This window comes from Streptomyces sp. NPDC060031 (genome assembly GCF_042736805.1).
Taxonomy (GTDB): Bacteria; Actinomycetota; Actinomycetes; order Streptomycetales; family Streptomycetaceae; genus Streptomyces.
In genome coordinates this window covers 1-44,373 of record NZ_JBHWVM010000066.1, presented here as the reverse complement: position 1 = coordinate 44,373, position 44,373 = coordinate 1, and the positions used below count along the sequence as shown (strand labels likewise).

34 protein-coding genes and 2 pseudogenes are annotated in these 44,373 nt (G+C 72.5%); 10 read left to right on the top strand and 26 right to left on the bottom strand.

The annotated features are described in order from the left end of the window. Nucleotides 1-116: 116 nt before the first annotated feature. Entirely contained in the window at nucleotides 117-473 is a 357-nt protein-coding gene (locus ACFWB8_RS25900) for an SsgA family sporulation/cell division regulator (RefSeq protein WP_385231686.1), read from the bottom strand. 498 nt (nucleotides 474-971) lie between these two features. Here ACFWB8_RS25900 and ACFWB8_RS25895 point away from each other — a divergent pair, with 498 nt between their 5' ends. After that, a complete protein-coding gene (locus ACFWB8_RS25895; protein WP_385231683.1) occupies nucleotides 972-1,664 on the top strand; it encodes a phosphatase PAP2 family protein in 693 nt (230 codons plus the stop codon). Nucleotides 1,665-1,681: 17 nt separating this feature from the next. Here the strand turns inward: ACFWB8_RS25895 and ACFWB8_RS25890 are convergent, their stop codons facing one another. The 22 genes and pseudogenes from ACFWB8_RS25890 to ACFWB8_RS25785 all read right to left on the bottom strand — a co-directional run bounded on the left by ACFWB8_RS25890 (nucleotide 1,682) and on the right by ACFWB8_RS25785 (nucleotide 30,448). After that, nucleotides 1,682-3,046 (bottom strand): glutamate-1-semialdehyde 2,1-aminomutase, encoded by a 1,365-nt coding sequence (locus tag ACFWB8_RS25890; protein ID WP_385231680.1) that lies wholly within the window; start codon nucleotides 3,044-3,046, stop codon nucleotides 1,682-1,684. A 7-nt stretch (nucleotides 3,047-3,053) separates the two neighbouring features. Beyond that, the gene (locus ACFWB8_RS25885) at nucleotides 3,054-3,605 is read right to left on the bottom strand and encodes a dTDP-4-dehydrorhamnose 3,5-epimerase family protein (protein WP_385231677.1); all 552 of its coding nucleotides are present in this window, start codon (nucleotides 3,603-3,605) and stop codon (nucleotides 3,054-3,056) included. Beyond that, the gene (locus ACFWB8_RS25880) at nucleotides 3,602-4,843 is read right to left on the bottom strand and encodes a polysaccharide pyruvyl transferase family protein (protein ID WP_385231674.1); all 1,242 of its coding nucleotides are present in this window, start codon (nucleotides 4,841-4,843) and stop codon (nucleotides 3,602-3,604) included. Before ACFWB8_RS25880 ends, ACFWB8_RS25885 begins: the two co-directional genes overlap by 4 nt. Beyond that, on the bottom strand, nucleotides 4,840-5,787 hold the full coding sequence (locus tag ACFWB8_RS25875; RefSeq protein ID WP_385231671.1) for a glycosyltransferase family 2 protein: 948 nt from the start codon (nucleotides 5,785-5,787) through the stop codon (nucleotides 4,840-4,842). Before ACFWB8_RS25875 ends, ACFWB8_RS25880 begins: the two co-directional genes overlap by 4 nt. Continuing rightward, the gene (locus ACFWB8_RS25870; RefSeq protein ID WP_385231668.1) at nucleotides 5,784-7,082 is read right to left on the bottom strand and encodes a hypothetical protein; all 1,299 of its coding nucleotides are present in this window, start codon (nucleotides 7,080-7,082) and stop codon (nucleotides 5,784-5,786) included. Before ACFWB8_RS25870 ends, ACFWB8_RS25875 begins: the two co-directional genes overlap by 4 nt. After that, a complete protein-coding gene (locus ACFWB8_RS25865) occupies nucleotides 7,079-8,392 on the bottom strand; it encodes a DUF4910 domain-containing protein (RefSeq protein ID WP_385231665.1) in 1,314 nt (437 codons plus the stop codon). The genes ACFWB8_RS25870 and ACFWB8_RS25865 overlap by 4 nt, the downstream gene beginning before the upstream one ends. Continuing rightward, a complete protein-coding gene (locus tag ACFWB8_RS25860) occupies nucleotides 8,389-9,414 on the bottom strand; it encodes an NAD-dependent epimerase/dehydratase family protein (protein WP_385231662.1) in 1,026 nt (341 codons plus the stop codon). The genes ACFWB8_RS25865 and ACFWB8_RS25860 overlap by 4 nt, the downstream gene beginning before the upstream one ends. A gap of 3 nt (nucleotides 9,415-9,417) precedes the next feature. Then, complete coding sequence (locus ACFWB8_RS25855) at nucleotides 9,418-10,065, bottom strand: PIG-L deacetylase family protein (protein WP_385231659.1); 648 nt, start codon at nucleotides 10,063-10,065, stop codon at nucleotides 9,418-9,420. Then, nucleotides 10,062-10,862, bottom strand: a complete 801-nt coding sequence (locus tag ACFWB8_RS25850) for a glucose-1-phosphate cytidylyltransferase (RefSeq protein WP_385231656.1) — start codon at nucleotides 10,860-10,862, stop codon at nucleotides 10,062-10,064. Before ACFWB8_RS25850 ends, ACFWB8_RS25855 begins: the two co-directional genes overlap by 4 nt. Continuing rightward, nucleotides 10,859-12,094, bottom strand: a complete 1,236-nt coding sequence (locus ACFWB8_RS25845; protein WP_385231653.1) for a class I SAM-dependent methyltransferase — start codon at nucleotides 12,092-12,094, stop codon at nucleotides 10,859-10,861. Before ACFWB8_RS25845 ends, ACFWB8_RS25850 begins: the two co-directional genes overlap by 4 nt. Continuing rightward, entirely contained in the window at nucleotides 12,095-13,366 is a 1,272-nt protein-coding gene (locus tag ACFWB8_RS25840) for a glycosyltransferase (RefSeq protein WP_385231650.1), read from the bottom strand. A gap of 2 nt (nucleotides 13,367-13,368) precedes the next feature. Further along, on the bottom strand, nucleotides 13,369-14,673 hold the full coding sequence (locus ACFWB8_RS25835; RefSeq protein WP_385231647.1) for an O-antigen ligase domain-containing protein: 1,305 nt from the start codon (nucleotides 14,671-14,673) through the stop codon (nucleotides 13,369-13,371). A 1-nt stretch (nucleotide 14,674) separates the two neighbouring features. After that, on the bottom strand, nucleotides 14,675-16,201 hold the full coding sequence (locus ACFWB8_RS25830) for a right-handed parallel beta-helix repeat-containing protein (RefSeq protein ID WP_385231644.1): 1,527 nt from the start codon (nucleotides 16,199-16,201) through the stop codon (nucleotides 14,675-14,677). An 8-nt stretch (nucleotides 16,202-16,209) separates the two neighbouring features. Beyond that, a complete protein-coding gene (locus ACFWB8_RS25825; RefSeq protein WP_385231640.1) occupies nucleotides 16,210-18,162 on the bottom strand; it encodes an alginate lyase family protein in 1,953 nt (650 codons plus the stop codon). Beyond that, nucleotides 18,159-20,354, bottom strand: coding sequence for a bi-domain-containing oxidoreductase (locus ACFWB8_RS25820; RefSeq protein ID WP_385231637.1), 2,196 nt, complete (start codon nucleotides 20,352-20,354; stop codon nucleotides 18,159-18,161). Before ACFWB8_RS25820 ends, ACFWB8_RS25825 begins: the two co-directional genes overlap by 4 nt. A 16-nt stretch (nucleotides 20,355-20,370) precedes the next feature. Beyond that, complete coding sequence (gene asnB, locus ACFWB8_RS25815; RefSeq protein ID WP_385231634.1) at nucleotides 20,371-22,305, bottom strand: asparagine synthase (glutamine-hydrolyzing); 1,935 nt, start codon at nucleotides 22,303-22,305, stop codon at nucleotides 20,371-20,373. 3 nt (nucleotides 22,306-22,308) lie between these two features. Further along, nucleotides 22,309-23,832: a Wzz/FepE/Etk N-terminal domain-containing protein gene (locus ACFWB8_RS25810; RefSeq protein ID WP_385231631.1), complete on the bottom strand. Its 1,524-nt coding sequence runs from the start codon at nucleotides 23,830-23,832 to the stop codon at nucleotides 22,309-22,311. Next, on the bottom strand, nucleotides 23,829-25,196 hold the full coding sequence (locus ACFWB8_RS25805) for a Wzz/FepE/Etk N-terminal domain-containing protein (protein ID WP_385231628.1): 1,368 nt from the start codon (nucleotides 25,194-25,196) through the stop codon (nucleotides 23,829-23,831). Before ACFWB8_RS25805 ends, ACFWB8_RS25810 begins: the two co-directional genes overlap by 4 nt. Beyond that, nucleotides 25,193-26,472 (bottom strand): annotated as a pseudogene (locus ACFWB8_RS25800) (glycosyltransferase family 4 protein). The gene ACFWB8_RS25805 and the pseudogene ACFWB8_RS25800 overlap by 4 nt, the downstream one beginning before the upstream one ends. Next, nucleotides 26,462-27,778, bottom strand: coding sequence for a nucleotide sugar dehydrogenase (locus tag ACFWB8_RS25795; RefSeq protein WP_385231625.1), 1,317 nt, complete (start codon nucleotides 27,776-27,778; stop codon nucleotides 26,462-26,464). Before ACFWB8_RS25795 ends, ACFWB8_RS25800 begins: the two are co-directional and overlap by 11 nt. Before the next feature lie 73 nt (nucleotides 27,779-27,851). Then, nucleotides 27,852-29,336 (bottom strand): sugar transferase, encoded by a 1,485-nt coding sequence (locus tag ACFWB8_RS25790; protein ID WP_385231689.1) that lies wholly within the window; start codon nucleotides 29,334-29,336, stop codon nucleotides 27,852-27,854. Between the two features lie 749 nt (nucleotides 29,337-30,085). Beyond that, nucleotides 30,086-30,448, bottom strand: a complete 363-nt coding sequence (locus ACFWB8_RS25785) for a hypothetical protein (RefSeq protein WP_385231622.1) — start codon at nucleotides 30,446-30,448, stop codon at nucleotides 30,086-30,088. Here ACFWB8_RS25785 and ACFWB8_RS25780 point away from each other — a divergent pair. The 4 genes and pseudogenes from ACFWB8_RS25780 (at nucleotide 30,447) to ACFWB8_RS25765 (ending at nucleotide 33,447) form a co-directional block, all read left to right on the top strand. Further along, the gene (locus ACFWB8_RS25780) at nucleotides 30,447-31,625 is read left to right on the top strand and encodes a cytochrome P450 (RefSeq protein WP_385231619.1); all 1,179 of its coding nucleotides are present in this window, start codon (nucleotides 30,447-30,449) and stop codon (nucleotides 31,623-31,625) included. The genes ACFWB8_RS25785 and ACFWB8_RS25780 overlap by 2 nt on opposite strands. 168 nt (nucleotides 31,626-31,793) lie before the next feature. Beyond that, nucleotides 31,794-32,366 (top strand): annotated as a pseudogene (locus tag ACFWB8_RS25775) (dihydroxyacetone kinase subunit DhaK); the annotation flags it as partial. A gap of 59 nt (nucleotides 32,367-32,425) precedes the next feature. Next, nucleotides 32,426-33,049, top strand: coding sequence for a dihydroxyacetone kinase subunit DhaL (gene dhaL, locus ACFWB8_RS25770; protein ID WP_385231616.1), 624 nt, complete (start codon nucleotides 32,426-32,428; stop codon nucleotides 33,047-33,049). Continuing rightward, nucleotides 33,046-33,447 (top strand): PTS-dependent dihydroxyacetone kinase phosphotransferase subunit DhaM, encoded by a 402-nt coding sequence (locus tag ACFWB8_RS25765; protein ID WP_385231613.1) that lies wholly within the window; start codon nucleotides 33,046-33,048, stop codon nucleotides 33,445-33,447. The genes dhaL and ACFWB8_RS25765 overlap by 4 nt, the downstream gene beginning before the upstream one ends. Before the next feature lie 69 nt (nucleotides 33,448-33,516). Here the strand turns inward: ACFWB8_RS25765 and ACFWB8_RS25760 are convergent, their stop codons facing one another. Then, a complete protein-coding gene (locus tag ACFWB8_RS25760; protein WP_385231610.1) occupies nucleotides 33,517-33,924 on the bottom strand; it encodes an RNA-binding S4 domain-containing protein in 408 nt (135 codons plus the stop codon). Between the two features lie 371 nt (nucleotides 33,925-34,295). Here ACFWB8_RS25760 and modA point away from each other — a divergent pair, with 371 nt between their 5' ends. From modA to ACFWB8_RS25745, 3 genes are all read left to right on the top strand, one after another. Then, nucleotides 34,296-35,120 (top strand): molybdate ABC transporter substrate-binding protein, encoded by an 825-nt coding sequence (gene modA / locus ACFWB8_RS25755; protein ID WP_385231609.1) that lies wholly within the window; start codon nucleotides 34,296-34,298, stop codon nucleotides 35,118-35,120. A gap of 179 nt (nucleotides 35,121-35,299) precedes the next feature. After that, nucleotides 35,300-37,279 carry an ABC transporter permease gene (locus tag ACFWB8_RS25750; protein WP_385231607.1) on the top strand — a complete coding sequence of 660 codons (1,980 nt, stop codon included), beginning with the start codon at nucleotides 35,300-35,302 and terminating at the stop codon, nucleotides 37,277-37,279. 158 nt (nucleotides 37,280-37,437) lie between these two features. Next, nucleotides 37,438-38,235: a DUF4328 domain-containing protein gene (locus ACFWB8_RS25745; protein ID WP_385231604.1), complete on the top strand. Its 798-nt coding sequence runs from the start codon at nucleotides 37,438-37,440 to the stop codon at nucleotides 38,233-38,235. A gap of 5 nt (nucleotides 38,236-38,240) precedes the next feature. Here the strand turns inward: ACFWB8_RS25745 and ACFWB8_RS25740 are convergent, their stop codons facing one another. Then, nucleotides 38,241-40,349 carry a SpoIIE family protein phosphatase gene (locus tag ACFWB8_RS25740; protein ID WP_385231601.1) on the bottom strand — a complete coding sequence of 703 codons (2,109 nt, stop codon included), beginning with the start codon at nucleotides 40,347-40,349 and terminating at the stop codon, nucleotides 38,241-38,243. Between the two features lie 445 nt (nucleotides 40,350-40,794). On the opposite strand from ACFWB8_RS25740, the gene ACFWB8_RS25735 reads away from it, so the two are divergent. Continuing rightward, nucleotides 40,795-41,967, top strand: coding sequence for an SPFH domain-containing protein (locus tag ACFWB8_RS25735; RefSeq protein WP_385231598.1), 1,173 nt, complete (start codon nucleotides 40,795-40,797; stop codon nucleotides 41,965-41,967). Nucleotides 41,968-41,994: 27 nt separating this feature from the next. Next, nucleotides 41,995-42,957 carry a C40 family peptidase gene (locus ACFWB8_RS25730; RefSeq protein ID WP_385231595.1) on the top strand — a complete coding sequence of 321 codons (963 nt, stop codon included), beginning with the start codon at nucleotides 41,995-41,997 and terminating at the stop codon, nucleotides 42,955-42,957. Between the two features lie 229 nt (nucleotides 42,958-43,186). Here the strand turns inward: ACFWB8_RS25730 and ACFWB8_RS25725 are convergent. Continuing rightward, nucleotides 43,187-44,373, bottom strand: a 1,187-nt coding sequence (locus ACFWB8_RS25725; RefSeq protein ID WP_385231592.1) for a DUF6777 domain-containing protein, incomplete at its 5' end; no start/stop codon positions are given.

The following is a 44,373-nucleotide window of genomic DNA, read 5'->3' as shown; positions in this document are numbered from 1 at the left end:
CCCCTGAGGGGTCCGGGACCGAGGCACGTCCACGTCCGTACGCAGCGACCGGCGCCGACGCGAAGACCCGGCCCGCGGCGCCCGCCCGCACGGGCAGGCGCCCCCTCGCCCGGACGTCAGCGGGCCAGGAACTCGTCGAGGAGCTTGTCGACGTCGAGGAACTCCTCCCCCGCGCCGGTGATGGCGTACGTCTGCTCCAGGAAGCCCGTGAGCGCCCGGGCCTCCACGAAGAGGACGGTGTCCCCTTGCGTCTCGGCGGCGGGGCCTCGCAGAGCTATGCGGAGCTCGTCGGCGCCGGCTGCCCGATGAGGGCTGAAGGTGACGTCTCCCTCGCCCACCGGGCTGTGGAGCCCCTCGGCGAGCATCTGCCGGTCGAAGTGCCAATGGGCCAGGACGGTGGGGCCGTCGAGGAACGCCGCTTGGACCACGTACGGGTCCTCGCCGTCGTACGAGAACCGGGCAAGGAGCGGCAAACGACCCCTCGCCGCGTCGAGGCGGACAACGGTCAGAGCAGACACACAGGACATCGACAGGCCTCCGGGATGGGCTGCACGGCTGCACTCATCTGCCCCGCTTCACCCTTGTCACACAGGCCCGCACGAGGGAACCGCCCGGAAGGCCGCGGGACGCCCACCCGTCCCCGCGGAGCGGTAATCGCGTGGTGTGCCGCGACCGGATTGTTGGTTAGGGTGACAAGTAGAGGCTTGGAGCGGGTGTACGCGGAGCAGTTGCGCTCGCTGGACGGTGGGTCGGACACGACGGGGGGGGCTCGCGTTGGATCGCCTGGCCGGAGCGGACCTGGAAGCCGGCCGAGCCCAGTTCGTGCTCGACGGGTTCGTCCTCTTGCTCGGTCCAGCCGCGCAGCCCGTACGGGCCCTCGGCGACCAGCGCCCGAAACGCGATGCCCTTGGCGCAGGCCCGGGCGGTGGTGGCCGCGACGATGCCGTTTCCGACCTGCCCGCGGGAGCCGTGTGACCGGCCGGCCGGCGCCGGCGGTGCTGCCCCCCTCGCTGCGCGCGGGGCTCGGGCTGATCGCGGCCCTCGCCGCGCTGATGGTCGGCGTGCTCGGGATCCTGTACGCCGGCCACAGCCGGCCCGGCATGGTGGACGTGTGGATCCAGTCGGCGGTGGACGGCGTGCGGCCGCCGTGGCGGCACGTCGCTCTGGCCATGGACTTCATGGGGGAGCCCGCCGGAGCGGCGACGCTGGTCGTGGCCACCGTGTCGGGCTGCCTGCTGCTTCGGCGTCCTCGCGCAGCGGTGCTCGTCGTTGTCGGCGTCGGCATGGCCGTGGGGGCGGCGACGCTGCTCAAGCACCTGGTGGGACGCACCATCCACGGCGGGTACCTGTCCTACCCGAGCGGGCACACCGCATTCCTCACCGCGTTCGCCCTCGTGGTGGCGCTGCTCGCGACCGGCCGGCTCGGCCTCGTCCGGACGGCCGGCACGCTGCTCGTGCTCGCCGCGGCCCTGGTTGCCGGCGCCGCCATGGGCTGGGCGCAGGTCGCCCTGGGCGCGCACTACCCGACCGACGTCCTCGGTGGCTGGTGCACCGCGCTGGCGGTGATACCGGCGACCGCGTGGCTGGTCGACCGGACGGCCGACCGGCTGACCGACCGGACGGCCAACCGGACGGCCGACGCCGGTCGGCGGGTGCGTCGCTGACGTCACGCCACGTCACGTCACGCCAAGCGGCGGAAGACGGGCTTCACCGGCCGCCCGGCCAGCCATGGGGTGGGGTCAGCGGCGTCCAGTGCCTTCCGGTACACCGCACATGCCTGGGCCACCACGTCTACGGTGCGGTCGATGTCGGCGTCGTCCAGCGCGCTGCTCACCACGAACGACGGGGCCAGCACTCCGCCCGTGAGGAGCCGGCGCAGGAACAGGGTGCGGTACTGCTGTGACGGCTGCAGGTTCTCGTCGAGGGTGGCGAAGACCAGGTTGCTGGCCCGGCCCCGGACGACGATGTGGTCGCCGACGCCCATGGCGGCCGCGGCCTCGCGGACACCGGCGGCCAACCGCTCGCCGAGGGCGTGCAGCCGCGCGGTGATGCCCTCCTCGACATAGGTGGTCTGCACCGCCATCGCGGCGGCCAGCGAGTGCGTTTCCGCACCGTGCGTGGTGGACAGCAGGAACACCCGGTCTCCGGAGTGGCGCAGCCCGCCCCGCTCCATCAGGTCGCGGCGCCCGGCCAGCGCGGAGACCGCGAACCCGTTGCCCAGCGCCTTGCCGAACGTGGAGAGGTCGGGGACGACGCCGTACAGACCCTGGGCGCCCGCCTCGGACCAGCGGAAGCCGGTGATCATCTCATCGAAGATCAGTACGCAGCCGTGCCGGTCGGCCAGCTCGCGCAGGCCGGCGAGGTACCCGGGAGTGGGGTCTCCCCCGCTCGAACGAAGTTGAGAGCTTGGGGAAGGCTCGGCGTGGCCGGCAGGTTCGAGGATCAGGCAGGCGACCTCGCCCTGGTACCGGGTGAGCAGTTCTTCAGTGGCGGCCAGGTCCCCGTACGGGAACGCCACGGTGAGTTCGGTGGTCGCCGCCGGAACACCGGCGGACATCGGCGTGGTGCCGATGAACCAGTCGTCGACGGAGAAGAACGGATGGTCGCCGCAGATGGCCACCCGCGGGCGCCCGGTGACGGCGCGGGCGAGGCGCACCGCGGCGGTGGTGACGTCGGAGCCGTTCTTCGCGAACTTCACCATCTCGGCGGTCGGCACCGTGGCCAGGAAGCGTTCCGCGGCCTCGACCTCCACGATGGACGGCCGGACGAAGTTGCTGCCGCGGTCGAGTTCCCGCCGCACCGCCTCGAGCACGCGCGGGTGGGCGTGGCCGAGGCTGACCGACCGCAGGCCGGAGCCGTACTCGACGTAGCGGTTGCCGTCGACGTCCCACACGTGGGCACCGCGGCCGTGGCTGATGACCGGGGCCAGGTTCTCGGGGTACTGGTCGTCGCCCTTGGCGTAGGTGTGGGCGCCCCCGGGGATCATGGCGTGCAGCCGCTCGTTCGCCATCCGCGACCGGGGCAAGCGGAACTCTCCGGCGTCCACGCTGACTTCACCCTTCCTTTCGCTGCAGGACCTCGGCGAGGCTCGGCGCCTCCCGGTCCCGCTTGGACATCGATATGACCGGAAGCGGCCAGGGGATGGCGAGCTCCGGGTCGTCGAAGGCGATCGTCACGTCCTCGGCCGGATCGTGCGGGCGGTCGATCCGGTACGAGACGTCGGCGGTCTCGGTCAGCGCCTGGAAGCCGTGCGCGCACCCCGCCGGGACGTACAGGGTCAGCTGGGTCTCGCCGGACAGGTCGAAGAAGGCCCGGTTGCGGTAGGTCCGAGAGTCGGGCCGCAGGTCCACGACGACGTCGAAGACCCTCCCGTACGAGCACCGCACGAGCTTGGCCTCGCCGGCACCCGAGCGCAGGTGCAGGCCGCGCAGCACGCCCCGGACCGAGCGGGACACGCTGTCCTGGACGAAAGCGTCCGGGTCGAGGCCCACCGAGCGGACCACGTCGGCGTCGAAGGTGCGGCAGAAGAAGCCGCGCTCGTCGGCGTAGGGCGTCGACTCGAACAGGTACGCGCCGGCGATCGCCGGGACTTCGGTCGCTTTCATGGAGCCTCCCGCAGGGCGTGGGCGTGGTCGGCCGCCGGGAAGAGGGCCGCGGTCAAGGCGGTGAACTGGTGCTCGAGGCGCCGGGTGGCGGTCAGGTTCCGCTCCGTGAGGGTCCGCCGCAGCTCCGCCGAGCGCTGCTCCAGCGCCCGGAACTGCTCGAGCAGCCGGTCGGCGTCGACCTCGCGGGCCGGGTGGCAGTAGGCGGCGAGACCCATCTGGGCCATGAGCGCGTCGCTCTTCGCCGCATAGCTGAGTGCGAGCGTCGGAGTGCCGACCTTCAGCGCGCAGATCAGGTTGTGGTACCGGACGGCCACCACCGTGTCGACCGCCGCCATCTCCTTCATCAGGTCGGCCAGTGAGGACGTCTCGGCAGCGGTGACCAGCGGCGAGTCCACCGCGTCGAGGATCGCGGCGACCACCGGCACGTCGACCCCGTCGCCGGTGAGCAGCCGGACCGGCCTGCCGTCCTCGACCAGCGCGCGGACGAAGCGGATCGTCCCGTCGAGGTAGCGCCGGTGGATCTCCTCGGCCCGGGCCCGGTCGTCGTCACCGCCGTGGAAGGCCATGACGCCGACGCCGACCGGGCCCGGCGGGACTGAGATTTTGTCGGGTCCGCTCGCCGACAGCGTCGGCAGGGAGAAGGCGAGGTCCGGGTAGACCTCGTCGTGCGCGGTGTCCACGCCCATCGCCCGCATCGCGTCGCGGGACGGGGTGTCCCGGTACGACCGGTACGTGGCCAGCCGCGCCGACCAGCGCACCAGGGCCCGGGTCGGCCGGTTGCCGATCGCGGCGGCGCCGACGCTGACCAGCGCGACCCGGGTGCCGAACAGCCGGCCTGATGCGCAGAGCAGGAACAGCGAGTACGGGAAGCCCCACGGCCGCAGCGGCAGCGTCGCCTCCAGAACGCCCATGCCCGGCACGATCACCACGTCGTGCCGGCGCACCCAGGCAGCGGTGCGGACGGCGTCGACGAGTTTGCCCAGACCCTTCGCCGCGATCGCGGCCGCCCGCGACGCGGTCCGGTACTCCCCGCGGTACCAGTGCAGCCGCGTCGCGGGGATCCGGTACCGGGTCGTGACGACCTCGGGTCCGCCGCACAGGGCGTCCACGACCGCCTCCGGGTGCTCGGCGCGGAGGTAGCCGAGCACGGCCTCGAGCGACCCGTCGTTGCCGAGGTTGCCGGAGCCGAGCAGGCCGAACACCCCGACGCGCACCGGAGTTTCGTGTCCCGACGTCATGCCCGCCTCCCCTCACGGCCGGCGACGAGGGCATCGACCGAGACGGTGAGCTCGGCCGGGTCGACGGGGGCGCGGTCCTCGACCCGCTCGCCGGCGCCCGGCCGGACCCGGCTGGCCATCCATGCGACCAGGTGGCGGTGGCACGCGCGCCGGTCGGCGGGGGACAACGGCGCCCGCCGGACCGCCGCGACGAACCCCCAGACGTACTCGGCGAGCAGCCGGGGCGTCGGGTGCAGCGGGCCTGCCCGGAGCGGATCCAGGTTGACGCACCGGGAGCGCTTGCCGGGGTTCGCGCGCTCGGCGCGGGTGGGGTGGTCGCGGCGGAAGTACAGCAGCTCCGGCACCTGGTGGAAGGGCCCGTGCAGGGCGATCTCGGCGACGAACGTGCGGTCCGCGTGGTGGTAGCTGTCGAGCGGTTTCACCCGGCGCAGCACGTCGGCCCGCATCACCCCGTAGAAGTCGTCCCCACCGGGCTCGAACAGCAGACTGCGGAAACGCTCCGGCGGGTGCGGAGAGCCGGTGGCGAGCCCGTACTCGTACGGCACCTTCACCTGGCCGTCGCCGTCGATGACCGCCTGGTCGGCGTGCGCGACGATCACGTCCGGCCGCTCGTCCAGCGCCTCCACGCAGCGCCGCAGCAGGTCCCGGGCGTACAGGTCGTCGTGCGAGGCCCACTTGAACAGCTCGCCTCGGCACTCGGTGAACACGTAATTGTGGTTCGGCGAGGCGCCGATGTTCCGGGGCAGCCGGAGGTACCGGATGCGCGAGTCCCGCGCGGCGTACCGGCGGCAGATGTCCTCGGTCCCGTCGGTCGAGGCGTTGTCGGAGATGACCAGCTGGAAGTCCTCGTAGGTCTGGCCGAGCAGGGCGTCGAGCGACTCGGCCAGGTACTCCTCGCCGTTGTACACGGGCAGGCCGATGCTCAGCCTGGGTTGGGCGGTCATGAGATCCTCACTTCGGGAATGGGGTTCTTGCTGTGCTCGCGCAGGGCGGACCGCAGTTGCAGCCACCACACGGCCGAGCCGCTGACGGTCGCGGCGGCGACGCCCCAGGCCGAGCCGACCGTGCCGGCCGCGGCCGCCCCGCCGAGCCCGCCGCTGACATAGCAGACGGAGGCGAACAGCTGGCAGCGCAGGCTGCGCCGGGCCGCGCCGAGCGCGCGCAGCCCGGCCGCCGCGCCGGTGCCGAGGCCGGCGCCCGCGACGGCGAGGGTGACCGGCAGGATGAGTTGTGCGGCGGAGGGCCAGACGCCGCCGAGCACCAGCTCACCGAGCCGGTCCGGCACCGTCAGCAGCGCGCCGCCCCAGAGCAGCGCGGCGGCGGCCTGCCCGCCGCCCAGCAGGAGGCAGAACGAGCCGAGCCGGTGCGGGGCCTGCCGTAGCACCCGCGCCGCCTCCGGGACGGTGACCAGCGACAGTCCCATCAGCACGGCGAGGAACGGGCCGAGCAGGAGCTCGGCGCCCCGCACCGCACCCACCGCGCCGACCCCGACGATCGCGCCGAGCCCGTACGCCCGCAGCTGGCTCGCGCCGCTGAGGCTGACGTTCTCGACCAGGTAGCGGTAGCCGAGATCGCGCTGCTCGCGCAGCCACCCGCGCGCCCCGGTCATCCTCGGCCGGATGCCGGACTGGAGGCAGCCGTACGCAGCGGCCACCGTGGCGGACGCGCCCCAGGCGAGCACGAAGGCGGCCACGCTGCCCACGTGGGCCGCCACCACCAAGGCCGGGACGAGCGCGACGCCCCAGACGAGGTCGTTGACGAACGCTTTCCGCCCGGCGCCGGCGGCGAAGAACGAGAACCGCCAGGCATCCTGCAGCAGCAGCCCCGGCAGCATGACGCCGAGGCACGCGAACGCGGGCCCCACGCGGCCGCCGAGACCGAGCCCGACCAGCAGACACGCCGCGCCGAGGGCCGTACCGGCGGCGAGGGCGGTACCCGCCGACCGGGCCACCGCCCCGCGCCAGGACGCGTCCGGCACGCCGCTGAAGCGCACCACGAGCGGGTCGGTGGCCAGCCCGCGGGAGACGTTGAGCACCACGCCGTACGTCACCCAGGCGAGGCTGAACACGCCGAACGCGGTCACCCCCAGCGAGCGGGCCACGTAGATGCCCACCGCGAAGTTGGACATGCTGGAGGCCGCCTGGTCGGCCAGTCCCCAGGACAGCCGGCCGACGAGGGCCCGCTTGGCGGACCCCGCCGATGCCGTCTCCTTCGCCTCCTCGGTGGTCATCGGCGTCATGCCTTGATCAACCCGGCGCCGCGCAGGGCGTCGGCCGCGGCGGCGACGGTGTCGAACGGCAGCCCGGACCGCTCGGCGACCTCCAGCAGAGCGTGCTCGCCGTCGGAGAGGCTGAGCACCCAGAGCATGGCCATCTGGGCCTGCTTCGCGTCGCTGCGGCCGCCGAGCGAGTCGTACAACCCGCGTCGGCCCAGCTGTGGTTCGCCGTAGGGGCTGAGGTTGACGTACCGCCGGTTGCGGTCGAGCACGGCGAATGCCTCGCGGCAGACGGCGAGGGTGTCCGCCATCGCCTCCGGGGAGACGAAGTCCAGATTGTCCGCCGAGGTGTGGTATTCGGGGTAGCCGGCGTACGGGGTCCGGCTGAGCGAACCCACGCCGAGATCGAACCCGGGCGAGCAGAACTGCCGCTCGTCGTAGCCGTACGGAGTGAACTCGGTGACGCGGTGCGGGCGGTCGGAGGCACGAAGCACGTGCTGCACCACCCGGTCGATCTCCGCGTCGCCGCGCCTGCTCTGTTTGTACGTCAGCTGCCCCGAGTCCCCGGCGCAGGCCAGCACCAGCCCGTGCTTGACCCTTCCCCCAGCTCTCGGCTCCGCTCGAGCAGGGGATGCCCCATTCACCCGCTCCGCGTTGCGGGCCAGCCAGGTGATCGCCCCGATGGTGCCGGGCGCGAACAGGAACCGGTAGGTGTAGTACGGCGTCCGCTCCGCCAGCGCCCGGGCCAGGAACGTCGCCACCGCGATGCCGGCCAGGTTGTCGTTGGCCAGCGACGGGTGGCAGACGTGGCAGGAGACGATCACCTCGTCGGCGACCTGGCCGGGGACCACGTGCTCGGCGTAGGTGAGGTGGCCGTCCGAGAGCGTGGAATCGATGCGCACCTCGTACTCGCCGTCCGGCAGCGCGTCCAAGGTCTCCTGGGCCAGGCAGAACCCCCATTGCGGCGTGTAGTAGCTGGTGCGGTACGGCACCCAGGCCGGGTGGTCCGGCAGGGTGTGCAGGTGTGCGCGCAGCTCGGCCAGCGGCATGGTCGCCGCCACCGGCACGCTGTAGCCGAGCACGTGCAGGCTGGACGCGGCGAAGTCGACGACCCGGTTGCCGGCGGAGTCGGCGATGTACGCGTCCCGGATGTTCCACTCCTGCGGCACCGTCCAGTCGAGCACTTGCGTCCCGGTCGGCACCTCGTGCACCTGCAGCGGAACGTACTCGCCGACGATCTCCAGGGTGGCGCGCACACCGTCGCCGGTGATGCTCCGGCACAGCGGGTACAGCCGCTCCACCAGCGCGTACATCTCGTCGCCGGCCGCGGTCATCGGCGCCACCGCAGGGTGTCGTCGACGGCGCCGGCGTCGGACGCCGCGCGCAGCACGGCCAGCCGGGTGAAGCGTCGCTCGAAGTCCTCCCGGGTCAGCCCGTGTTTGCGGTAGGCGTCGGCGAGTTCGAGCGCGCCCTGCTTCACCGTCCACTCGCAGTCGAAGCCGGGCACCGCGGCGCGGAACCGGGAGAAGTCCACCCGGTACGAGCGCGGATCGGCACCGCTCGCCCCGGTGATCTTCACCCGCGAGCCGGGGACCGCCTCGGCGACCTGCTCGGCGATCTCGGCGACCGTGACGTTGTTGATCTCGCTGCCGATGTTGAACGCCCGGTCGTGCACCGATTCCCGCGGCGCGACCAGCGCGGCCGCGAAGGCCCGTGCGATGTCGGCCGCGTGCACCAGCGGGCGCCAGGGGGTGCCGTCGGAGAGCACCAGCACCTCGCCGGACAGGAGCGCGTGGCCCACCAGGTTGTTCAGCACGATGTCGGCGCGCAGCCGGGGCGAGTAACCGAAGGCGGTGGCGTTGCGCATGAACACCGGGCTGAAGTCGCCGTCGGACAGCGCGTGCAGCTCGTCCTCCACCCGCACTTTGGACTCCGCGTACGGCGTCACCGGGCGCAGCGGGGCGTCCTCGGTCACCAGGTCGTCCCCGCCGGCGGCGCCGTAGACCGAGCAGGTCGACGCGTACAGGAAGCGGCGCACTCCGGCGTCGCGGGCCAGCCGGGCCAGCCGTACGGAGGCGTGGTGGTTGATGTCGTAGGTGAGGTCCGGCGCCAGCGATCCCAGCGGGTCGTTGGACAGCGCGGCCAGGTGGATCACGGCGTCCACCCCGGCCACGTGGTCGGCCGTGACGTCGCGCAGGTCCACCCGCCGCCCCGGCGGGTCCGCGGGCGGCGGGCCGAGGACGCAGTCGGCGAACAGGCCGGCGTCAAGGCCGACGACCTCGTGCCCGGCGGAGCTGAGGACCGGGGCCATCACGGTGCCCAGGTAGCCCTGGTGTCCGGTCAGCAGTACGCGCATGGTTCATCCCCCCAGATTGAGCGTGAGTTTGGTGACGGCGAATGCCTCGGCGTAGCGCGCATGGCATTCGATGCCGCGGATCCGTGCGAGACCGAGGAAGGCCTCCCGGTCGTACCAGGGGCGGTGCCGTTGCGAGGGGTAGTGCTCCTGCAACAGCCGCACCTTCTGTTCGGCGATCTCCGGCGACAGCGGCTGGTACGCCGCCGGACGGCCGAGATCGCCGTCCCACTTGACGATCTCGTAGCCGAGCACGAGGTGGTCGCGGAACGCGGTGGTGACCAGCTTCGCCAGGCCGCGGTGATCCTGGTGCGCGTCATCGGTGCGCGGCGCCAGCACCAGGTCCGGCTCGGTCTGCCCGCGCAGCTCCTCGACCGCGGCCTTGGCCTCGTCCCAGTGCGTGGGCATCCGGCCGTCCGGCAGCTTGAGCACGGTCAGCCGCAGTTCGGCGCCCGGGCAGAAGGCGGCGAGCGCGGCCCGCTCCTCCTCCTCCCGCTCGCTGCCACCGCCGGAGAGCACCAGCACGTCGATGCGGATACCCGGCCGCGCGCTGCACAGCGTCAGCAGCGTGCCGCCGGCGCCGATGGCGATGTCGTCGCAGTGCGCGCCCACCGCGACGACCCGGTCCAGGCGCCCGGCTCCGAGCCGGATCACGCCCTCGCTCCAGCGCTCGCGCCGTCCCGTTCCCACACGGCCCACGGACGGTCGCCCACGGCGTAGGCGGCGTCGAGCGCGGCCCGCTCCTTCACGGTGTCGGTCGGCTTCCAGAAGCCGCGGTGCTGGTGCGCCACCAGCCGTCCGCGCTTGGCCAGTTGGGCACATCCGTCGGCGACCAGGTCACCGTTCTCCGGTATGTGGTCGAAGACCTCCTGGCGGAGCACGAAGTAGCCGCCGTTCTCCCACAGCGGCATGTCGCTCACCGCGGTGATGCCCCCCACCAGGCCGTTCTCGCCGAGCTCCACACAGTGGAACGAGGACTGCGGCGGCACCACCATCATCGACGCACCGGCGTCGCGCCGGGAGAAGGAGTCGATCATCTCCGGAAGCGGGGCGTCGGTGAGCACGTCGGCGTAGTTGGCGAGGAACATGTCGTCGCCGTCCAGGTGGTGCCGCACCCGGCGCAGCCGCTCTCCGATCGGCGACTCGATGCCGGTCTGCACGAACGTGATCGTCCAGGAGGCGATGTCGGTGGACAGCAACTCGGTCTGCCCGCCCCGCAGCACGAAGTCGTTGGACGTCGTCTCCTCGTAGTTGAGGAAGAAGTTCTTGATGTGGTGGGCCCCGTACCCGAGGCACAGGATGAACTCCGTGTGCCCGAAGTACGCGTAGTAGCGCATGACGTGCCAGATCAGCGGCCGCGGGCCGACCATCGCCATCGGCTTGGGCAAGTCGTCGGAGGCACCGCTGCGCATGCGCAGCCCATAACCGCCGCAGAACAGTACGACCTTCACGGCTTGACCTCGACAATGCTCAGTTCCGGAATGGGAAAGACCAGCCGGCCGCCCCAGGCGTGCACGAAGGACAGTTGCTCAACGAGCTCGTCCCGCAGGTTCCACGGGAGGACGAGCACGTAGTCCGGTTCGTCGGCGGCTATCTGCTCGGGCGGCAGGATCGGGATGCGGGTGCCCGGGGTGAACCTGCCGTGCTTGTAGGGGTTGCGGTCGACCGTGTACGGGAGCAGGTCGGGCCGGATGCCGCAGTGGTTGAGCAGGGTGTTGCCCTTGCCCGGAGCGCCGTAGCCGACGACCGTCTCGCCGCGCTCGGCCGCCTCGACGAGGAACCGAAGGAGGTCCCGGCGCACCTTGGCCACACGGGCGGAGAACTCGGTGTACCCGGACAGCTCCTGCAGCCCGGCGGCCTTCTCCCGGTCCAGCACGTCGGCCACCCGTCGGGTCGGCTCGCCGGCCGCCTCGGTCGGCCGGGCCCACAGCCGGATGGAGCCGCCGTGCGTGGGCAGCAGCTCGACGTCCACGAGCGCGAGTCCGCCGCTCGCCAGCGCCCGGGTCGCGGACGCGACCGTGTAGTACTGGAAGTGCTCGTGGTAGATCGTGTCGTACTGGTTCTCCTCGATCAGGGTCAGCAGGTGCTGCACCTCGATGGAGACCCAGCCGTCGTCGGCGACCAGGGCGCGCAGCCCCCGGGTGAACCCGACCACGTCGGGGATGTGCGCGTACACGTTGTTGGCGACGACCAGGTCCGCCGGGCCGTGCTCGGCGCGGACGGCCGAGCCGGTGGCCGGGTCCAGGAACTCCGTGAGCGTGGGCACGCCCGCGTCCCGCGCCGCGGCGCCGACGTTCACCGACGGCTCGATGCCGAGGCAGCGGATCCCCCGGTCCACCATGTGCTTGAGCAGGTACCCGTCGTTGCTGGCGACCTCGACCACGAAGGCGTCGGGGCCGAGAGCGAGGCGCTGTACGGCGTCGGCGACGAACGTGCGTGCGTGTTCCACCCAGGAGGTCGAGTAGGAGGAGAAGTACGCGTACTGCGTGAACGTCTCCTCCGGCGTGATCAGCGGAGGGATCTGCGCGAGCCAGCAGTCGGTGCACACCCGCAGGTGCAGCGGGTACGTCGGTTCCGGCTGGTCCAGTTGGTCCGCGGCGAGAAAGCTCTCACACGGCGGGGTCGCCCCCAGATCGACGACGCTCGCCAGCGTCGCCGAGCCGCAGAGTCGGCATCGTGTCATCTACTGCCCCCATCCCTGCTCGCGCGGGCGCTCCGCCGCGAGCCAGCGTTTTACGTTCCCTACCGGCGGCGCGCTGTTCGCGCCGCCGGACCGCCCCGCGATCGCGGTGCGGTACCCCTCCAGCAGGCGCTCCAGCCCGACGGCCGGGCTGAACCCCTGCTCGTAACGGCGCCGGGCCGCCTGGCCCATCTCCCGGTTGCGGGCCGGCTCGGCCGTGATCCGGCGCATGCAGGCCGCGAGCGAGGCGGGCTCGCCCGGCCTGTGCAGCAGTCCGGTCACCCCGTCCTCGACGAGTTCGACGAAGGCGCCGTGACCGGCGGCGACGGCCGGGACCCCCGCCGCCATCGCCTCCACGACCACCAGGCCGAACGCCTCCAGCCACGTAGAGGGAGCCACCACGGCGACCGATTGCGCGACGGCCTGCCGGCACTGGTCCGGGTCGTACAGGCCGACGTACCGCACGTCGTCCCGGCCCGCCGCCCAGGCGGTCACCTCTCCCTCCAGTGGCCCCGCGCCGGCGACGACGAGCGGCACGCCCACACCGCCGTCAGCGGCGATCTCGTCCCACGCGGCCATGAGCAGCCGCACGCCCTTGGCTTCCGCGAGCCGGCCGAGATAGAGCAGGTGCTCGCCGGCGCCCGCTCGGCGGGTGCCCGGGTCGGGCACGAAGTTGTGCTTCACCGCCAGCCGCTCGGGTGGCATGCCGGACCGCACCAGGACGTCTCGCTGCGCCGCGGAGATGCAGAAGAACCGCTCCACGCCGGACCACCACCGCCGCCGGTTGACCGACAGGCTGACCGCGAGCGGCACCGTCGCCAGCCGGGAGTTGCGGTAGCAGCCGTGCCGGACGGCGGGCAGCGGCGCCGACCCGACGCACTCGGTGCACGGCCGGCCGTCCCGCTGCAGCGTGCCGGGCGGGCAGACCTGGGTGTAGTTGTGCAGTGTGGCGACGGCGGGCACGCCGGCGTCGGCGCAGGCGGCCAGTACCGCGGGCGACAGGAGCGGGAAGACGTTGTGGACGTGCACCACGTCCGGCCGCTCGGTGCGGAGCCGGGCGGCGAGCTCCGCGCGGACCGCCGGGTTCCACGGCACGAGGAGCGGCACCGCGGCCTTGGAGAGCAGGGAGCGGGCAGCGATGTCGTCGCTGCGCCGCTCGAACACCTCGACCCGGTGGCCTGCCTCGCGCAGCAGCCCCACCTCCTGGTCGACGACCTTGTTCTCCCCGCTCGGCTGCGCCGAGGCGTAGCGGTTGTGCACCACGAGAACGTGCATGCTCAGGTCACCTCCGATTTCCGGGCCCGTTGCGGTATGCGTCGTCGAGGGACTTCGGGTGTCGAGAGGGGAGCGGCCGCGGCCGGTACCGCCAGCAGCGAGGCGGCCACGGTCAGGTGCAGCAGGTACGGCGAGGCGTCGCCCAGCCCGGCCTCGGTGTACGACGCGATCGCGCAGTAGCTGATCAGGAAGATCGCGCAGGCCCTCTGCAGCGACGGTGGGCGCAGCAACGCGACACCGCCCAGCACGATGATGATCGCCGCCACGATGACGGTGCCGGTCAGACCCTGCTCGTTGTAAACGGCCAGCCAGCTGTTGTCGATCGGCAGCCCGCCGTACGACTTGTCGCCCAGGCCCGCGCCGAACAGCTGCTCCGAGGTCGTCCGGGGGGCCGCCAGCAGGGCGTCCCAGACCTTGGCCCGACCGGTGAGGTTGGAGAAGTTCTCCTGGCTCTGTCCGCGCAGGAACCACGCCTGTAGCGCGGAGTTGAACGCCACACCGGCCACCGTGGCGCACAGCACCGCCCAGCCGAAGAACCGGCGGGCGGCGGCGCTGGTCAGGACGAGCGAGCCGATCGCCAGCACCAGCCCGATGAGCAGGCCGAGCGTCGCCGTCCGGGTATGGGTCAGCGCGAGCAGGACGAGTGCGGGCACGATGACCATCGCCGCGCTGCGCCCGTCGGTCCGGCGGTCCAGAGCGAGCAGCACGGTGAGCCCGATGATCACCGCGGCGTACTGTCCGATCTGCGGCGGGGTGAGCGGCCACAGCGCGCCGACCAGCCGCCCGCCGTAGAGCTCGGGCATGGCCGCGCCCGGTGAGACGAGCAAGCCGGCGGCCACCGACGCGAGCACCGCGAAGTACAGCCGGATGTGGTGCCGGACGAACGTCGGGCTGCCGTCCCACCAGCGGCTGAGCAGCCACAGCGTGCCGACGAAGAGAGCCAGCCGGGCGCAGCGGAACAGCGCGCCGAACCCGGACTCCAGGTGCGCGCTGGAGATCACGCTCGGCACCAGCAGCAGGGTGAGCAGGAACAGGAAGGCGCTGGCTCGGATGCGCAGCCGGAGATTGAGGGCGAGCGCCAGCGCGAACGCGGCGACCAGCGCGCCCATGGTGGCCATCTGGATGAGGGAGCGCGGCAGCGGGATGATGGTCTTCGCCCCGGCGGAGCCGAGCGTGTTGAGGATCAGCAGCCCCCAGACGATCCCGACGCTCTTCGGTGTGCCGGGAGGGCGCGGTTCGGCGCCGGGCCGCGTGCCCGCGGCATCCGGTCCGCCCGGCAGCCCGTCGCGCGTCAGGTCGCGGCTCATCTCAACCACCGGCCTGGGGCTGGAAGGTGCTGCCCGCGTCCTGCTGGTACGGCGTGCCCTGCCACTGTCCGAAGTCGAGTTCTCGGCTCGGGTCGTGGGCGACGAAGCTCCATGGTCCGAGGTAGACGTTGTCGTGCCAGCGGTTCTCCTGCTTGTGGGTGATCGCCTCAGCCACCGGTTCGCCCTTGTACGGCGACCAGTCCGGATACGTGCCGTAGTTGGCCAGCACCGCCATGCGGCCGCACTTCACCGTGCACCCGACGACGGACGTGTCCAGCACGAAGCGGTTGCTGTGGACGTCCACCCTCTGGGTCTTCCACCGGCAGTCGGCGTAGAGCGGTGTGGTGGCGATGGCCGGCTGGGCGCAGTGGTCGGTGTTCTTCACCAGCAACGTGCAGTCACCGGAGGAGGTGTTGGCCGGGCTGTTGCAGAACCGGTCGGCGTTTTCCCACAGGGTGATCCCGGACCAGTTGTTCTCCAGCACGTTCTGGTAGATCTCGATCTTGTCCGTGCGGGCTCGGATCCGTGGTTCGCCGCCGGACTCGGACAGGTAGACGGTCGCGAACGGGAAGTTGTCGCCGTCGGCGGCTTTCCTGCGGCCCTCGACCCAGTTGTTCCGCCGGATCGTGTTTTTCCGGATGACCGCGTTGTAGCTGGTCTCGTAGATGAGCGCGGCACCGTCGTTGGCGTCGAGCACGTTGTCCTCGATGCGGAAGTCGTTGTTGTTGGTGTCCGCCCACAACCCGGGTCCGCGGTTGTCGTGCACCCAGTTGCCGCGTACGTCGGCGCCGTTGACGGCCCAGAACTTGACGCCGCCCGTGCAGCCGCAGCCCGGCTGGCGACGCTCCCAGTCGTCGGTGTTGTTGGCCACGATCTCGTTGCCCTCGACCACCAGGTCGCTGAGGGGGCCGCCGGCCTTGTACGCGTTCAAGCCGTACTGTCCGTTGCCGCGCAGGCAGCTGGCGCGGACCCGCTGGCGGGCACCGGCCATCAGCCCGGCGCCGGAGTTGTTCTGGATCGTCGCGTGCTCGATCACCCACCCGTCGGCCGAGTCGTGGTTGACCACGCCCTCGCTCTGCGGCGCGGCGAAACCCTGCACGGTCAGGTAGCGGATGGTGACGTTGGGGGCGGCACCGCCGAACGCGTACTGATTGGTCTTCTGGCCGTCGAGCACCGCGCCCGGCGCGCCGAGGTAGCTGTTTCCCTCCTTGGGGATGACCTGGGCGAAACGATCCGATTCGAGCCTGTGGGTCCCCGGTCGAAGCCAGAAGGTGGTGTTCGGAGGGCTGCTCTTGGTCTTCGCAGCCAGGTCACCGACCACCGCGGGGTCGACCGTCACCGCGCCCGCCGGCGCCGTCGCCGGTCCGGCCGCGGGCGTGGCGCACACTCCGGCCACGGACGTGGAGGGCGCGACGGTCGGCTCCGCCGGGGCGCCCGGTGCGCTCGTGCAGCCGGTCGCCGCCAGCAGGACCAGGACCAGCACCAGCGGTGCCGTCGCCGTCGCCCAGTGCCGCCTCTTGATCCCCACGCGCCCCCCTAGCCGCGGAACCTGAGTACGGTGGTGAACCCCTGCGCGCCGTCGGCGAAGCCGGTGCCGACCAGCGTGGTGGAGGGTTCCTTGCGCCCGAAGCCTGCGGAGTACCAGCCCAGCGGCGGGTCGGTCTCGCCGCGATGCGCCCTCCAGGACAGCTGCCCGGGCAGGTCGAGCACGGCGGAGCGGTCCTCGCCGTCCCGGGTCCAGGTGAGCACTGCCCGGTTCTCCACCAGGTCCGCGGCGATCGCCGGGCCGAGGTGGAACGCCAGCTGCGCGGCCCGGCGCGGGCCGCGCACCTCGTCGACCACCCGCAGCTCCTGGCTCGCGGCGGTCAGCTCCACCCGGCGGCGGTGCACGGAGCGCTGGTAACCGTCGTGCTCGGCGCACCAGCGGGCCGTCCCACCGTCGGAGGTGCCGGATGTGTCCGCGACCAGGACGCGGCTGCGGGCATGCCGGGTCCACAGGAACGGGCCGCCGGAGACGGACTGGTCACCGTCGTCCAATCGCAGGGTGTTGTGGCCGAGGGTCGACCGGAAGTACTGCCGCCACTCGGGCTGCCCGTGATAGCAGAACGTCCCCGGGTCGGCGAGCACGTCGACCCCGTCGTGCCGGACCTCCACGGACAGCGCGTCCGCGTGGGCATGCGCGGCGATGGACAGGAATCCGTGCGGACCGCCGTCGCAGCGGCACCAGATCTCCCCCGGACCGCGCAGGATGGTAAGCCCTGCGTCGGCGAAGTGGGCCGGTCGGCTTGCCGGGCGGGTCACGGCCGGTGCGGCGGGCCGGATGAGCGCGGCCAGCAGCGGGGTGCGCACATCGGTGCCGGTCACCGCCGGCCACCAGGCGAGTCGGCCGAACACGGCGTCCCCGGTGGCCAGCAGCGAGGCCCAGCGGTCGGTGCCCGCGCCGTCCACGACCAAGCCGTGCCCGTCGTCCGCGTCTCCCTGGCGCGGTGGCCGTAGGCGGCCGTCCACGACGGCCGCGAGCGCGTCGGTCATCCGCAGCAGCACCAGCCGGACCGGCGCGGGGACCGGCACGCCGGCGGCATCCGCCTCGGCCACCGCGGCCAGGCCGAGCTCCAGCACGAGTCCGTGGTACTCGGTGGCCGACTCGCGGTTGAGGCCGGAGCCGAAGGTGTTGCTCCGCAGGTGCCGCTCCAGCGACCGCAGCGCGCCGGCTCGCCAGCGCGCCGAGGAGGGGAACCACCCGAACGCGCAGGCCGCGGCGAACTGCCCGGCGGCCTCGGCGATGATGTGGTTGTTCGCCGAGGACCCCCGGCTGGGGAAGGCGGCCAGCCAGCGCTGGTGGTGCCAGATCTGGTTCAGCGCCACCGGGTTGCCCTCGAACAGCCCGGCCGCGCCCGGCCAGCCGTCGAGCAGCCGGCGGATCCACACCCAGGACAGCAGCCGGATCCCCAGCTCGATGCCGCTGATCCAGTGCACCCCGCGCAGCGGCGCGTTGGCCGCCCACCACGACCGCAGGTGCTCGGCCACTCGCTCGGCGTACCGCTCGTCCCCGGTGATCGCGTAGGCGGCGGCCAGCACGGTGAGGTACTGGTGCCGGGACAGCTCCCAGATCTGCTTGATGTCCCCGACCGCGTCCTCGCTGCGGTACGGCACGTCGAAGGCGTGGCCCTGCGGAGCCCGGCGCCCGGTCTTCGGGTCGTACCACCAGTCCGGGTCGGCCAGGTCGTCGCGGTCCACCCCGAAATACTCGGCGTGCCCGGCCATCAGCCGGTCCGCCTCGGCGATGAGACGTTTCGCGGCGTCCGGCGGCACCGCGTCGATCGACCCGGCGGGCAGTACCGCGGTGAACCGGGCGCCGATCACGCTCGGGCAGTCCGGCAGCGCCGACCGCCACCGCCGCCTGCGCACCGCGTCGCCCACCCGGCCGCCGACCTCCCGCGGGCCCATCCGGGACAGCCGCCGCAGGTACCAGCCCGCGCTCGTGGTCATCGCGTCCTCGCCAACGTCACCGGCGCGCCGCTGACCAGGCCGGTCTGCACGGCGAGGGTGGCCGCCGTGGTGGCGACCAGCGATTCCAGCGGCACCGGCATCGGGCCGCCGGTCCGCACGGCCTTGATGAACGCGGCCAGCTCGGCGGACTGGCCCTTGTCCCGGGCCTTGGGCAGCCGCGAACTGACCCACCGCTTGCGGCGGCCGTCGTAAACAGCGGCACGGACGAAGTCGTCGAGCCGCAGCACCTTGCCGGCCGCGACGAGGTCCAGCGTCTCCTTGGGGAAGCCGGGCGAGCCGGTGGTGACGTAGCTGATGGTGGCGGTGGACCCGTCCGGGTAGCGCAGCACGACCTGCAGGTCCTCGTTGCCGGACGTGGCGACCGCATACACCGAAACCGGATCGGCCTCGAGCAGCCAGCTCGCCGTGTCGACGAAGTGCCCGCCCTCTCCGGCGAACCGCGAGCCCTCGGTGCCCTGTTGGAGGTACCAGCTGCCGTGCTGCAGCCGGCCCGCGTTGACCAGGTAGCGGAGGCTCGCCGGGCCCGTCCGGACCCCGAACCGTTTCCTGGCCTCCTGCAGCAGCGGCGCGAACCGGCGGTTGAAGCCCACCTGCAGCCGGTCGTTGCCGGACTCCTCCACCGCCGCGAGCACGCCGGCCAGCTCGTCCTCGGTGAGGGCCAGGGGCTTCTCCACGAACACCGCCTTGCCGGCCAGCAGCGCCCTGCGGGTCAGTTCGGCGTGCGAGCTGTGCCGGGTGACGACGAACACCGCGTCGATGGACTTGTCGCCGAGCACGGCGTCGAGATCGGTGGTCGCCTCGGCGAAGCCGAACTTCCGCTTCGCGTTGGCCGCGGACAGCGCCGTCGTGGTGACGACCGTGGACAACTCGACGCCGTCGCGCTGTGCCAGGTGCGGCAGCAGCATCGACGTCGCGTAGTTCCCCGCGCCGGCGAACGCCAGCCGCACCGAAGCCTTGGCGGACCGGGCCGGGGTGGGCACGTGGCCGCTGCGTCGCACCGCGGGCACGGCCATGGCCGGGGCCTCCGCTTCCGCCGTGTTTGCAACGGGGCCGGGGTACCGGAACAGCACGGCCACGGCCTTCAGGTCGCCGTCCTTGAGACGCTGGTACGTCTCGACGGCGTCATCGAAGTCGGCGATGTGGGAGACCAGGGGCTCCACGTCGATGCGGCCGCGGGCGAGGAGATCGAGGAAGCACGCCAGGTTGCGGCGCTCGGTCCAGCGCACGTAGCCGATCGGGTAGTCCCGCCCCTCGAGCTCGTACTCCGGGTCGTAGCGCCCGGGGCCGTACGAGCGGGAGAACCGGACCTCGAGTTCCTTCTCGTAGTACGCGTTCCACGGCAGGTCCAGGCGGCACTTGCCGATGTCGATGACCCGGCCGCGGTCCCGGCAGAGCCGGGCGGCCAGCTCGACGGGCTGGTTGCTGCTGCCGCCGGCGGCCAGGTACACCTGGTCCACGCCGTGACCGCCGGTGAGCTCGGCGACCGCGGCTTCCACGGCCGCGGACGCGGGATCGCCGCAGGCCGCAGCGCCCAGGCGCTCGGCGAGTTCGCAGCGCACCGGGTCGGGGTCGACCCCGACGACGCGGACTCCCGAGGCGGCCAGCAGTTGCACCACCAGCTGCCCGATCAGCCCCAGGCCGATGACCAGCGCCACCTCGCCGAGCTGCGGCTCGCCCTGGCGGACGCCCTGCATCGCGATCGACCCCACGGTGCCGAAGGCCGCGTGCCTGGGCGCGAGGCCGTCCGGCAGCCGGGCGTAGAGGTTCTTCGGCACCCAGTTCAGCTCGGCGTGCAACGCGTGCTCATTGCCGGCGCAGGCCACGAGGTCGCCGACCGCCACGTCGTCGATCCCGGTGCCGACCTGCTCGACCACCCCGCACAGCGAGTAGCCCAGCGGCGTGTAGGAGTCCAGCTTGCCCATCACCTTGCGGTAGGTGGCGGGCACCCCGTTGGTGGCCACGCTCTGCATGACCTTGGCCACCTGGTCCGGACGGGAGCGGGCCTTGCCCACCATCGACATGCCGGCCTCGGACACCTTCATGAGCTCGGTCCCGGTGGAGATCAGCGAGTAGGCGGTCCTGACCAGCACACCGTCCGGCTTGCACCCCGGTACCGGTACGTCGAGCAGGGCCAGCTCGCCACTCTTGTAGTTCTGCACAACCTGCTTCACTCGAACTCCTGTTGTTCTACGCCGTCAAGTCAGTGCTCTGGCCGGAGCCAGAGGTCGCGCCGCGGTACCAGTACTCGAGGGTCAGCACGTGCCAGAGATGCTTGGAGAAGTCCCGCTGCCCGGCGGCGTCCTCGGCGACCATGCGCGCCAGCGCGTCGCGGCGCAGGAACCCGGAGTTGACGAGCACCCCGTCGTGCACCACCTCGCGCACCAGCGGTGCCAGATCCCGGCTCATCCAGGCGCGCAGCGGGGCGCTGAACAGGCCCTTGGGCCTGTACACGATCTCCCGGGGCAGGATCGAGGTGGCCGCCTGCTTGAGGACGGCCTTGCCCTGGCGCCCGACGATCTTGCGATCGCCGGGCACGGCGAACGCCGCCTTGACCACCTCGACGTCCACGTACGGCACCCGCACCTCGGTCGACGCGGCCATGCTCGACCGGTCCGTGTAAGCGAGGTTCAGGCCCGGCAGGAACATCCGTGCGTCGCCCAGGCACATGCGGTTGACGAAGTCGTCGAGGTCGTTGTCGTGGTAGACGTCTGCGTGCTCGGTCAGCACGTCCTCGACCGTCCCGGCCAAGTCCGGATTGACCAGGGCGAGCAGTTCGTCCTGGTCGTACATGGTGTAGCTGCGCCGGAACGCGGTCTCCTCCGGCAGATCGGCGAAGGAGAGGAAGCGCTTCGCGAACCGCACCGACCGGTACCCGCGGCGGGCCGTGGCGACCGGCAGCCGGTCCACGGCCCTGGACAGGCCGCGCCGCAGGGGCCGCGGGACGCGCTGGTAGCGCAGCGCGAGCAGGTTGGCCAGGTGCTTGCGGTAACCGGCGAACAGTTCGTCCGCGCCCATCCCCGAGAGCATCACCTTGACCCCGGCCTCCCGGGCGGCCGAGCAGATCAGGAAGGTGTTGATCGCGGCGGGGTCGCCGATCGGCTCGTCCAGGTGGTACGTCATCCGCGGCAGCAGGTCGAGCACGTTCGGAGCGATCTCGATCTCGTGCAGGTCGACGCCGAACCGCTCGGCCACCTGCCGGGCGTAGCGAAGGTCGTCAGGCATCGCCTCGAACTTGGCGTCCTCGGCGCGGAACCCGATCGTGTAAGCGGAGATCCCTGGGTGGTCGCGGGCCGCCAGCGCGGTCAGGTAGCTGGAGTCGAGACCGCCGGAGAGGAAGGTCGCCACGGGTACGTCGGAGAGCAGGTGGCGTCGGGTCGACTCCTCGACGATGGCGGCGACATCCGGCCGCTCGCCGCTCCGGGCCCGCTCCTGGCCCTCGGCGGCGACGTCCCGGAGGTTCCAGAACCGGCCGCGCTCCACCCGGCCGTCGGGCCGGCACCGGAGCCAGCTCCCCGGCGGCAGCTTCTCCGCCTCGCGCAGCGCGCAGCGCGAGTCCGGTACCCAGTAGTACAGCAGTGAGGCCACCAGCGCCGCATGGTCCACCTCCAGCGATCCGCCGGTGGCGGCGGCGAGCGCCTTGAGCTCGGAGGCGAACACCAGGCCCCCGTCCCGCCGGAGCAGGAACAGCGGCTTGATGCCGAGTTGGTCGCGGGCGAGCACCAGGTCACCGGTTCGCTCGTCGAAGATCCCGAACGCGAACATGCCGCGCAGCCGGGGCAGGCAGTCCGCGCCCCAGCGCCGCCAGGCCTCCAGCAGCACCTCGGTGTCGGAAGTACCGCGGAAGCGCACCCCGGCGGCTGCCAGTTCGCCGCGCAGCTCGGGTGCGTTGTACAGCTCGCCGTTGTACGTCAGGACGAGGCCGCCCGAGACCATCGGCTGGGCGCCGGTCCCGGACAGGTCGATGATGGCCAGCCGGCGATGCCCGAGGTGCACTTCGCCGTCACCGGCGGGGTGGCTGTACCGGCCCGCCCCGTCCGGACCGCGGTGGGCGAGGGTATCGGTGAGCCGGTCGGTCACGGCCTTCCCGTCCGGCCATCGGTACGTGCCTGCGATGCCACACATGTCCTACCGCGCTTCCTGGTCGATGTCCGGGACTCGTGCCCATGACGGCCGCTCCGTCCGCGGCTGGCCCGTCCCGTTCTGCCGGGCCGGCCGCTCGTTCTGGCCGCGCGGCGCGGTGTGCAGCCCGTCCCACAGGGTGCCGTCGGTCCGGTCACGCGGATCGGGGTCGATCAGAACCACACCGATCACTGCAATGCGCTGGTCCGCGAGCTGCCGCGCCACGGTGTGCAGCCATGCGGCGCTGCCGTGCCCGGCACGCACGACGAGCACGGTCCGCGTACCGAGGTACTGGAGGTCGGTCCACGCCGCGCCGGGCGCCACCGAGCCGACGCCGAGCCGGCGTTCCTGATCCGACACGGCCGCGGCACGCTCGCCGCTGACCACGGTGGGGTCTCCCGGCTTCGGGCGGCGGTTGGCGAGCCGCAGGCCGGGCAGACCATCGATGATCACCACCGGCCCCTCCTCCTCCAGTGCACCGGCGAGGTCCAGGGCGATCACACTCGTGCTGCGCGCACAGCCCAGTTCCAGCAGCGACACCGGTTCCGCGGAGCCGCGCACGGTGCGGGCCAGGGTCGTGGTGAGCCTTGTCCGTGCCGCCCGGGTCCGTCGGCGCTGCCACGGCCCGGCCGGCCGGCGGGGCGTGCGGCGCAGCTCCGCGATGACCGAGGCGCCGAGGTTCGCCGCGATCTCCCGGCGCAGCACGGGGCGGTCCGCCACCACCGCGCCGACCGCGGCCACCGCGAGCCCGAGGACGAGCCCGAGGACGAGCCCGATCCCGGCGTTGGTGACAGCGGTCCTGGGCAGGGAGTGCCGCACCGCGCGCGGGGCGTCCACGATCTGTGTGCCGGCGATGAGCTGGGGCGTGCCGATGCGCGCCTCCGCGGCGCGCTGGCCGAAATCGGTGATCCGCGAGGTGAGCTCGGCCCGGCGGGCGAAGAGCGACTCCATGTTCGCCGACGCCTTCGGCCCGCTCCCCGGCGATGCGTCTCCGATCGCCTTGTTGACCTGGGCGAGTTCGTCCCGCATGCGGTCACGCTGGTCGAGCAGGGTCTTGGCCTCGGCGTCCGCGGCTTCCTGTATCCGCTTCACGTGGTCCGCGACGAACGCATCGGCCAGCGCCTTGGCTCGGGCCACCGCTTCCGCGTCGCTGTCACCCGTCACATTGATCTGCAGCAGGTTGTTGGTCAGGCCGATGCCCCCGTAGTCCTGCATGAAGTCCTCCGGTTCTTCCGGGGACCCGAGGGACTGCAGGGCTCGACTCGCGATCCGCGTGGTGTGCAGCAGCGCGGCGTCGGTGCGGATCAGCGTTCCGGGGTCGTTCGGCTGGTCCGCCTGATGCGCGACCAGCACTTTGGTCACCGCGGTCGGCGGCGGCGGCATGAGGACCGCCAGCGCCGCGCCGACGAGCAGCCCCAACAGCGCCATGGAGCACCAGAGGCGGCGGCGCCTGCGCACCGCGACCACCAGCGCCTGCAGGTCCAGCAGCGGAGCGGCGGCCGACGGCTCCGAAGCCGTGCTCGTCGTCACACTGCACCTCCCGCCGCGTCGTCGCCTACCGCGATCGCCGGCGTGGTGCCGTCCGCCGGACGGCCGGCGGACCGCGTCGGACGCGCCCGGACCATGTCGGCGAGGACGATGCCGACGACCTCCTGCTTGGCGTCCGCACACGCCTCGGCGATGCCGGCGAGCTCCCCTGCGGTCCAGCTGCCCGCGCTGAGCACGACCAGGACACCGGACTCGTTGTCGCGGTCCGGCACCAGCGGCCGGGACACCGAAACCCCCACCACCTGCAGCAGCGGATCGCCATCGGCCTCGGCGACGAGCTGCCCGGCGGCCCTGCGGGCGATCTCGTCGCCGTCCGGGACGACAACCAGCAGCCGCCGGGGGGCCGACAGCCGGTCCCGGAGGCGGGCGCACACCCGCCGGTAGCGGATCTGCCGGCCGGCCTCGTCGCCGGAGGTCTGCGGGGTCGGTACGTCCCACCGGATGTCGACGCCGAGCAGCCGGCGGATCCGGGCCCAGGGGCCACGGCCTTCCGGCCGGTGCGCGGGCCGTTCACCAGGTACGTCGACGGTACCCAGCAGCGCCGAGCCCAGCGCCGCGGCGATCTCCGGTTCGGTGCGCAGTCGGCGGCTCATCCGTGCGGCGGCGAGATGGCCGATGACGGCGAGCAGGAAGAACAGCAGCGCCCCGGCGACGATGAGCTGCATCCTCGTCGGCGGTGCCTCGCCGACCGGCCGGGCCGCCGGCCCCATGACGACCATGTTGGCCTTGTTGGCAGTCGGGTCGGCCTGGTCCAGCTTCTTGACGGCCTCCTGCAGCGCGGTGCGCAGCTTCGCGAGCTCGGTGCGGGTCTGTACGCTCTCCACGGTCTGCCCCGGATCGGCCGCCTCGGCCAGGTCGGTGATGCGGCGGCTGGTCTGCACCACCATCTGCCGCAGTGCCTCGGGCTGCGCCGCCGCTTCGGGGTCGGTGTTGGCGCCTGCGATCCGCGCGGCGAACGTGACGAACTGCTGGGCCACCTGGTCGGAGAGTCGCTGTGCGCGCTCCGGGGTGTCGGCCGTACCCGAGATCTTGATGATGTTCCCGTCGGCGGCCTTGGCGCTCACCCGATCCCGCAGCTCGCTGCGGCTGACCCCGGTCCAGCCGAGCGTGGCGGCCGCGCGGTCGAGCACCACCGAACTGGTCGCGATCTCCGCCTGGGTCAGCAGTTCGCGCTCCTGCCACGCCCCCGGCAGCAGTACCGATGCCGACGTCGTGTAACTCGGCGGAATCAGCAAAGAGGTGCCGTAGCCGACGAGCGCACCCACCACGGCGAGGATGGTGAGGAGTCGCCAGCGCCGACGGATGATCCGGCCGATCGTGACCAGGCGTATCGTGTCATCGCTCAACGGCGCGGTCTCCCCCCTGCCCGTCCCGTTCGGCCGCCGACACCGGAGCGTGGTCACGGCAGGCCGCGGCGTAGGCGGCGAGCAGCGACGCTTGCGAGTTCTTCCAGGAGAGCGGTCCGCTGATCCGCTCCTGGCCGATCTTGCCCATCCGGGCCCGCTTCTCCGGATCGTCCAGCAGCAGCGCGATGAGCTTGGCGAACTCGGCCTCGTCGTTGGCGGGCGCGTAGACGGCGGCGTCTGCGGCGGAGACTCGCGCCTCCCGGAGGTCGAACGAGACGATCGGCCGGCCCATCACCATGTACTCCAGGACCTTGTTCATGGTCGACACGTCGTTGAGCGGATTGTGCGGGTCGGGTGAAAGGCACACGTCCGCGGTGGACAGGTAGCGCACCAGGTCGGCGTCCGGGATGCGCCCGGTGAACTGCACCTGCTCCGAGAGCCCGAGCCGCCGGGACAGTTCCACCATCGCGTCGAAGGTGTCGCCGGCGCCGACGAACACCGCGTGCCAGTCGGTCCGCCCGAGCTCGTCGCGCAGCTTCGCGAGGGCCCGCAAGGCGTAGTCGACGCCGTCCTGCGGGCCCATGACGCCGAGGTAACACAGCAGATGGGGCTTGCCGCGCTTCAGCTCCGGCTCGGGCGGTACCGGCTGGAACCGGTCGGTGTCGGGCGCGCTGCGCACCACGAAGACGTCCGCCGGTCGCCGACCGCCTCGGCGCAGCGCGACGTCCCGGTAGCTCTCGTTCGTGGCGAGCACGACGTCGGCGGCCCGGTAGGTCCGCCGTTCCAGCGCGCACACGGCGCGGTAGAGCAGATCCTCGCCGCGGTCGAACCGGGAGAGGTACAGCTCGGGTACCAGGTCGTGCTGGTCGAAGACGAACCGCGCCCCGCGCCGCTTCAGCCACAGTGCCGGCAGGAACAGCAGGTCCGGCGGATTGCAGGCGTGGACCACGTCGACCGGGCCGACCTTGCGGGCCAGCCGGACCGTATGCCACAACGCCGATCCGTACTCCTGCAGGTAGCCGGCCGGCCCTCCGGTGGCCGCGCGCAACGGGTAGCGGTGGATCCGCACCCCGTCGATCTCCGCCTCCGGTTCCGTGTCCCGCTTTTCCCCTCGGGGACAGATGACGTGCACCGTCCAGCCCGCGTCGCGCAGCGTCGTGCACTCCTGCCACACCCGCCGGTCGAACGGCACCGACAGGTTCTCCACCAGGATCAGCGCGCGACGGGTCGCCCCGTCGCCGCTGGCCGTGTCATCAAACGACGTGTCACCAAGCAAGGCCCATGTACCCCGGTTCGGCCCGGCGCGCCTCGGCGTCGGGAAGGCGGATGAGGTCGACGATCACCGGGCTGGCGCCATGGGGCAGCGCCGACAGCACGGCCGGGTCCTTGGTCCCGACCAGGCACACCTCTGCATGTTCGAGCACCTCGCCGACAGACTCCGCGAGCAGCTGCGCGAGGTGCGGCAGCCGGGTCTCGATGTACTCGCGGTTCGCGCCGAGCAGCCGGGAGAGGTTCACGTTGGGGTCGTAGATCCGCAGGTCGTAACCCTTGCCGAAGAGCCTCTCCGCCAGCTCGACGAGCGGGCTCTCGCGGAGGTCGTCGGTGCCGGGTTTGAAGGACAACCCGAACAGGCCCACCCGACGTTTCCCGGTGCGCTCGACCAGCTCCACCGCGCGCTGCAGGTGTTCGGAGTTGGAGGGCAGCACGTGGGCGAGGATGGGCACCGAGACGTCGGCCCGCCGCGCCGCGTGGACCAGGCTGCGTAAGTCCTTGGGCAGGCAGGAGCCGCCGAAGGCGAATCCGGGCCGCAGGTAGGCGGAGCTGATGTTCAGCTTGCGGTCGGCAAGGAACACGTCCATCACCTGGTGCGAGTCCACCCCGAGCGCCTGGCAGACCGAGCCCAGCTCGTTCGCGAAGCCGATCTTGAGGCCGTGGAACGCGTTGTCCGCATACTTGATCGCCTCGGCCGTCGGGATCGGCACCCGGAACACTTCGCCGGGCAATCCGTCGTACAGCGCCGCCACCACGTCGCCGCTTGCCGGGTCGAGCTCGCCGATGACGGTCTTGGGCGGGTCGAAGAAGTCCTGCACGCTCGTGCCCTCGCGCAGGAACTCCGGGTTGACCGCGACCCCGATGTCCACTCCGGCCGTGCCGCCGACGTACTTCTCCAGGATCGGTACCAGCAGGTTCAGGCAGGTGCCCGGGAGCATGGTGCTGCGGAACACGACGGTCTGCCGCCCACCCCGCTCGGCCACCGCGGCACCGATCTGCTCGGTGACCCGCTCCAGGTACGTGGTGCACAGGCTGCCGTTGGGCTCCGACGGCGTGCCCACGCAGACCAGCGACACCTCGCTGCCCATGATCGCCTCGCGGACGTCGCCGGTAGCGCGTAACGCTCCGGCCCGCACGACCTCGGCGATGAGCTCGCCGATCCGCTCTTCGACCACCGGGGCCTTGCCGTCGTTGACCAGGTCGACCTTCACCTGGTTCACGTCCACCCCGATGACCTCGTGACCCAGGCTGGCCAGGCATGCGGCCGACACACAGCCCACATAGCCGAGTCCTAAGACGCTGACTCTCATAACCCGTTCCTCCCCCCAGGCAGGCCCTTGTGACCTGCCATCCGCGAGCCGACCGGACGACGCCCCCCGCGCGTCAGTAGGCCCCCTGCCCCTGAAGCACCGCACGCAGGGTCTTCCACAAAATCACTGTGTCGAGGGCGAGCGACCAGTCCTCCACGTACCGCAGGTCCAGCCGGACCGCCTCCTCCCACGGCAGGTCGCTGCGTCCGCTGATCTGCCAGAGGCCGGTGAGCCCGGGCTTGACCAGCAGCCGCCGCCGGATGTCCGGGTCGTACGCAGCGGACTCCTCCGGCAACGGAGGCCGCGGACCGACGAGCGACATCGATCCGGTGAGCACGTTGAAAAGCTGTGGCAGCTCGTCGATCGAGTACCGGCGCAGCATCGCTCCCACCCGGGTCACCCGCGGATCCCGGCGGAGCTTGAACAGCGGGCCGGCGCCCTCGTTGCGGTCGGCCAGCTCGGCACGTGCCCCGCAGGCCCCGGCGACCATGGTGCGGAACTTGAAAATGGTGAACTCGCGGCCGTCCTTGCCGACCCTGCACTGGCGGTAGAACGCCCCACCCCGACTGTCCGCCAGCACGATCAGCCCGACGAGCACCATCAGCGGCGCGAACAGCAGCAACAGGACCGCCGCGCCCATCCGGTCGACGACCTCTTTGACGGCCCGGCGGCCTCCGGTGAAGGTCGGCATGCTGACCCGCAGCAGCGGGATCCCGAGCACCGCGTCGACGTGCAGCCGTGGGCCGGCCACCTCCATCAGCACGGGGGCCACGACCATCTCGGCATCGCTGCCTTCGAGGTTCCAGGCCAGCCGCTGCAACCGGTCGGGTGACCAGTGCGGGTCCGGTGTGACCGCGACGACTCGGTAGCCGTCGCGGCGCACGTGGCCCGCGACCGCCGTCAGTCGGCCGACGACCGGCACTCCGTCCAGTCGGTCACCGTCGAGCCCGAGCCCATCCGGCGTGCACACCGCCTCGACCCGCCAGCCGAGGTGCGGGAACTTGCGGGTTCGGGTGATCAGGTCGCGCACGGTGTCCAGGCTCCCGGCAGCGAGCACCGGGCGCAGGCACCGTCCTTCTTTCCGCTGTTTGTGCAGCCAGAGGCGCAGCAGATACCGCTCGGTCATGGTGATGAGCGCGATCGCCGGGATCGCGACGAAGATCCAGAGCTTGATGTTGTGCGAGGTGAGGGCGATCCCGCCGAGCGCCAGTACGACGGCCGCCGTGAACAGTGAGCGGCCGAGCCGGCGGAATTCCTCGGCGCCCTGGCCGAGCACGGCCGGAGCCCACGACCGGCTCACCGCAAGCGCTCCCAGCACCAGCAGCTCGGTGCCGAAGGCGAGAATTCTCCACTTCTCGTGCCAGTTGGCCGCGTCCCGGACCCCGAAGGAGCCGCCGATCGCCGCCACCACCAAGGCGGTGGCCACGGTATCGCTGGTGATCACAGTACGTCGGTACCGCTGTTCCCAGTCGATGGCGGGCCGGCCTATTGCCCCGTTCACCGGCCGCCCGCGCGCCGATAAGAACGGGCTGGCTAATCCCCCTTCCCCCTGCTGCACGGTCCCCCCCAGGTCGCCAGTGGACTCGACGTGTTCGCTCCACACGGTTCCTCCCCCCGGGAGGCCCGCGCCCCCCGCACTGTTCCTCCCCATCGGGAGGCCCCGCCCCCCGCGCCGCGCTGTTCCTCCGGGAGGCCCCCGCCCCCCGTGCATGGCATGCCGGCTATTGCAGCGCTACTCGAACACCCCACCCGGCAGGCAGCGGATTCGCATGTCCTGCCGGAGTCTCGAGGCGCGCGGGAACCCGTCGACGGTCGCTCCCCACACCCAAGGCCCCCCTCTCGGGCTCCAGGACTTGATCACCCCACGTCGGGGGCCGGGGACGCGACTGCTGGCTGTCCGTAACGCCGGACCTCTAGATCACTATTTGTCGCCTCGTGTCCGAGCATGCGAAGCAGGGTCAATGTAGACCACTGGAGCCCGTCTGGAGAGGGGAATGTATGCAACTTGTGCTCAGGATTTGAAGATGGATCCACCCAACGGTGGTTGCCTGTAGGTGACTTGATGACGAGACGTGCCTTGCGACCTGCGATGACGTAGGTTCTCCGGGCCGTCGGCACCGGCACCACCAAGGTGTCCGGCACTGCCGGCCGGGCCACGCTCCGGACACGCGCCTGAGACCCCGTCTGCCTGTCGCTGCGGGGCCGGCTCCCCTACCGTCACAGTGAGCGGTGCTTGGTCGTCACGCCGCCTGACGGGTCGTCATCGAAGCGGCAAGAGGTCGGCACCAGTACCGCCGGAACCCGCCCTCAGGCGCCGAGGACCGCCAAGACCAATGGTTCGGCGCGGCCGCAGGTCAGGACGGCCTGCGCGTCCTCATCGACCTGATGTCCGGCTGGGATGCCGCGGGAGCCGAAGCGGGGGCCGTATACGTCCTGGTGGGCGTCGAGGATGACCTTGATGTGGTAGCGGTTGACCCAAAGGCAGCGCTGGCCGCCTCGAAGGCTGGCAGGTTCGCCGCCGAGGTTGCCCTGGCGTCGGCGGAAGCCGCCTCCCGCAAGGACCTCCGCGCGGACACGGAGTGGCTCCTCCTGGTGGCGGACGCCTCCGCACACCGCGTTGGGCGTGTCGCCGACGAGGACCAGACAGAACTGGCTGGAGGCTGAAGGCATGACCGACCCGACTCAGGACCCCCGCTTCCTGCAAGACCCCTACCCCATATACGCGGCCATGCGGCGCACGTGCCCGGTGCAGTCCGTCCCCACCGGTTCTGGTGGGCACATCAGCTACCTGGTCACCGGCTACGCGGAAGCCAGGGAAGCCCTGGGTGATGCTCGGCTTTCAAAGGACACGGCCGCCTTCTTCGCGGGCAAGGGGTCACGGCGTCGCCTGCACCCTGCGGTGACGCACCACATGCTGGCCAGCGACCCGCCCCAGCACACCCGGCTGCGCAAGCTGGTGACCAAGGCGTTCACGACAGGGGCCGTCACCGAGCTGCGTCCGTTCATCGCCCGGGTCACCGACGAGCTGCTGAATCAGTGGCCCGTCGGCGAGCGGGTCGACGTCGTGGCCGGCCTGGCGGTGCCGCTGCCGGTCATCGTGATCTGCGAGCTGCTCGGAGTCCCGGGGGGCGACCGGCCCGACGTCCAGCGCTGGTCCGGAGAGCTGTTCGCGGCAGGCAAGCCCGACGTCATAGACGCGGCCTCGGATTCCATGGCGGACTATATGACGGGCCTCATCGCTGCCAAGCGTCTGCACCCCGGTGACTCCCTTCTCGACCGGCTCATCTCGGCTCGCGACGGAGACGACCACTTGAGCGAGGAGGAGCTGGTCTCTCTGGCGGTGCTGCTGCTCGTCGCCGGGCACGAGACCACCACCAACTTCCTCGGCAACGCCGTCCTGGCGCTGCTCCAGCGCCCTGACGAGCTGGAGCGCCTTCGGAAGAATCCGGACGACGTGCCAGCCGTGCTGGACGAGCTGCTTCGGTTCGATTCCCCTGTCAGTACAGCCACCTTCCGGTTCACCACCGAAGCCGTCACGCTCGGCGGCACTGATGTCCCCGCCGGTGTCCCGGTGCTGGTCGCTCTTGGAGCCGCCAACCGCGACCCTGAGCGGTTCCCATCGCCCGACCTGCTCGACTTCGACCGGAACGCCGCAGCCCATCTCAGCTTCGGCCACGGCATCCACCGCTGTGTCGGCGCTCCCCTGGCCAGGGCCGAGGCGGAGATCGCCCTGCGAGCAGTACTGATCCGATTCCCTGGAATCCGGCTTGCCGAACCGCCCGACCACCTGGACTGGCGGCACACCCGTCTCGTTCGCGGGCTGGCATCGCTTCCCATCCGGACGTAGTCGCTCGGTGAGCGGCCACCGGACTCGCTTCCTGCGGCCGTACGGAGGATTTCGAGTTGTGTGACCGTTCACAAACCGGGATACGAGTCGGGGTGCATACCGCACAGCTGTACGGGAACGGCCCGCATCCCCGGCTACGGAAGTCACCGACAGCCTGTACACCCGCGAGCCGACCGGCGCGGCACCGGCGCCACGCTGTTCGTTGAGAAGATCGCGGGTGCGGCCGCCGAGGAGGGGGCGCCGCTGGAGCGGGTCGCGGCGATCGCCCGGCGGGTGAACGGCTCCTCGCGCGGTTTCGGGGTGGCGCCGAGCGCGTGCACGACGGCCGCGAAGGGCAGTCCGACCTTCGATCTCCCGGACCGGCAGCTGGAGTTGGGGGTCGGGATCCACGGCGAGCCCGGCCGGGAGCGGCGCGCGATGATGCCGGCCCGGGAGATCGCGGAGATCGCGGTGGACGCCGTACTGGAGGAGCTGGCGGAGGTCGGCCCGGCGCGCGGGCCGGTGCTCGCGCTCGTCAACGGGATGGGGGCGACGCCGCTGCTGGAGCTGTACGGGTTCCACGCGGAGGTGGCGCGGATCCTGGCCGAGCGGGGTGTGCCGGTGGCGCGGACGCTCGTGGGCAACTACGTCACGTCGCTTGACATGGCGGGATGTTCGGTGACGTCGTGCCGGGTCGACGAGGAGCTGCTGCGGCTGTGGGACGCGCCCGTCCAGACCGTCGCGCTGCGCTGGGGCCGGTGACCGTATGGTGACCATGGGGCCCGGCGACCGGCCGCGGCCGGGCGAGGCGAGGAGATCCGGTGCGTGACGCAGACTTCTTCCGGCGCTGGATGACGGCCGCCACGGAGGTGGTGGAGCGGGAGGCGGACCGGCTGACCGAGCTCGACTCCCCCATCGGGGACGCCGACCACGGAAGCAACCTCCTACGAGGGTTCACCGCGGTACGGGCCGCCCTGGAAGGGGAGGCTCCGGCGGCGCCGGGGGCGGTCCTGCAACTGGCGGGACGGACGCTGATCTCCACGGTCGGCGGGGCGTCCGGACCGCTGTACGGGACTCTCCTGCGGCGTACGGGCAAGGAGCTCGGGGAAGCCGCCGAGGTCTCCGACGACGATCTGCGCAAGGCCCTGTACGTGGGGGTGGGCGCGGTGGCGCAGCTGGGCGGCGCGGCTCCGGGGGACAAGACGATGCTGGACGCGCTGGTACCGGGGGTGGCGGCGCTGAGCACCTCCTACCGCGCGGCCGGGGAGGCGGCGGAGAACGGCGCCCGGGCCACGGTGCCGATGCAGGCGCGCAAGGGGCGGGCCAGCTATCTGGGCGAGCGGAGCATCGGCCACCAGGATCCGGGGGCGACGTCGGCGGCGCTGCTGCTGGGGGCGCTGGCGGACGTGGCGGACGCGGCGGACGCTCCCGGGGCGGGCGCATGACCGCGGCCGTGGGCATCGTGCTGGTCTCGCACAGCGCGGCCGTGGCCGAGTCGGTGGCGGAACTGGCCCGCGGCCTGGCGGCGGGAGGTCCGGTGGCCCCGGTCGCCGCGGCGGGCGGCACGGCCGACGGCGGTCTGGGCACGAGCGCGGAACTGATCGTGGCGGCGGTGCGTTCGGTGGACCAGGGTGCGGGGGTGGTCCTCCTGGTGGACCTCGGCAGCTCGGTGCTCACGGTGAAGGCGCTGCTGCTGGACGGCGACCTCCCGGAGGGCGCCCGCCTGGCGGACGCGCCCTTCGTCGAGGGCGCGGTTTCGGCCACGGTCACGGCCTCCGCCGGCGCGCCCCTGGACATGGTCCTCGCCGCGGCGGTCGAAGCCTCCACGTACCGCAAGGCCTGACCGGCCGGGGCCGGCCGAGCTCGGGCCGGCCCGGCCCGGCCTGGCCCGGCCCCGCCCGAGCCAGTAGGCCTAGCGGCCGCGCAGGGTTTCGATCTCGCGGCGTTCGCGCTTCGTCGGGCGGCCCGCGCCGCGGTCGCGGATGCCCACCACCGCCGCCTCGACCGGGGTCGGCGGCGGGGGGCTGTTGTCGATCAGGCACTCCGCCGCGACCGGGGGGCCGACCCGCTTCGCCACCGGGCGCTTGACCACCACGACGCGTTCCCGCCCCGCGTGGAAGAGCCGTACCTCGTCCCCGGCACGGACCAGCTGCGCCGGCTTCGCCCGTTCGCCGTTGACCTTCACATGGCCCGCGCGACACGCGCCGGCCGCGATCGCCCTGGTCTTCGTCAGGCGGACCGACCAGATCCAGGCGTCCACGCGAGCGCTTCCGGCGCCCGTTCCCGTCGCTGGTCCCGTCCCTGTTCCCTCATCAGCCATACCCCGACTCTAGCGAGAGCGGCCACGCGGGACGGCACGCATTTTGGTGGTTGCGACAAATGGCCTGGCATCTGCCATGTAGATCATCCCAAGAGAATTGCAAATGCGGGACACGTGCCCCTACCTTGTCGCACGTGCAGTCCTCCACCACCGGACGGGCAGCCCGCCGACACCGAGGGCGTCTCCGCCCAGGCCGAGATCCAGAAGTCGACCGGCGTGCACATCGACCGCACCTGACCCAGTCAGACCAGCCACACCGCCCGCACCACCCGCTCAGCCCCGCCCACCCGCTCCGCCCGTCACCGGCGCGGGTCACACCGCGCGGACCCGGCACCCGGCCGGCCGCCGACCCGACCGAGGAGCACCCGCTCATGTCCCCGATGATCCTCAAGCGCCGCCGCACCGCTGCCGCCGCCCTGACCGCCGCCGCCCTGCTCGTGCCCGTCCTGTCCGCCTGCGGCAGCAGTGACGGCGACAACGACGTGAAGGCCGACGCGGCCCCCTCGGCGGCCGCCTCCGCCGCGCCCAAGGCCGCGAACCTCACCGTCCTCGCCGCGTCCTCCCTCACCGACGTCTTCAAGACCGTCGGCGCCGCGTACGAGAAGGCGCACCCGGGCACCAAGGTCACCTTCTCCTTCGCCGGTTCGCAGGAGCTCGCCGCCCAGGTCAAGCAGGGGGCCCCCGCCGACGCGCTGGTCACCGCCGACACCAAGACGATGGACGGCCTCAAGGCCGACACCAACGACGCCTCCGTCATCGCCAGGAACCGCCTGGTGATCGCGACCGGCAAGGGCAACCCGTTCAAGATCGACGAGCTGAAGGACCTGGCCGACAGCAAGATCAAGGTCGTGCTCGCCGCGCCCGAGGTCCCGGTCGGCCGCTACAGCAAGCAGATCCTCGACGCCCAGAAGGTCGAGGTGAAGCCGGTCTCCCAGGAGCCGAACGTCCGCGCCGTGCTGAGCAAGGTCGAACTGGGCGAGGCCGACGCGGGCCTGGTCTACGAGACCGATTCCGCGAAGTCCGGGGACAAGGTCGTCAACGTGGAGATCCCCGACGCCCAGAACGCCGTGGCCTCCTACCCCGCCGCCACGCTCAAGGCGTCCAAGAACGCCGAGGCCGCCGCCGCGTTCGTGGCCTGGCTGAGCACCGCCGAGGCCCAGAAGATCCTCCAGGACGCGGGCTTCCAGAAGGCGTAGCCGCCGCCGGGCCGGCTGCGGCTGCCGCACACGGAGAGGGACTGCCCGGTCCGGGGGGACGGGCAGTCCCTTTCGGCGTCGCATCCGCTCCGGACATCCGGCCCGCCGCATCCCGGTCCCGCCGCATCCCGGTCCCGCCGCATCCCCGCCGTCACAGCTTCTCCCGCCAGGATCGCCTCATGAGCAGACTTCGCACCCGCCGCACCCGAACGCGCACCCGAACCCCCGTCACGCTGGCGCTCCCCGCCCTGCTCGCCGTGGCGTTCCTGCTGCTGCCCCTGGTCGGCATCCTCACCCGGACCCGGTGGAGCGAGCTCGGCACCCACCTCACCAGCCCCGGCGTGGTCCAGGCCCTCAAGCTGTCGCTGCTGGTGTCCTGTTGGGCACTCGGCCTCTCCCTCGTCCTCGGCGTGCCGCTCGCCTGGCTGCTGGCCCGCGTCGACTTCCGGGGCAAGGCGCTCGTCCGCTCGCTGGTGCTGCTCCCGATGGTGCTGCCGCCGACCGTCGGCGGTGTGGCCCTGCTGCTCGGCTTCGGCCGGCGCGGACTGCTCGGGCCGTGGCTGGAGGACAGCTTCGGCATCACCCTGCCCTTCCACACCTCGGGAGCCGTCGTCGCGGCCACGTTCGTCGCGATGCCGTTCCTCGTCATCAGCCTGGAGGGTGCGCTCGGCGGCCTCAAGCCGAGCTACGAGGAGACCGCGGGCTCCCTCGGCGCCTCACCGGTACGCGTGTTCTTCACGGTCACCCTGCCCATGGTGGCCCCGGGGCTGATCGCGGGCGCCGCGCTCACCTGGGCCCGGGCGCTGGGCGAGTTCGGTGCGACCATCACCTTCGCCGGGAACCTGCCCGGCACCACCCAGACGCTGCCGCTCCAGGTCTATCTGCTGCTCCAGGACCAGCCGGAGGCCGCCACCTCCGTGTCCCTGCTGCTGCTCGCCATCGCCATGGGCGTACTGATCGCCCTGCGCGGACGGTGGACGGGCACTCCCGTCGCCGCGAAGGCCGTTGAAGCGAACGCGGCGAAGCCGACGGAGGAGTCCGCGGAGCCCATGGAGGAGTCCGCGGCGCCGGGGCCGGCGCCCGAAGCCGATCCTCCCGGCACCGCGACGGCGCCCCACGCCGGACAGTGGCCCCTGCACGCCGAGGTGACCGGCTTCAACCGGCTCACCCTGGACGCCGAACCCGGCACCACCATCGCCGTCGTCGGCGAGAACGGCGCCGGCAAGACCACCCTGCTGCGCGCGCTGCTCGGCCTCACCCCGCGCGCCCACGCCACCCTCCGGCTCGGCGACGCCGACGTGACCGAACTGCCCCCGCACAAGCGGCAGGTCGCCTGGGTCCCGCAGGACGGCGCACTGTTCCCGCACCTGAGCGCCCTGGCCAACACCACGTACGGGCTGCGCGCCCGCCGGGTGCCGCGCGCCGAGGCCCGCCGCGAGGCTCAGGCCTGGCTGGACCGGCTCGGGGTCGGGCACCTCGCCCACCGCAGGCCCGCCGAGCTGTCCGGCGGGCAGGCGCAACGGGTGGCGCTGGCCAGGGCGCTGGCCGCCCGGCCCCGGCTGCTGCTGCTGGACGAGCCGCTCGCCGCCCTGGACCAGACGACGCGGGCCCACGTCCGGCACACCCTGCGCACGCACCTGGCCGACTTCGGCGGCGTCTGCCTCATCGTCACCCACGACCCCGTCGAGGCCGTGTCCCTGGCCGACCGGGTCCTCGTACTCTCCGACGGTCAGGCCCTCCAGGACGCCCCGCCCGCCGAGGTGACCCGCCATCCGCGCTCCCCGTGGGTGGCCCGGATGCTGGGGCGCAACGCGTGGCCCGGCACGGCGTCGGCCGAGGGGCTCGCGCTCGCCGCCGGGGGCCGGCTGGTGGTGGCCGAGGCGCTGCCCGAGGGGGCGCAGGCGCTCGCCATCATCGCCCCCGAGGCGGTGTCGGTGTACCGGGACCGCCCGGGCGGCAGCCCCCGCAACATCTGGCCGGGCACCGTACGGGAGATCACCTCGGTCGGCAGCCGGCTGCGCGTGCTGATCGCCTCGGCCGAGGCGCCCGACCTGGTCGCGGAGATCACCCCGCAGGCCGCCGCCGACCTCGGCATCGCCGACGGGACCGCGGTGTGGACCAGCGTGAAGGCCACCGAGGTCACGCTGGTACGGCTCTGAGACGGCCGCGGAAGCGGAAAACGCCCAGGTCCGCGCGTGTCCAACCGTTCGCTGCGATGCTTTGGACGGTGGGCGGTGGCTGACATATGTTCACCGGAGCCCCGCGCGTCCGCGGGTCCTCGTGCCATGTCAGACGTTCCCGTGGGGGGTCCACCGTCATGTCCTTCAGCGCGCCCGGCCCACCGCCGTCCCCGCCGCAGCAGCCGTACGCGACGAACCCGTACCCGGCTCAGCCGCAGCGGCCGCAGGCCCACGCAGGACAGCCCGGCGCATGGCAGCCGCCGGTCACCGTGGGCGTGCTGCGCTCGCCGCGCGGACTGAGCGTGGCGCTGACCGTACTGCTCGCGGTCTCGGCCGTGCTCGCGCTCTGCTCGGCGGGCGCCTACCTGTACATCCGCTCCCTGATGGCGGACCTGCTGGCGGACCCCGCCCAGGTCACGGCGGAGGCGCTCGACCGGGCCGACATACTGGCCGCCACCCCGGACGGCTTCGGCGTCCTGGCCGTGCTCGCCACGGGAATCGTCTTCATCGTCTGGTTCCACCGCGTCCGCCAGAACGGCGCGATATTCCGCCCCGACGGCTTCACCATGGCTCCCGGCTGGGCCATCGGCGGCTGGTTCGTCCCCCTCGCCTTCTGCGTCATCCCGTACATGGTCGCGAAGCAGACCTGGTACGCCAGCACCCAGTTCGGGCCCGACGGCTCCTTCCGCAAGGTCTCCGTCGCACCCGTCACCGCCTGGTGGGTGCTCTTCGTCGTCTCGCAGGGCACCGACCGGATCTTCACCCGGCTCTACGAATCCGCCGACGGCGCCGAGGAACTGCGCGGGGCCGCCACCGGCTGCGCCGTCTCGGGGCTGATCTCCGCCGTCGCGGCCGTCCTCGCGATCGTCTTCGTACGGAAGCTGACGGCCCTGCAGACCACCAAGGCCGTGCAGGGACCGTACGCCGCGCTCTGACCGGGTCACGTGCCGCCGCGCTCCGGGACGGCGAACTCGCACCACACGCACTTCCCGCCGCCCCGGGGTTCCACGCCCCAGGAATCCGCGAGCCGGTCCACCAGCATCAGGCCGCGCCCCGAGACCGCCCAGTCGTCCGCCTCGCGGGGGCGCGGCAGTGCGCTGCTGGTGTCCTCGACCTCGATCCGGATCCGGCCCTCCGAGGTCAGCCGCATGCTGACGTGGCCGACGCCGTCCGTGTGGACCAGGGCGTTGGTCATCAGCTCGTCCGCCGCGAGCTCGATCTCGTCCGCCTGGTCCCACGCGCCCCACGCCGCCACGGCGGCCCGGATCAGGTGGCGGGCCATCGCCGGGGCGTCCGGGTCGCCGGGCAGGAGGCGCTGGCGCAGCGGGCCGCCGCCGCGCGGGGTGGTGGCGCCGCGGCGGCGCAGCAGGAGCAGGGCCATGTCGTCCCCGCCGCCCGCGTCGCCGACCAGGTCGCACAGGACGTCGGCGAGTTCCTCCACGTCGACGGGGCCGCCGCGTACCGCGTCCATGAGCTCGCGCATGCCGGTCTCGCCGTCGCCGGCGGCAGCGGGATCGGCAGCCGCGCCCGGCCGCTCGATGAGGCCGTCCGTACAGAGCAGCAGGGTGTCGCCCGGGTGCAGCTCGACGCTGGTGACGGGGTACCCGTTGCCGGTGCCGGTGCCGACGCCGGTGCCGTGCGGGTCGCGCGACGGGAGCCCGAGGGGCAGCCCGCCCGCCACCTGGAGCCGGTGGCAGCTGCCGTCGCCACGGCGCACCACGGGGTCCATGTGCCCGGCGCGGACCAGCTGGGCCATGCCGGTGGTGAGGTCGATGTCGGCGTACGTACAGGTGGCGAACCGTTCCGTCTCCAGTTCCCGCAGGAAGGCCGAGGCCCGGGCCAGCGCCGTGCCCGGCGTGTGCCCTTCGGCGATGTAGGCCCTGAGCACGATCCGCAGCTGGCCCATGACGGCGGCGGCGTCCGTGTCGTGCCCCTCCACGTCGCCGATCATCACCCCGACCCGGCCCCCGCCGAGCGGGATCACGTCGTACCAGTCGCCGCCGATGTCCCGCCCCACGCGGGCGGCCCGGTACCGTACGGCGATCCGCGCGCCCGCCACCTCCGGGATCCGGCGCGGCAGCATGGCCCGCTGGAGGCCCTCGGCGAGGTCGTGCTCCTGCTCGAAGAGGATGGCCCGCTGCAGGCTCTGCGCGATGCCGCTGCCGAGCGCGACGAGCAGGTTCCGCTCCTCGGCGGTGAAATCGCCGTCCCGTGTGTACAGCAGCCCGAGCACGCCGATGGTGCGGCCCTGGGCGATCAGCGGCAGGTACGCGCCGCTGCGCACGGCCAGCGGCTCGATGTACGGCCACAACTGCGGGTAGCGGTGCTGGAACTCCTCGCGGGAGACGAGGAAGACCGGTTGCATGCTCCGTACGGCTTCGCTCATCGGGAACTGTGCGTCGATGCGGGTGTACTCGATCTCCGGGACGTACGAGCCCAGTTGACCCTCCGCGACGAGGTGGATCCGGCCGCCGTCGACGATGCCGAGCATGACGCTGACCGCGCCGAGGTGGCCGAGGGCCTCGGGGTCCTTGAGGGTGTCGGTGACGTCGTTGACGGTGCGGGCGTGCGCGAGGATCGCGGTGGTCCGCTCCACCACGCCGGTCATCCGGCGCCGCCCCTCGGCCTGCTCCCCGCCGGCGCCGGGCTCGCCGGGGTCGTGGGCGGCGTCGCGCAGGATCCCGATGACGCGGTACGCGCGACCGTGCGGGTCCCGCAGGAAGCTGCCCTGGATGTGCGTCCAGGCCGGGGACCCGTCCCGGCGGCGGCTGCGGAAGTACGCCCCGTAGTGGCTGCGGCCGTCCTCGAGGGCCTGCGCGACGCGCGCGTCGAGCCGGGCCTGCTCACCGGGCGCGACCCGGGCCCCGAGCCCGGCGGGGGTGCCGCTGAACTCTTCCGGGCGCAGGTCGAGGACCTCGAGGGCGGTGGAGTCCAGATGCATCTGTCCGCTGTCGAGGTCCCAGTCGAAGGTGCCCATGCGGTTGAGCGCGAGGCTCGTGTCCGGCTGGGCAGGCCAGTCGACCCGAGGGCTCTCTCCCCTCTCGGCCATGCAGCCAGGGTCTCACTCTTCGCGTCCCCCCGCCCTCGCCCGCCGGGGAAGCCCGCCGACTCCGGGCGTCCCGGGCCCTGACCGGGTCGGCCACCGGGGCACCGCCCGGGCCCGGACGGGCCGCCACGCGGGGCCGCCCCTACCGGTCGGCCCCGGGACGCGGCCCCCTCCCCCGCAGGCCGGGGCGACGTGCCCGGACCGGATGCCGGCGCGGTGGTACCGCCGCCGGGCCGCTCCCGCGGTCCGGAGCGCAGCCACCGCGACCCGCGCGGGGGCGGCCCGCTCGGCGGGCGGGACGGAAAGGGACCAAAGTCCCGGCCTGTCGGGACTTTCACTGAATAGGTGTCTTCCGCTATTCCGCGAGGATCATTCTTGATCATCTTTAGTGGCGTCAGCCGTCCCTCCACAAAGGGGCCTTGGCGCCCCCGGCAGTGTGGGGTGTGGCTTGTCGCAAGCACCGAATCCGACGACCGAAGGCGGGGGCGCCGGCAAACGCCCCGGGCGGACACCCGGCGGCTCCCCCGGAAACGGGAGCGTCGTCATACGCCCGTACCGCGACCCCCTCGTCCTCGAGCCGCTCTTCCGGGACGAAGAACGCGCCGCCCCCGACCTGGACCCCGAAACCCTCCGGCACTCCCCGGTCCGCGCCGCCAAGACCCATACCTCCGCCCATACCCCCGCCCACACCCCTGCCCATGTCCCCGCCCATACGACCCCCCGCACCCTGCCCCCCGTGCTCGATCCCGCGCTCACCGAACGCCCGGCGCGGGCCTGCTCCGGCTGGTGGGCCCTGCTCGCCGCCGCGGCCGCCGCGACCGGGGCCGGGCTGCTCGTGCGGTACGTGGACCTCCGCCCCTCCCCCGCGCTCGCCGAGGCCTGGCCCCTGGCCCTCCTCGTCTGCTGCGCGGCCCTCGCGCTCACCGCCCTCGGCGGGCTCCGCCGCGGCCGCACCGGCCACGCCTGGGCGCTGAGCCTCTTCGGCCGCTACCGCGGCACCATCCGCCGTACCGGCCTCATCTGGTCCAGCCCCGTGGCCCGGCACGCGCGGGTCGACGTACGGCTGCGGCACTGGCGCAGCGAGCCGCTCTCCGTCGTCGACGCCGAGGGCACCGCACTGCGCGCCGTCGTCCTCGTCGTCTGGCGGGTCAAGGACACCGCCCGGGCGGTGCTCGCCGTCGATGACCACACCGCGTACCTGCGCGGGCAGGTGGAATCCGCGACCGCCCGCGTGGTCTCCCGGATGCCCGCCGACTCCTTCGACCCCGCGCCCGCCGACCCCGGGACATTGCGCGACACCGAGGCCGTGGGCGACGAACTGACCCGGCTGCTCGCCGCGGAGTGCCGGGCCGTCGGCATCGAGGTCTTCTCCGCCCGGCCGCTGCACGTCGAGTACGCGCCCGAGGTCGCCGCCGCGATGCAGCGCCGCAGGGTCGCCGCGATCGACGCCCGGCACCGGGACTCCGTCCTGACCTCCGTCCTCGACGCGGTCGACGACACCGTCCACCGGATGTCGGACCGCGGGCTCGTGAGCCTGGACGACTACGAACGCAAGGCCCTGGTCAAGGACTTGACCGTGGCTTTCTACACGGCAAGCGGCCCCGCCGCCGACGCCCGCTGAGTATCCCCCGATGGAGAGGAACCGCCCATGCGCACGCCCGAGTTCACCGAGGACATACCCGACAGCTGTGACTGCACCGGCTGCGCCCGGGCCGCGACGACCCTGACGGGCGGGGCGACCCGCCGCCGCTGCACCCTGCGCGGGGCCGTGGTCGCGGCGGTCGGCGCGACCCTGCTGGCGGGCACCGGCGCGGGCGTCGCGTCGGCCGAACCCGCGCCGTCCCACGCCGGCTGGGACGGGTCGAAGTACTGGTACAAGGACCAGACCGGCTGGTGGCGCTGGACCTCGCACCACGACAAGTACCTGGAGAAGTCCGGGCAGAAGGCCTCCACGGCGAAGCCCGCCTCGAAGTCGACCGCCACGTCCACGTCCTCCACCCGGACCTCCGAGCCGACCTTCCGCGGTCGCGCGGGCTGGGACGCGACGGACCGCGTCTACTGGTACAAGGACGCCACCGGCTGGTGGCGCTGGACCAGCCACCAGGACAAGTACGAGCGCAACACGGGCCGTTCGGGCAGCGGCTCGGGCGGCTCAGACTCCTCCGGCTCCTCCGGCTCCTCCGGCTCCTCGGGCTCCTCGGGCTCCTCGGGGCAGGCCGGCGGCTCGGGCTCGGGCACCCCGCTGCGCCAGGGGACCGAGGGCGCCATCGCCTTCGCCAAGAGCCACCTCGGCGACCCGTACGTCTGGGGCGGCAACGGCCCCCACGGCTGGGACTGCTCGGGCCTGGTGAAGGCCGCCTACCGCTCCGCCGGCATCTCCCTCCCCCGGGTCGCCGACGACCAGTACCGGGCCACCACCCCGATCGCCCGCTCCGAACTGCGCCGCGGCGACCTGGTCTTCTGGTCCTCGAACGGCCGCGCTTCCGGAATCGACCACGTCGCCATCTACCTCGGCGACAGCCAGTACCTCGAGGCCCCGCGCCCCGGCAAGAACGTACGCATCTCGTCGTTCGCGAACTACAACCCGAACATGTACGGCCGGGTCCGCTAGGGAACGCCTCTCCCCGCCGTCCTCGGGCAGTCGGCCGCCGGGCCCCTCCGCGGCTGACTGCCCTTCGGCGCGCGGACCTGCTTGTCGTTGATCCGCCTGCGTCGGCGCGCGGCGTAGCCGGCGGACGAGGCCACCGAGGCCGCCTACGGGCAGAGCTTCCTGGCGGGCGCCACGAGCTCCTTCGACAAGCTCTGCTCCCTGAGGAATTGACCGCGATCCGGGCGCACCCCTACGGGGACGGCGAAGTAGCCGTCCCCGTATCGGGCGACGGCTCGGCCACGGGAGCCTCCGGGACCGCCCGCGGCGCGGACGGCGGCGAGGAGGAGGACCCCGGCGCGGACTCGGGGGCCGCCGCCGACGGTGCGGAGGACTCTTCCGACGGGTAGGCGGGGGACGACGGAGACGAGGGGGACGAGGACGAGACGGGGGGAGACGACGGGGCCACCGGTCGCAGGGGCGACGAGGAGGCGGACTCCGACGGCGAGCTCGAACCGGAATCGGACGGCGAGGGCGGCGACGGCGGCGGCGGGATCACGGGCGGCGGCACCGGCTTGTCGTGCTTGACCTGATGGTCGCCGCGGTCGCGCTCGTACCAGGTCCGGTCGTGGTGGTCGTAGATCACGAACTTGTTGACGACGGTCACGGACGGGGCGATCACCACCACCTGCGTGGGCCGGTACGAATTCCACACCTGCCCGAAGCGCTTCGGATTGGCCTTGAGGGCCACCGGCGGCCCGAGGGGGTTCCCGCACGCGCAGCGCACCCGCGGCACCCCCCGGTCGTCGACGAGCACGGCCGTCCCGGCCTGGAGCACGGCCTGGTAGCCGGTGGCCTCGCCGTCCCGGTAGCCGTGATTGGTGACCCGGGTGTCCATGCGCAGCTGCACCGGCGTGAGGGAGCGCAGGTAGGCGGGTACGGAGGCCGGCTGGATGCCGAGTGCCGAGGCGAAGGCGGCGCTCTTGGCGGGCTGCGCCGTGAGCACCCTGACTTGTTTCTCCACGTCGCAGCTGGCGAGGTCCTTGGTGCCGCCGTACAGGCCGGGCGAGGACCCGCTGACGCTGCGCGTCCCGGTGGGCCCGGTGGGCCTGGTCCCGTCGGGCTGCGGCTTCGTGGGGCTGGTGGAGGGCGGTGGGCTCTCCGGCGGCGGCGTGGCCTCCTCGGCGGCCGTGGACTCGGTGAACGGGTCCGGCCCGGAAGCCGCGGCGGGCTGCAGGAACACCTCGCCGTCCGCGGAGGTGGACGTGCCGCTCGGCCTGGTCAGCACCACGGCCAGGACCACGGCGGCGGCCACCGCCACCAGCGCGGTGACGAGCCCGGGTACGGAACGCCACCAGGGCCCCTTGGGCGGCGTACTCGCGGGCGTACCCCCCGGCCCGCCTCCTCCTGCCCCGCCTCCGCCTCCGCCCGCCCCCGGCG

Coding starts and splice junctions, on each gene's coding strand:
- ACFWB8_RS25780 (WP_385231619.1), top strand. CDS start 30,447: ATGACCGACCCGACTCAGGACCCCCGCTTCCTGCAAGACCCCTACCCC.
- modA (WP_385231609.1), top strand. CDS start 34,296: ATGTCCCCGATGATCCTCAAGCGCCGCCGCACCGCTGCCGCCGCCCTG.
- ACFWB8_RS25825 (WP_385231640.1), bottom strand. CDS start 18,162: ATGACCACGAGCGCGGGCTGGTACCTGCGGCGGCTGTCCCGGATGGGC.
- ACFWB8_RS25795 (WP_385231625.1), bottom strand. CDS start 27,778: ATGAGAGTCAGCGTCTTAGGACTCGGCTATGTGGGCTGTGTGTCGGCC.
- ACFWB8_RS25840 (WP_385231650.1), bottom strand. CDS start 13,366: ATGCACGTTCTCGTGGTGCACAACCGCTACGCCTCGGCGCAGCCGAGC.
- ACFWB8_RS25745 (WP_385231604.1), top strand. CDS start 37,438: ATGTCCTTCAGCGCGCCCGGCCCACCGCCGTCCCCGCCGCAGCAGCCG.
- ACFWB8_RS25750 (WP_385231607.1), top strand. CDS start 35,300: ATGAGCAGACTTCGCACCCGCCGCACCCGAACGCGCACCCGAACCCCC.
- ACFWB8_RS25760 (WP_385231610.1), bottom strand. CDS start 33,924: ATGGCTGATGAGGGAACAGGGACGGGACCAGCGACGGGAACGGGCGCC.
- ACFWB8_RS25885 (WP_385231677.1), bottom strand. CDS start 3,605: ATGAAAGCGACCGAAGTCCCGGCGATCGCCGGCGCGTACCTGTTCGAG.
- ACFWB8_RS25845 (WP_385231653.1), bottom strand. CDS start 12,094: ATGACACGATGCCGACTCTGCGGCTCGGCGACGCTGGCGAGCGTCGTC.
- ACFWB8_RS25880 (WP_385231674.1), bottom strand. CDS start 4,843: ATGACGTCGGGACACGAAACTCCGGTGCGCGTCGGGGTGTTCGGCCTG.
- ACFWB8_RS25870 (WP_385231668.1), bottom strand. CDS start 7,082: ATGACGCCGATGACCACCGAGGAGGCGAAGGAGACGGCATCGGCGGGG.
- ACFWB8_RS25875 (WP_385231671.1), bottom strand. CDS start 5,787: ATGACCGCCCAACCCAGGCTGAGCATCGGCCTGCCCGTGTACAACGGC.
- ACFWB8_RS25765 (WP_385231613.1), top strand. CDS start 33,046: ATGACCGCGGCCGTGGGCATCGTGCTGGTCTCGCACAGCGCGGCCGTG.
- asnB (WP_385231634.1), bottom strand. CDS start 22,305: ATGTGTGGCATCGCAGGCACGTACCGATGGCCGGACGGGAAGGCCGTG.
- ACFWB8_RS25860 (WP_385231662.1), bottom strand. CDS start 9,414: ATGCGCGTACTGCTGACCGGACACCAGGGCTACCTGGGCACCGTGATG.
- ACFWB8_RS25730 (WP_385231595.1), top strand. CDS start 41,995: ATGCGCACGCCCGAGTTCACCGAGGACATACCCGACAGCTGTGACTGC.
- ACFWB8_RS25785 (WP_385231622.1), bottom strand. CDS start 30,448: ATGCCTTCAGCCTCCAGCCAGTTCTGTCTGGTCCTCGTCGGCGACACG.
- ACFWB8_RS25865 (WP_385231665.1), bottom strand. CDS start 8,392: ATGACCGCGGCCGGCGACGAGATGTACGCGCTGGTGGAGCGGCTGTAC.
- ACFWB8_RS25740 (WP_385231601.1), bottom strand. CDS start 40,349: ATGGCCGAGAGGGGAGAGAGCCCTCGGGTCGACTGGCCTGCCCAGCCG.
- ACFWB8_RS25835 (WP_385231647.1), bottom strand. CDS start 14,673: ATGAGCCGCGACCTGACGCGCGACGGGCTGCCGGGCGGACCGGATGCC.